Origin of the sequence: Floridaenema evergladense BLCC-F167 (genome assembly GCF_041929205.2) — a bacterium.
Lineage (GTDB): Bacteria > Cyanobacteriota > Cyanobacteriia > Cyanobacteriales > Aerosakkonemataceae > Floridanema > Floridanema evergladense.
This window is the reverse complement of record NZ_CM171625.1, coordinates 5107844-5165514: the sequence shown is the minus strand read 5'-3', so window position 1 is coordinate 5165514 and position 57671 is coordinate 5107844. Positions and strand designations below refer to the sequence as shown.

Genomic DNA, 57671 nt, shown 5'->3' with positions numbered 1-57671 from the left:
CCAAGCTTTATCCCAATCAAAACCATGCTCATCTAACAACAATCGCATGAGTTCAGCAACAGCAATAGTTGGGTGAGTATCGTTTAACTGAATCGCATAATGTTCGTGGAACCTTTCTAAGGTTAGGTTTTGCACCTGCATCATCCGAATCATGTCTTGCAAAGAGCAAGAAACAAAGAAGAATTGTTGCTCTAACCGCAGTTGTTTACCTTCGTAAGATTCATCATTAGGATAGAGAACTTTGGTAATGTTTTCGCTCTCACTTTTTTCGTGAACTGCGCCGAAGTAATCTCCTTTGTTAAAGGCTTCAAAATCAAAAGATTCTGTTGCTTCTGCTTTCCATAATCTTAAAGTGTTAGCAGTATTGGTTTGAAAACCTAAAATTGGAGTGTCATAAGGAACGCCTTTAACTACTTTAAAGGGAATCCATTTGACGCGATAACGACCATGTTCGTCGATAAAATCTTCAGTGTGACCGCCAAATTTTACCTCTAATTCTGCTTCTGGACGAGCTACTTCCCAAGGATTACCGTAGCGCAACCATTTATCAGTAATTTCGACTTGCCAACCATCTTTGATTTCTTGGTCAAAAATTCCATATTCGTAGCGGATACCATAACCGATCGCCGGAATTTCCAATGTCGCCAATGAGTCAATATAGCAAGCAGCTAACCTTCCTAAACCACCATTTCCTAATCCGGGTTCTTCTTCTTGTTCTAGTAAGTCAGTCAGGCTAAGTCCTAAATCTTCCATTGCCTGCTTCACTACATTATACAGCCCCAAATTAATCAAATTATTGCCCAAATGTGGCCCTAATAAAAATTCGGCTGATAGGTAAGCGACGGTGCGAGGTGCTTTTTCTAGGTAAGTTTCGGTGGTATTTAGCCAACGGTTGAGCAACCGATCGCGCACCGTGTACGCCAACGCCATGTAATAATCGTTTTTAGTGGAAATCTTGGGAAATTTTGCTTGAATGTAGAACAAGTTATCCAAGAAAGCTCGCTTCAGGGTTTCGATATTAATCCCCGTGCGATCGTCTTCAATTTGGATATTATTAGGAAGAATGCTGACCATAATTCAAAGTTCTCCTGATTAAAAATTTGAAATTTTTGGATTTGGAGTTTTAGAATTTCTAAATCGAAAATCTAAAAGGGAAAATTACGCAAGTGGTTGATAAACTACTTCGTTTTTCAAAGGTTGACCTTCTGCAAAATCGCTGATGTTGGCTAGGGTAGTGGTAGCGATCGCTTCGAGTGCATTGCGGGTAAAGAAAGCTTGGTGGGCAGTAATTACTACATTCTGGAAAGATTGCAACAATTGAAAAGTATCATCTAAGATCACTGTATCCGAAAGGTCTTGAAAGAAAATCTCATCTTCCTGTTCGTAAACATCAATCCCCAAGTAACCAATTTTGCCTGACTTAATCCCTTCGATCGCAGCAGCAGTGTCAATCAAAGCACCCCGACTAGTGTTAATTAACATCGTACCCGGTTTCATTTGTGCAATAGTGTTTGCATTAATTAAATGATGGGTTTCTGGTAATAAAGGACAGTGGAGCGAGATAATATCAGAGTTGGCTAAAAGTTCTGGTAGGGAAACATAACGGGCGTTGTCGATCGCTGTAAAACCATTGTTAGGGTAAGCATCATAGCCCAACAAATAACAACCAAAACCCTTCATAATCTCAGCAAATATCATACCAATCTTGCCAGTACCCACAACCCCAACTGTGCAACCATGCAAATCAAAACCTAGCAAACCTTCCAAAGAAAAGTTATCATCTCGGACTCGGTTGTAGGCTTTGTAAATTTTTCGGTTTAGTGTCAATACTAAAGCAGCGGCGTGTTCTGCAACCGCATAAGGCGAATACGCAGGTACGCGCACTACTTTAATGCCTAATTCTGCGGCTCGTTGCAAGTCTACGGTGTTATATCCTGCACATCGTAGCGCTAACAAGCGAGTTCCCTGAGCAGCAAGAATCTCCAGCGTTGTCGCATTGGCAATGTCGTTGACAAACATACAAACAACGGGAAAATCTGCCGCTAATACAGCAGTATTGGGGTTGAGTTGACCTTCAAAAAAGGTCAGTTCGTGTTGGTAGTTGACGTTTGCTGCGGTAAATGATTTACGATCGAACGATTTAGCACTGAAAAAAGCAACTTTCATAAGCTTAGGGGACGGGGGTAGGGGTTAGGGGGTAGGGGTTAGGGAAAAACTTCTCGAACCCCTGGAGCCCTTCTGTATTAGATTGAAACTTGTAGTCTGGAAGGGTTGGCGCGATCGCCTTCTAACCGTACACGCTGATTTGCTGCTAAATGTCGGACAATTTTGTAAACGGTTTCAATTTCCTCAGCTGCGTCTGCTCTTTCAGCTAAAGTTGTTAGGTCTGATTGCCCGGTATTTCTTAAAGTTTCCAAAATTTTCCGCTGTAAATCTATGACTGATGCAGCGGCTTTTTTCCCTGCTTCCACTCCAGGTTGGTGGTAAGCGTTGATGTTCACCAAAGAAGCATAAAATCCTACAGCCCTTTCATAGAGAGCGATTAAAGCTCCTACGGTACGAGGATTTACTTGGGAAATGGTGATGGTGATAGAGTCTCGACCATTTTCGTATAAAGCTTGTCTTGTTCCTTGCAAGAAGCCGGAGAGAAAATCCCCGGAAGTTGCATCTGATTCTACTTCTAGTTGGTAGCTATTTTGCTCGAACCATTCGGCCGATCGATCTTCCAACACTTCAATAAAAGTAGCAAAAAAGTTCGGCACTCCTTCCCTGAGTTGCTGCACGTAAGCGTGCTGATCGGTGGAGCCTTTGTTGCCGTAAACTGCAATCCCTTGATGAACGATGTTGCCGTCTAAGTCTTTCTCTTTCCCCAAGGATTCCATGACCAATTGTTGCAGGTAACGGGAGAACAACAACAAACTGTCTTTGTAAGGCAAAATCACCATATCTTTCTCGCCTTTACCATTTCCGGCATAGTACCAAGCCAGGGCGAGTAAAGCGGCTGGATTTCTTTTCACATCAGGCACACGGGTTGCTTCGTCCATTTCTTTTGCGCCTTCTAGAAGCGATCGAATGTCAATCCCCAGCAACGAAGCCGACAACAACCCTACTGCTGACATCTCGGAAGTGCGTCCTCCCACCCAATCAAACATGGGAAACTCAGCTAACCAACCTTCCACTCGCTCTAGTTCGTCCATTTTGCTACCGGGAACGGTGATAGCAACTGCATGACGAGGGAAGGGCAAACCTTCTTTGTCGTAGAAGTTGTGGACTTCTAACATTCCATTGCGGGTTTCGGGCGTACCCCCAGATTTGCTGGTGACGATGACTAGCGTGCTTTTGAGCCGATCTTTTGCTTTTAAGCGATTTAGGGTTCGATCGATTCCTGCGGGATCGGTGTTGTCGATAAAATGTATTTCCATTGGTGGAGAGTCGGCAGCCAAAGCTTCTGAAACAAATTCTGGGCCTAATGCTGAACCACCAATCCCGATCGAAAGAATATCTGTGAATCGATCGCCTGTGGGAGAAGTAATGTCACCTTCACGAATCCGGCGTGCGAAATCTTCAATGTCAGACAGGGTATTCACGATCTCTTCTCTGAGTTCTGCTGGTGCGCGATCGGGATCGCGGAGCCAGTAGTGTCCCACCATCCGATCTTCGTCGGGATTGGCGATCGCACCTGCCTCCAACTCCTCCATATCTCTAAAAGCCTTCTCAAACTTAGGTTCCAATTCCTCCACTAGTGCATCATCAAACCGCATCCGGCTTACGTCCAGATACAAATCTAAGCCTTCGTGGTAGTAAAGCCAGTCTTGATAGCGTTGCCAAAGTTCATCGTTACCCATATCAGCCTCATGCAAGAAAAAAATTGAAAATTAGCAGATAATCCTGTATTCATAAGAAATTTGATTGGCACGAGTTCGAGATGTCCTTGTTTGACTTTGAAGATTTGGCTATTGTAGCTATCGTCTTTGTTAATTTAAATTTTTCACCTTCAAAGTTGAATGAATAATTAAATTAGAAAGGTAAATATTCCAATCTTTAATTCATTCTCATGACAAAAGTCGAACCATTCCCGCAAAGCACAGCATAAACATTTTCTATTAAGATTAGTTTAATTAGAAATTATCTAGAGATGAAAATCTCCTCAAAGAAATTTTTGTTTTTTTTAACAATTTTTCAGTAGTACTTTGTAGGAAAATTGACTAAGTGTTATTAAGCAAAGTAGACCTATATTTTTTTGAGAACGAGTTGTAAAATCAGCCTAAAGGTTTTACAATTTGTTGTCATCGTTTTAGTTGAATCTAATTTAGTTGTCCAAATATCCTAAGTAACTTTCATCATTATGGCTAAACATAAAGAACATAAAGAAGACGTTGCAGGAATTAATCTAAGTGACGCGAAGTACTATCTCAACCGGGAACTGAGTTGGTTGGAGTTCAATCGTCGGGTGTTACAGGAAGCGATCGATCCCCGCACACCCTTACTAGAACGAGTGAAATTTGCGGCTATCTTTAGTTCCAACCTCGATGAATTCTTCATGGTGCGAGTAGCAAGTTTGCAAAGACAAGTAGAATCCCAAGTCGCCACCTTGACTCCTGATGGAAGAACAGCCCAACAACAATTAGATGAAATCAGCCAGCGTCTTCATCCAATGGTGACTCAGTTACAGGAGTTATTTGAAACAGAAATACGTCCGCAATTGGCAGCCCAAGGAGTTCATTTATTAAAATACGCCGAGTTAAATCAGACTCAACGCGATTATTTAAAACAATATTTTCAAAAGCGGGTATTTTACCTCCTAACTCCCTTGGCAGTCGATCCGGCTCACCCATTTCCGGTAATGTCGAATTTGAGTTTAAATTTGGCAGTGGTGCTTAAAGATCCAGAAACCGGAGAAACAGGATTTGCTCGCATCAAAGTGCCAGATACTTTACCTCGCTTGGTGCCATTGCCAGAGGAAGTATATCCGAAGAGCGATCGCCCAGTAGTTTGGGCAGGAGTTTGTCTGGAAGAAATAGTGGCAGATAACTCGGCAGCGCTGTTTCCAGGGATGATAATTGAGGAGCAACATTTATTTCGGATTACCCGCGATGCTGACTTGAGCGTTCAGGAAGAAGAAGCGGATGATTTAGTAGAAGCGATCGCCCAAGAGCTAGGAAAACGTCGTTTTGGTGGCTCAGTGGTTCGATTTCAGTTTCCTCCCACCATGTCCGAATTTGTCAAGCAAACCCTAATCAAGGGGATGAAAGTAGACTCCAACGATATGTACATGACCCAAGGTTGGTTGGGAATGCGAGATTTTATGTCTTTGATGGCATTACCCTTACCCCACCTCAAAGATCGACCTTGGACTCCTGTAGTTCCCCAACGCTTGCGCCATCTGAGCACAGAGCAAATCTTGGGTAAAACGACAACCGAGAATATTTTCTACGTCATTCGTCAAGGCGATTTGTTGGTGCATCACCCATATCAGTCCTTTGCCGCATCGGTAGAAACTTTTATTACTCAAGCGGCTCACGATCCTGACGTGCAAGCAATTAAAATGACTTTGTACCGCACCTCCAGCGATTCGCCAATTATTAAAGCCTTGATTGCTGCGGCGCAGAATGGTAAACAGGTTGTGGCTTTGGTAGAAATTAAAGCCAGATTTGACGAAGAAAGTAACATTAACTGGGCAAAAGCTTTAGAAGAAGCGGGAGTTCATGTAGTGTATGGTGTCATGGGTTTGAAGACACATACAAAAGTGTTACTGGTGATTCGCTCCGAAGGCGATGATTTTCGCCGCTATTGTCATATTGGCACGGGGAATTATAACGCCAAGACTGCGAAGATTTACACTGATTTAGGATTGCTGACTTGCCGGGAAGAACTGGGTGCAGATTTGATAGATTTGTTCAATTATTTGACAGGTTTTTCTAAACAAAAGTCGTTTCGGAAATTGTTGGTAGCTCCGGTAACATTGCGCGATCGCATGGAAGCCTTAATTCGTCGGGAAACTGACCATGCTAAAAACGGAAAATCCGGTCGCATCATCGCCAAAATGAACGCACTGATCGACCCCGGCATCATTAAAACCTTGTACGAAGCATCTCAAGCTGGCGTGCAAATTGACTTGATTGTGCGAGGAATGTGCTGTTTGCGTCCAGGTGTGCCAGAAGTGAGCGAAAATATCCGCTTGATTAGCATTGTCGGACGTTATCTAGAACATTCTCGCATTTTCCACTTCCACAACAACGGCGAGGAAGAGGTATATATTGGTAGTGCGGATTGGATGGAGCGCAATCTCGATAGACGAGTGGAAGCAGTCACCCCAGTTGAAGACCCCACCTGTGCAAAGGAATTAAAAGAAATCCTCGATATCCTGTTAGCAGATAATCGTCAGGCATGGGAACTTAAATCTGATGGTACTTACGTTCAGCGTCAACCTACCGAAGATAACCCAGAAAAAAGTGCCCAAATTATTCTGATGGAACGGGAAGGAAACTTTTAGGGACAGTCACTTAAAGATGAGTAAGTAGCCTCTATAAGTAGGGTGCGTATAGCCTGCGGTATTTAAGAAAAACGCCAGTGTAACGCACCATTCCACCATATTTAGCCACTGCGTAAGTGCTATTAAAAATCGATCAATAGCCCAGTTAATATCCCAGTTGGATCGGCTGTTGTAGTCAGGATATTTTCTACCGTAACAGGTGATAGATTGGGATTGGCACTTAAAATCAAAGCAGCTGTTCCCGCTACATAAGGAGCAGCCATTGATGTACCAGTTTTAGTTTCATATTCGTTAAAATCAGATGTGGAATAAACATCTACTCCTGGTGCAACTACATAATCGATCGGTGTAAAACCAGCATCGTTAGAAAAAGCAGGAATAACTTTATTGCGATCGACTGCGCCACCAGCAATGCCAAAATGGGTAGCATAACGAGCCGGATAAATAGGCGTAAGGCTACTATCGTTTCCAGCTGCTGAAACAACAACAACACCTTTTTCAAAAGCTTCTTTAATAGCTCCTGCTGTTCTAACTGTTTGAGATTGAGACAAAGTACCCAAGCTTAAGTTGATTACATTTGCTCCGTTCCTAATAGCATAAAGAATGCCATTAGCGACATCATCATCAGTTCCAGAAGGGAGGTCATTTTTAGGCAATCTTTCAAGTACCTTTATTGGCATAATTTTGGCATTAAAAGCTACTCCAGTTATGCCAATATTGTTATTTTCTGCGGCAATTATTCCGGCTACACTAGTACCGTGACCGTCTAAATCTAGTGGCTGATTGTTACTACTGAAAAAATTCCAACCGCGAACATCGTCAATAAAACCATTGCGATCGTCATCAATTCCATTTCCAGCAATTTCTCTGGTATTTACCCAAATATTATTATCTAAGTCAGGGTGAAAGTAATCAACTCCACTATCTATAACTGCCACGACAATTCCCTGTCCAGTGACACCTCTTTGCCAAACTTCTGGAGCTTTGATCATATCTAATCCCCAGTTATTACCACCTAAATTGGGAACATCGGGAAAAGTATTTTGTCCAGTTGCTTTAGCGACTGCTGCTGCTGCATTTACTAAACCATAACCGAATGTACGATTAAAAGGAAATGGGGAATATTTACGTCCTTCAACAAAACTATTAACCAAAAAATGTTCCCATAATTGACGGTTAGTTAAAGAAGCTAAATCTCGATTGTTAGTTCGGTAAGAATTCAGGTCAACAAAGGGTGAAAATATTCGTCCTTCATTGATACCAGATTGGTATAAATGGTCAAATAACTGACGGTAGTTTAAGTTAGCTAAATCGGAGTTTACCGATCGATAAAAATTGAGATCGATAAATCTAGAAAAAACTCGCCGTTCATTCAAGCCAAAGTTAGGATTAGCGAAGTGCGCTAAAGCATCTCTTTTACTGTATAGAGCTAACTGAGGGTTGCTATCTTGGTAAAATTGTAGGTCTAGAAAAGGTGAAAATTTTCGCCCTTCTGACAAACCTACATTAGCAAAATGGTTGAATAGGTCGAGATTTCCTAAGTTTCTTAAATCGCGGTTACTAGAGCGATAAAAATTTAAGTCAATGAAGGGTGAAAACGATCGGCTCTCAGCTATACCAGCATTTCTCCAGTGTGCAAAAGCTTGCTGGTTATCCAAGTTAGCTAAATCGGGATTCTGGGAGCGATAGAAATCAGCGTTAAACAGACTATCTAGTGCAGTAGAAGTAGCCATACATGATTCCCTCAAGAATTGACTAAAAAGCAAGTTGTAAATCTTGACTTAATCTCTGATATGTCTGAACGAATGTTACTTATGCAGTTTGCTCTCCCAAATCTACTATTAATATTTTTAATCCAGTCAAAACTTATCTAGCTGTTGCTATATCACTCCGCACAATGAAATGCGATCGTCGTTCTAATTACCAAAACTTTGAGACTCGATCGCGCTTAAGCAATTTATGGCAAATTTTTTTTATTTCGTCAAGGCACATTTCTTAATATTTTTATAAAAATTTGTTACTTCTACTTGACGTATTCTGCTATACTTTTTGATTTTTTACTGACAAAACTAAGGCTATAAATAATAATTTAGTTTGATTAATGGAGAGCTACTCAATTTTAACAAATTTACTATTTTGAACTTGAATTAATGTATCAGGACGCTGTTGCTGAAAGAAAAATTCACGTTCGCCTGTTTTGTTGTTAAACTTAAATTGTCCGGTGATTCCCTTTACTGTAAATTTTGGATTTCTGAGTATACTGTCTAATTTTTCACGAGTTAGATTTGGTTGTTTAAGTAGTTTTTGTAAACCTGTTGCGATCGCTCTCATTGTATCTTTAGCTGTCGATGAGCGCCAAGTATTTAATTCGGTTTTCCAGAGTTTCTCAAATGATTCTTTTTCCTGCTGATTAGGAAAGTAGGGAACTGATAAGTCTCTTCCCCATTCGACTTTGGCGCGATTTAAAAATTTATGCAGTTCCCTAAGCAAGATCCCCGACTTCTTCAAGAAGTCGGGGATCTGGTAGAATTTTTTAACGCACGGTTCCTCGCAAGGCTTCTGCATCAACACCTTTGAGCAGATAAATCCGTAGCAAATGACCGAAAATTGATAACTGCAATGGTAATTTCCGTAACGCTTTCAACCATTTGGGTTGAGAACTACCATCAATTTGGGACATCTGTAAATTTAGATCGGAACTGCGATGTAGGCGATCGAAAAACTCTGGATTTTCTGTATCTAGAACTGAAGGGAAAGCGCGTGCAGCTGATTCGTTAGTTTTGCGAATTACTTCCGCATCAAATTTCGTTGCATCTAATCCCAATACTTTATAAAATCCTGTTCTTTCGTGAACAGTTAAAGTGTGAGTGGCAAAAACTGTCAGCAAGAAAAACCGACTCCACAAGCGAGATTGCCAAGTTTGCCACAGTTTTGGTTGCGATCGCAACAATGCTTTAAAAATATCTCCGTGACGGTTTTCATCCTGACACCAACTTTCAAAATAGCGGAATAAAGGATAAAACTGATTTTCAGGATGTTTTTCTAAATGGCGATAAATAATGATGTAGCGCCAATAACCAATTTTTTCGGACAAATAAACTGTGTAAATTACCCATTCGATCGGGAAAAATGTGTAAACCCGATTCTTTGTCAAATAACCCAAATCCATCGTACAGCCAAAATCCCCCATTGCCTTATTGAGGAATCCCGCATGACGCGCTTCATCTCTCGCCATCAAATTAAACATTTCCGATAACAGCGGACTGCGATCCTTTAATTTGCGCGAAAGTTCCTTAAACAGCAAAAACCCGGAAAACTCAGAAACGCAAGATCTCTCCAAATAATTAATAAAAGCTTGTCTGTCTTCTCCCGTAATATGATCCCAAGACTCATTAAACGCTTCATCCCTAACAAAGTGGTGACGGTTGTAATCCGCCCGCATTTCTGCCAACATTGCCTGTAATTCGGTGTCTTGGGCAGATAAATCCATTTGGGCCGCAGTTTCAAAGTCTGTCGTATAAAATCTCGGTGTGAGGATGTTTTCCTTTAGTGCTTTTGTTTTACCTGCTAACTCCTGAGAGGGCTTTGGCGGAGAAGTAACCATAGTGTTTGTCTCGCTATAACTCAATAGTTTTTAAGTTATACTACTTGCCGCCTCTTGAAAAGATCTTTGTGTGGAAAAGGTAACAAACGTTAATCTTACTGTAACTTTGTTAAGTTATGAAAACTGTTTCACATTTAATCGCCTAATGGTTATAGAGTATTAAAAGTCTTTTGGTGGGATGGATAAAGATGCCTGCTGAAAGCGCATTGTCTTAGAAAAGAGGTAAATTGAGATGAGTCACGATTTAGCCAACAGTCTGCGAGAAGGCACGAAACATTCTCATACTGCTGCGGAAAATACTGCTTATATGAAGTGTTTTCTTAAAGGAATTGTTGAAAGAGAACCATTCCGCAAGTTGCTGGCAAATCTGTATTTAGTCTACACTACTTTAGAAGATTCTTTGCGGCGTTATCAGGATCATCCAGTGTTAGGAGTGATGTATTTTCCTGAGTTAAATCGCACGGCAAATTTAGAGAAAGATTTAGCTTATTATTATGGTGAAAATTGGCGGGAAGAGATTGCTGCTTTACCTGCTGGTAAGGTTTATGTCGATCGCCTCCAAGAAATCGCCAACAACGACCCAGTGCTTTTAATTGCTCACAGTTATACTCGTTACATGGGCGATCTGTCTGGTGGACAAGCTTTAAAAAATATTATTCGATCGGCATTGAATTTACCACCAGATGAAGGTACCGGATTACACGACTTTGAACAAATTCCCACTGTAGAAGCTAGACGAGAATTTAAGGAAAAGTATCGCCAAGCTTTGAACTCTTTAGCGATCGATGAAGCTACAATTCAACGCATAGTAGAAGAAGCCAACTATGCGTTTAAATTAAATCGAGATGTGATGCACGATTTAGAAGAAGATGTCAGATTGGCGATCGGCGATCATGTATTTGATTTACTCACCCGTCAAGATAAACCAGGTAGCACAGAACGACCTGCTCATGGTACAACAGGCGAAGCTGTAGTAGTTGGATATAGTGCTTAGAGTAAAAATTTTCATACTCCCGCAAAAGCTGGGTTTCTTTAGAAAAAAAGCCGTTTCTAAGTCCAGAAGCCCGGTTTTTTGAGTATCAAAAATTAGCATGGAGATACAAGGCTAGATGGTTTTAGCTAAACAATCTAGCAAAAAATTCAAATTAAACTTTCATAAGTGTTATTTGCCAGCTGGATTGCTCTGTTTCCGATTTTTAAAGAGGAGTGGAGTGTTGTATACACTTTTAAAGTTTCAGCGCTAATTTCATCCCAGTTAAAGTGAGTTTGGACATATTTCTGGGCATTTTTAGCCATTACTGCCATTTCCTCTGGATGATTAATTGCCCAATCTAAAGTGCTAATACAGGAGTCTAAATTTTCCACTTGGAACGCTAAACCCCTTCGCTCAGATATTAGTTGCTCGTGGACAGGAATATTACTGGCAACTACCGGAATACCTTCTTGCATTGCTTCCAACATTGCTAAGGGTAGTCCTTCTAATTTGGAAGGAAGCACAAATAATCCAGCACCTCGAATAAGTTCTGCTAAATGAGAGCCTTTTTGTTGACCAGCAAATATAATATTTTCGTTATTTGCTGCCATGTTGACTAGTTTTGTAGAGTATTCAGCAGTATCGCTGGTGCCACCAACAAGAGCTAATTTCCATCCTTGTGGTTGGAGTTTTTGGAATGCTTGAATCAGCAAATCGGGGCATTTTTCTGGTACGAGTCTGCCTAAAAATAGAATGTACTTTTGCTGTGTTAAACCAAGGGAAGTACCAAAAGTAAATTCCGGGTCTGATTGAGCTAAAACAGAAGCGGCGTTGGGAATATAAGTTGTCTGTTTGTTATAGGTTTTTTGGAAATAGGAGCGCAGGTCTTCGGAAACAACTATGATTTCGTCAGCAAAGCGTACTGCTGCTCGTTCCCCGTAGTATAGTAATTTCCCAGGAGCTTTTTGCCATTTGGCACGCTGCCAGTCTAAGCCATGACAGGTGACGACGATTTTCGCTGAGGTGGTGAGTTTTGGTAGCCAGCAAAAAAGTGATGGCCCTAAAGCATGGAAATGAACTATATCATATTGCTGTCTTCCAGAGGCGATCGCCCCCAGTGCAGAACTCAGTAGCGCATCCATTCCTCCAGCATACAAGCAAGGTAAAGAGACAACGTTAACTCCCTGATAGTCGTAACTTTCCAGCGAGGTGGATTCAGTATAGGAAGAACGGGCGAACAAATCTACTGAATGACCTTGTGCTACCAAACGCGGATAAATCTCTTCACAATGATGTTCGATTCCACCTTGTTTAGCGGGTAAGCCTTTGACACCAATTACAGCTATTTTCATGGAGAAACCCCTGTTAGACTTGTGAGATGCTGATTTTTTGATAAAGAACTGCGCTGTTGCCAACGCTCCAACATATCTTTGTAGATGTCACCCACTACAGTCTTTGCACTATAGGGTGCAGCAGCTTCAACACAGGCTTCGATCGGATAATCGCGTGGATTGTAGAGTATCCTACCCAAAGCATCTGCAATAGCAACTGGCGTGCGTTCTTCGCAAATCACTCCACTCTTAGGAGAAAGTAAGTTAGGAGTTTCACCACATCGAGTTGTTACTATCGGTGTTCCGCAGGCTAGTGCTTCCAGAACTACTAATGGTAAACCTTCGTAAGCACTGGTTAAGATAAAGGCACTGCAAATTTTTTGCAATTTTGCTAGTTCGTTTTGGTTAATTGCTCCTAGCATTGTTACTTGGTTTTGCAGTCCTAAGCGATCGATCTCTGAAGATACTTTATCCCGCAAATCTCCATCACCTGCTATTAGCAAATGAACGTTTGAATTGTTTAAAGCAGCAATAGATTGCACCAATAAAATCGGGTCTTTTTGAGGATGCAATCGACCAGCAAAAAGAATAAATTTTGTCTCTTCTGATTTACCCATTTGCTCTGCCAAATTGAGTCTTTCCCGCTCTTTCTCATCCCAGGTTAGGGGATAACAGATTTCGTTGTCTACCGTATTTTTTACATATTTCACTTTGTCTGCTATTTGGGGATAGCGTTCTCTATATAATTTCGCTGATTCTGTGTTGCAAGAGAGTACTTCGGTGAATTGTTTAACTAATAGCCGTTCGATCGCAAAATATGCTGCTGGTAAGTAACGCCACGCGATCGCATCTTTTCCACTCTGAGAACTTATTTGTTTATGAATATCATTGTGAACAAATAGAGTTTTTTCTCCTTTCCAATTCAATGCTGCCGCTGTTGGCTCCAATCTATGAAAGTGCATAAAATCAGAAGCCAGCTGACGACCAAAAAGTGCCGCAGTATACTTAATCGTGGTGGGGATTAGCTTTCTGACATTATCATTTTCTATGTAAAGTACAGGCATAAACTTAATTGCTTTGCCTGCTAACTCAGCTTCCTGCCATTTCCCGATCGGCTGGCGCGGATCGTCTCCTGTTCCCACCAGTCTTACTGCAAATTCTTCGGGAGCGTATTTAACAAAATTTTTAATAACAGTCTGGATTCCCCCGATACTACTACGCCAAGGGTTGAATTGGTAAAAAATCGTTAAAATTGGCTTATCCATGATTAATAAAATCTACAAAATAACTTTATCATTAATATTCTCTCAGATATGTATATCTGCTTGTCATCGCCAATTTCACTGATATTCTAAGCCCCTACCCAGCCGGATTTCTGCAAATCTTTATCAAGCAATTTGTATTTATACGACAGCATTAGATTAGTTTTTATTCTTTCTATTAAATTAATTTTTTATTAATTACACATTTATTAAATAAAAATCAAGTTAGTACGTGGAAATAAATTGCCTGGGACGTAATCTAGTAGGATCACTTAAGTAGGTGGCGATCGCTGTTGACAATACTGAACTCAATCTAGTATCATTATTATCAAGGTTTTTACATAAATACTCAAAATGGCTATGAAATCATCTATACAAAGACTGACTTCTTTACCCTTAACATTAATTTTTACTGCTGCTGGCTTTATAGTTTTGGCTGCTTCCGTAATTCTAATGACAGTAGAATCACTGACTTCACCCTTATTGTCACAAGCGCAATCATTCAAAACTGGTATTGAGAAAAAAAGTTTTACTCAAGCTCAACTAGACTCCAGAGAACAACAGGTCTGTTCGAGAACCTAGTGCATCTGGGCAGAAATTTCCCCAACTTCTTAAAGAAGTCGGGTTCTGGTTGTATTTATGGTATTTGAGCAATAGTTTTGGAATTTTGGGGAATTCCGTAAAAAATCCCCCTGCCATTCGTCCCGATAAAGACTAAGCCAAATTGTTGCCAGCTTCCTTCCATCGTGTTGGGTTCATTACCGATCGGATTTTCTCGCGAACCAATACTGACCCAAGTTTGCCCTCGATCCAAAGAACGGAAAATTCCCTCTCCGATGCCCCTAACTTTTCCGTATAAATAAAGGGCGGGAGTAGTACTGCCTTGGGGCGGTTTACCAAAAGCAAATAAGGAAGCCCTTTCTACGGAAGGTAATTTTGTGAAATTAGTACCGCCATCTGTGGAACGGAACAAACCGTTTTTATCCAAACTCGCCCACACCTCGTTTTTAAAACCGGGAACTGTTTTAATGGCGTAACTATTCCACTGACCGTGAGGAAGAGATGAGTTAACCAAAGTAAAGGATGAACCTCCATCAGTACTGCGGTAAGTTTTGCCTTCTCTGTGATAGTAAAAGGTATTGCCATCTACTTTGTCTGCGGCTAGAGGATGATTCCAAAACCAAGGCCCTCCGGGTCCATCGGGTAGTCCGGCAACTTTTTTCCAAGATGCGCCACCGTCTGTTGTCCGTAGAGGTTGGGCTTTGCTGGTGATAATGACAAACTGATTGGGGTCTGTTGCTGAAACAGCTACCCGCAAAGGCATTGTGTTTGCTGGGAATGAAGGAAATTTTTTCCAAGTTAAACCGCCATCGCTGGAAGTTGCGCCTGTGTAAGTGGAGTTCCATCTGGCACCACCCACACGGACTACCCGCTGGGGATTATTCTGTGAATAGTCAAGGCTTAAGGTATCTCGCCATTCGGGTGTGCCTTGTAATCTTTGCGAGGGATAGGCGTTAAGTCCTTTGTCGTGATAAAAACCGACTACATCAGCTAACGCACTTAATAAAACGGGGCCTTTTGCAGGTGCAGCTAAGGCAAAGGAAACGACTTCTTCGTGCCCTTGTTGGTAGTTAGTCCAGACAACTGGATTGACGTTGATGTTGTTTGTTTGCCAAATGCCAAATCCATCTGTTAACCAAACTTTTCCGGGTATATGGGGGTCAAATTCGATCGCAGATGTCCAAATCGAAAACATCGGATGGGTCGGATCGTACCACCAAGGAACCGTGTGTTGTAGCGATGCTTTTTTTTCTGTCCAACTGTTCCCACCATCAGAACTTTGATAAATTTTTGTTTTTACCGATTGACCAGTAGCAACAATAATTTCATTGGGATTTTTTGGATTAATAGCTAAAGCATTAAAAAATGTTTCTTTACCTGAAGGAGTGATATTAGTCCAAACTCCTTTGGCGTATTTGCTAACTCCAGATTTAGCAGTAACGTAGAGATTACTTTTATTATCAACAGCCATCCGTTGTGGCTGATTTGGACTGCCTTCAATTTTGCTCCAAGTTACGCCTGTATCAGTAGATTGATAAATCCCATCTCCAAAGACATTAGCATAGACCAGACCTGGCTTTTGCTTGTCAAACAGAATCCCTAAAACGCCGATTTTCGGGGTAAGTTTTGCCGATAATGAAGTAACTTTAGTCCAGGTTGTACCTGCGTCTTGAGATTTCCATAAACCATCATGTCGGGAACCAAAAAAGATGATTTTGGAGTTGTGAGGATTGACAGCTAATCTCATTCCTGCCCAACGGTAATCGTCGTTGCTGTCCATTCCTAAATCTAAGTTTAGTTTTTGCCAAGTTTGACCGCGATCGCTAGATTTAAAAATAGACCCTTTAGGTTGCCAAGCAGAGTATTTTCCAGCTGCAATGTAAACAATATTCGGGTTATTGGCATCGAAAGCTAAAGCTTCTCCTCCATAGTAAGTTTGTTGCGCTTGAGTAAAACTATCAGTTATAGGAATCCAACTTTTATTAGCTGCATTCCAACGATAAAATCCACCTATATCAGTTCTCAGATAAACCAGATCTTTTTGTTTAGGATGTATGTAAATACCTGTAACAAAACTACCTCCTCCTATGGATACGTTAGCCCACCGATATCCATTTTCACCAATGCTGGAGGGCATTGCACTAACAGGTTTAATAGGTGTAATAGTTTCAATTTGTTGGCTATCATTGCCGCATCCGGCTAAAACTCCCATTAACCCAAGGGTCAAAGTCCAATAGATTATACTATTTTGCTTTAAATTTATAATGGGTGATGGGTCAGGGGACGCGGAAATAGGAGGAATTAGAGACTGACCAATAGTAATATTTTTCAGAATTTTGATTAGGTTAGGTACGCTCATAATTTGGCAAAATTTTTGGGATCAAAAGCTTACAATTTATCAGAGAGAAGCGTGACCAAGGATAAAACGATCCTATTATCTCAATTGTGCAAGTGATGGTCTTCAGTAGTTTCGGTGAATCATTGATTAATTTTTTGGTGATTTTCCGTAATTTTACTCATAATATTTCATCTCCTATCCTCCTAAAATTAATATGGTAATGCAGCGTCAAATCTGACGAATTAGACAAGGGTAAATAGAAAAATTAATTAATGGTGCATCTAGCTAGCTGAGGAAAGCAAATTTTCTTTGCTTATGGTTCAAATCTTAATGGAACTTAAGTAAAGGTGAAAAAAAGGTATTTAAAGTAAAATGCTATGCTCAATAAATTCATTTCTGCAACACAAAACATTAGCCCAGAATTACGCAAGATTATTGGTAATATAGGGTGGCTATTTGGCGATCGCATTCTCCGCATGGGTGCAGGGCTAATAGTCGGTGCTTGGGTAGCCCGTTACTTACAACCGCAGCAATTTGGACTTTTCAACTATGCTGGTGCTTATGTAGCGCTGTTTACCATTATTTCTAGTTTGGGGTTGGATCAAATAGTCGTGCGCGATATTGTTCGCGATCCCGAATGTAAAGACGAAACAATGGGTACAGCTTTAGCATTAAGAATTTTTGGTGGGATAGCTACAGTTATAATCACAGCTGCCACTGTTTTTGCTTTCAACCGCGATAGCCAATTAACTACTATTTTGGCAACTATTATGGCGGTGGCAACTATTTTTAATGCCTTTAATACGATCGAATTTTGGTTCCAAGCACAAGTTAAATCAAAATATACAGTTATTGCTAAGAATACAGCTTTTTTTCTAGCAACTTTGTTGAGAGTTGTTTTGATTCAAATGCAAGCACCTTTAGTTGCCTTTGCTTGGGCGATGGTGGTAGAAAGTATTTTGGGTGCTATAGGTTTAATAATAGCTTATAAAGCCAAGAGACAAAGCTTGTTAGAATGGCGTGTAAGCTGGCAACGTGCTAAAGTTTTACTTCGAGAAAGTTGGGCGCTCATACTGTCAGGTTTTGCGATTATGGTTTATGTAAGAATTGACCAAATCATGCTAGGTCAATTAGTGGGTGATAAAGTTGTAGGGTTCTATTCAGTAGCAGCGAAAATTTCGGAACTTTGGTATTTTATTGCTAGTGCGATCGTCGGTTCTGTCACCCCTTCAATTGTGAAAGCTAGGGAAGAAAGTCGAACGCTTTACTATAACAAACTACAAAAGTTGTTCAATATGATGGCAGTAATTACTTTTGGACTCGCCATTGTGATGATCTTTTTGTCAAAACCGCTGATTGTTCTATTATTTGGTCAAGAATATGCGCCAGCTAGTTCCATGTTATCAATTTACATTTGGTCAGCAGTATTTGGATTTTTTGGCTGGGCTAAAAGTATTTGGATTATTGCGGAAAGTCGCGCTACATACGCTTTAATTACTACTTGTTGTGGTGCGGTAATGAATATCGGATTAAATTTTTGGTTGATTCCGATTTATGGGGGAAATGGTGCTGCGATCGCCACAGTTGTTTCCTACGCCTTTACCGATTATGTTCTCTGTTTCATCTATCCCCCAGCACGTCAGCTTGCTTGGATTATGACTAGGGCATTAACTTTCAATTATTTCACTTTCAAAAATTTATGGTAGTCCGATAAGTTAATACCATAAGAAGAGCATAGCTCTCCACTTGACGACAACTTACAATTCAGGGAAGTGTTTTTATGGAAGACTTTGGAATTATCATCGCCTGCTACGACCAAGATTACCACTATGCTAAAGGTTGTTGCGGTAGCATTAGATATTTCTTGGGTGATGTACCAATTTGCTTAATTATTGACGGCGAATTTTCAGCCCCAGAATTAGAAAAAGTCTACGGGGTGAAAGTCATTAATCACTTAAATGTTAAAAATAGAATTCTCCGAGAGAGAAGTTTTGGTTGGGGATTAACTAAAATGGTTGCCTTTTGGGAAAGTCCTTGGAAGAATTTCCTCTTCCTTGATGCCGATACTATTGTGTGGGGAGATATACTCAAATACGCCAATTTTAAAGACTTTGATGTGATTGTCGATCGCCCCCTTTACAAAGATTCCTTTGCAGAGTTCTCCCAATTTTTTTTTAAACCCCAAGAAATAGAAAAACACTTTCCCAAATTTGATTGGCAAAAACATTTTGGAGAATATTTTTGTACAGGAACATTCTTTGCCAAACGAGACATTTTTAACCTAGATGAATATATTTATATGTTGGATTTTGTTAAGGAAAATCCCAACATATTTTGGCTAGGAGAACAAGGATTTTTGAATTTGATGATCTTTCGAGATGCTGATGTGGGAAAACTGCGCTTGGGACAATCAAGCTTTCAAGTTATTGTGCCGAAATTTACAACAAATGAATTAAAAAATCGCTTTTCCGTTGCTAAAAATGGCTTATTAGTTCAAGGAGATGACGCTTGTGTAATTCATTGGGCTGGCCCTAAACCAACATTATATAATTCGCAAGTTTACTCAGAACCAATGAATTTTTGCCGTCGGAAGTGTATGCAGGAAGTGCAAGGTATAACAGGATTACCAGCAGAAGCTTTGCTAAAATTAGAAGATATTAACCGAAACCTAAGTATTTACCAAAAAAAGTTGGTTCGCAAACTTAGGAAAGCGATGAAACTTTCGGTAAAAACTGGAGTGAATTACTAAATTTAAGGAACTACTATGTCTACTCAAAATCCTCACGCTAGTGCCATCATGCCTGTTTATAACCGGGAAGAATACTTAAAAGAAACGATCGATAGCGTCCTCAACCAAACCTTCACAGACTTTGAGTTTATTATTATCGATGATGGTTCTAGCGATAGAAGCGTAGAAATTATTAAATCCTACAAAGATCCCCGCATTAAATTATTTTTGAATGACAAGAATAGCGGTACTAGTTACAGTCGTAATCGGGGAATCGATCTTTCTAGCGGCGACTACATAATTACCATAGACTCCGACGACATTAATTTACCCCAAAGATTTGCCACACAAATTGCTTACATGGACTCTCATCCCGAAGTTGGTATTTGTGGTAGTTGGGTAAAAACAATTGGCGAAGTTGCAGGAGAATTGTGGCGATGTGCAGTAAACCCAGAAATCGTTCACTGTCGGACTTTGTTTGAAGCAGTTTTATGTCACCCCTCAACCATTATTCGTCGGAAATATTTAGACGAATATTCCTTGAGATATTCAGTTGAACTGAAACGTGCTCAAGATTGGGATTTATACTGTAGAGGTGCCAGACATTTTCAAGTCGCAAATATTCCAGAAGTTCTCGTTTATTACAGATGGCGCAAGTACGGCAAAAACTTGTCAGATGAAGAACTGATGTCGCAAAAATATTACTACTTCTACGAAATAGATAAAAGAAATTTCTCAGCTTTAAATTTACAACCAACAGAACAAGAAATGTTGGTTCATCGCCGCTTAGGAAATTTAGAACTAAAAAAAGATCGAGATTTCGTTATAGAAGCTAACAAATGGTTAAATAAACTTTTGGAGGCAAATCAAATTGCTAAGGTATACCCTCAATCTACTTTTCATCAAGTTTTAGCAGGTTACTGGTTAGAAGTATGCAATTATGCGTCTGATTCTCCTCTGCAAGCTATCAGACAATTCTTTAATAGTTCCTATTTGGATATTCAAGGCTTATCTGCCACAAGAAAAGCTAAACTTTTGGGTAAATGGTTAATTAAAAAAAGCTACTCTAGCTTAAAAAACACTTTAAAACATTCTTAAGCTGAAAAGAGAGACCCCCGACTTCTTAAAGAGGTCGGGGATCTGTAGTTTATTTTAGAAATGGAAAGTACTTACCCAAATTGTATTTCATCCGCTTCTTAATTCCTCGCCAACTTTTATTGCTAACGCTTTGATAAACCCAAGCATCTAAATCTAATCCAAAAGGAGTGTCCATCTTACTGACAAGAAAAGATGCAGGATCGTCAGAAACTAATACTTCCCAAGTGTTTGGTTGTTGTGCGCCCCAATTAATAATATCTGCTAAAGTTACTCTTTCTAAAAGCTTTCTTTTGATCAAGCAAGCAGCTGTGCCAAAGTATTTTTTGGGATGAGCAAAAATATCACTTCTTGGGTAATCATCACCGGGAAACCAGGCTGGATCGAATTCTTTTGGCATGGTTAAAAGATTGATGCCCAAAATACTTTCATCTTTTTCCAAAATTTCCAAACTCTGTTCGATAAATTTAAAGCAACTTTCATAAGAAGTAGTTACTTTTATATCGTCGTCAAGATGGAGAATATAGTCACCTTGGCAAATTACCATACTGTTAATAATGCCAAAATTACTGTGAGGTGCATGAACTAAGGTATTGTATTTAATATCGTCAAATTTATTAAGATTACTGGTTTGTTTAAGTAATCTAATTCCATTCACATCAGGACTGCCATCATCTAAAAATATTTTATCCTTAAACGGAAGTTCGAGAAATTGATCCCAAGTTTTTATGGCGTTACGCACTAAGGAAGCACGGTAATTACTTAAAGAACTAAGATAGGAACAAGTACAGAAAGAGGTTTCCTTGAACAATTCGTTGCTGATATTTTGCATAATATTTAAACTCCTATTAGTTACTAGTTTGGCTATTTTTGTGCTAAATTAATTAGCTGATAGAACTTGGATAATATTAGCGGCTATTTTATCCCAGTTCAATTTATTTTTCATCTTGTCTCTTGCTTGTCCAGACATTTGATTTAATAAAGCAGGATTGGTAAGCAAATTGATGATGCGATCAGCTAAAATTTCCGGTGTAGGCTCATGAATAACCACACCATTAATATCATTATCCACTATTTCTGGCATTCCATCTTTATCAGTGACAATACAAGGTACTCCATAATTCATCGCCTCCATTAAAAAAACCGGAAAAGGATCGCAATAAGCAGGTGCAACTACTAAATCTGATGTGAGAAATAACTCGCGCATTGCCTCAGCAGAACGAATAATTCCGGGATTTTCAACTCCTTCTTGGTTGATAGATAAATTTTTCCCAATTATCACTAATTTAGCATCGGAAATGGCTTGCTTTACTTGCTTAAAAGCCGCTAAAAGTAAATCTCCACCCTTTCTTTCAAAATCAGAACCATTAAACAAAATTTGTTTACTACCAAAGCTTTTTTTCCCTTGATATGGTTCAGTATAATTGCCAGAAGCACCTACCACCGTTATTTTTTCGCCTGGAATGCCGTAATCTTCAATTAAGGATTTTTTCACTACATTACTCATCGGAAAAAGATGATGAGCTTTTTCATAAGCCTTGCGTTCGCAGTCCAGCCAAAAATTAAGTTCTTTTTGGTTACTAAAAGGAGACCAAGCAGGCCAATTTTTTGCTGCTAGTGCCATATTGTAGTCTAACAACATAACATAAGGAATATCGAAATTTTCCCAAAATGGACAATAAAGGGCAAATATATGAAAAACTAAATTGGGATGATATTCCAATTCTCGGATTTTTTGCTCGGTTTCTAAAGATTTTTTGACAAATGTTTGCTGATTTTTCCGCAATAACTTTTCCGCAGGTTTCAGGAGAAACTTAGGTAAAAGCTTCTTTATTTTTTGCCCTCGTTTAGTTTGCTCTAAACTTCCTTGAGCTAGGTAATCTAATTGTTCTAAATGGGGAGACATAGCTGTAAATAAAGGCTGATGGCGATTGATAAAAAACGCATCCCCAGTAACCAAAATCTTTTTTAGCTCCATAGTTTTCATCTCCTAGCAATCTGTAAAACTTCTAGATATTGTTTCACGGCCTTTTCTAATAAGAATTCTCCTGATTTTTGCTGCAATAAGGTTGAATCTAAGGGGTTCTCTAAAGCGTTAATAATTGCTTCTGCCATAGCGGGAATATCTCCCACAGGCACTAACTTTCCGTATTTCCCGTTTTCTAAAATTTCTGCTGGCCCACTTTTGCAATCGGTGGATACTACTGGAGTTCCTACTGCGATCGCTTCAATCAACACCGTAGGCAATCCTTCATATAATGAAGAAAGGACAAACAATGCCGATCGCTTCATATAAGCAAAAGGATTATCCACAAATCCAGGTAAAGCCACATCTTTTTCTAACCCTAATTCCTGCACCAAAGATTCCAAAAGGTTTCTATCTTGACCTTCTCCCAATATCATCAACCTTGCCGGACGTTGCTGTTTAACTTGAGCAAAAGCACGAATTAAAGTCGGAAAATCTTTTTGCTTATCCAAACGTCCCACAGCTAAAATTACCGGAGATTCTCCAGGTAAAAACCAAGGATGGGTCAAAGGTTCGGCAGCTTTTTTCAGTAATTCTGGTGTTACTACGGGATTGTAAATTACTTTGACAATTTCTGGAGATAAACCCAAACTAATTAAATCATCTGCTGACCCTTGCGATACTGTCACTACTCGATCGGCTAAAGGATAAAATAACTTTGCTAAATAAGGTGCCAGTCGCTTTTTGATTTGAGTTGATGTTTGTGACTCCACTGAAAGCGTGTTGTGTACGCTTACCACCACTCGCGTTGATACTCCTGCCAAACACCGACATAAAAGCGCCACCACATTGATATCTTCCATTGCTGAAAGTAAAGCTTTAGGCTGATTTTTTCGCAAGTAACTTATCAAGGCGGGAAAACTTCGCAACAATCTTCGAGTATCTAAGTTGATTACTCGCACTTGGGGCGGAATTAAAGATATAGAAGGGCCATCTGTTTTGACTAAAACCAAGTCTACACTTAGACCTTTTTCGACAAAACCACGAGCTAAGTAGAGCATTACCCTTTCTGCTCCACCACCACCAAGACCTGCCATAAAAAGAGTTATGTCCGGCATTTTTTCTAGTCCAAAGTACGCTTAATTAATTACCCTCCCAGAGCTATTTGAGAGATTTAAACTAACTTTTTATTCTCAGTTTCAATTTCCCAAGCTCCCGGTATTACTGCCCGAATTCGCTTCATGGACAAACTTGCTGCCACGTATAATATCCAGAAGAAAGAATTAGTTTCTACAATAGTAGACTCAGTATTATTGTACACTAATAAAAATATTACATACAACAGAGGCCACAAGTCTTCTATTTCTCCGCCAACTCTTGCCCAAATTAGTCCTCTGAAAAAGCAAAGTATCAAACTACCAAACCAAAGTGCGAACCCAATTAATCCCAAATGAACTGCTACATCTAAATAGCCATTGTGAGCTTGAGATAACACTAAGAGAATATAAAACTTTACATTTTCTCCTTCTCCTCCCGGTTCCCAAAATGCTTCATAACCAAAGCCTAACCAAGGGCGCTCTCTAATTTTATCGATGACAAATGCCCAGATGTCTGTGCGTCCCGTGAGAGTTGGGTCTTTGCCAAGACCGTAGAGAAAAGGCTCCCAATTATTAACTAACCATGTCGCTGCACTAGCACCGATTAAAACGATGAAAATCAAAAAGGGAACAATTACTGATTTGGTTAATTGCAATGCTTTACATAGCGGTACAAGTAGCATTAAGGTGAAAAAAACTAGGAGGCCAGTTTTGGAAGTACTCAGCTGAACTAGAAGAATTGAAAGGATAAAAATACCCCAGATAATTTTCCGATGTTTTTTAGCTTTCAAGGCTGCAAATAACAGAGGTACTGTGGATATAGCTATGAAGCGAGCGAAGTGATTTTTGTGGAGTAAAGGACCACGCCAAGCTCCTTTATGGGTTCCTTGTTCGATTCCATAATTAGGAAGTGCCCCACTATATAACAAGCTGAAAACTACAGAGATACCGAATGTCCACTGCAAGATACTCATTTGCTCTTTCATGCTATAGCGGGAAGCGAGGTATAGCCCGAATAGGGATGTGAGCAATGTTAATCTGCCATTTTTTTCGGATATATCTGGGAAATCAGACCAGAGATAGGACATCACAATTACTCCCATCAAACCCCAGATTAAGACATCCCTGAGAGCCGGACGAACTACTGTTTTCAGCCGTACTGTCAGCATGAAAATGGTATAACCATAGTAAGCATATCTCAGCACCATCATGATTTTGTCAAATGGGTTGCTGCCTCCTGCACTTCCTCCTGCTCCGTCGGAGCCCCGACCATAGCTGACCATACCGATTACGCCGGAGAAAACGAGCAGACCGAAAATTGCTAATGCTTTTTCAATTTTTGGGTTCACGGTTTTAGACGATGGTAAATAGCCCTGGCGTTAATTTCTATTTTTTCCAGAGGTGTGAGTGAACTGAAGTATTTGTTGACAAATTCTTGATATTCTGGTTCTACACCTCCGCTATGCCAAAATGCACCCAAAGCAGCGGCAAATATATTGTTGGTAAATTTAGATAGAAATGGATAATTTACGCGCATCCAATAGGCAGTTAGGGTCAGGATTCTAGCTGCGACTAGGCGGTTATCTTTCCTCATGCTGTAGGCATTATTGCCGTGAACGCGATAAAGTGCCAATTCTCGATCTAGGAGTAATCCTTTGCTTAGTGCGATCGCCGTAAATTCCAAATAACCATCGTTCAGACCAATTCTTTTGGCTTCCGGCATGGGTAAGATTTTTTCTAAGAGCGATCGTCTAAAGCATAAACCAGAAGTTGAAGGAAGAACTGGTAATTTATCTCTTAGTTTGCCTCCTTTAATATGTTCTCTTAGATCGTATTCTCCGGCAGGCGGGTAATTAAATCCTCTTTCGATCGAGGATTTTGCTTCGCCATCGACCCATTTTAGGGGATGAAAACACCATTCTAAGTCTGTGCGATCGCCAAATGCTTTAACCACTTCAACCGCTTTTTCGGGCAAACAGACATCATCGGCATCCAAAAAGCAAATAATTTCCCCTCGACTCGCCGCAAAACCAGCATTAAAAGCCGAAGCCTGCCCACCATTTGCCTTGAACACTGGGATAATTTTATCCCCGTAACTAGCGATGATTTCTCGTGAATTATCAGTCGAACCATCATCTACTACAATTACTTCAACATTGTCGTAGCTTTGGTTTAAAGAACTATCGATCGCTTGGCTTAGAAAACGCCCATAGTTGTAGTTATTAATTGCAATGCTAACTAAATAGTTATCCTTCATGCTCTACCAACTTTAAGCTTTTTACTTTACTGCCATTGGTTCTCAAGTCACCGTTATTCAACCCAGAACCAGGCACTATTTTAACCGACTAACTCAGAACTCTACACTGATACAATTACTAGGAACATCCTCAATTTAGATACTTCGCATATCTAAATTGAATAGTATGTCCATTAAGATCGTCTGATTTGATTATTTCTTTACCTCTTTGGGTACTATATAGCTATGAGCCAAATCTGTACCCCGTAGATTTACTGAGTAACCATATCAGTATTTTTCAGTATTTATATCCAATTACTTGCCATTTCATTTAGTTAAGGTTATGAAAGATATGATAAAAACATTTTTAGGTGAGTCAACATAATAATCTGACTAAAAGTGAAAAAATACCTAAGTTTCCTATTGGGCAACTTCACTTAAATTATGTAAAAAAAACTACCATATCTTTTCTTAAGTTCACATTAAAGACAACCCGTATTGTAGAACACTTGTCCATCCTTTCTGAGAGTAGAATCATCATGAATCATCTGAGTGCTATTAATCCTAAAGACTACAGCGAAGACATAGATTTCCAAAAGTTTGGGCTAATCCTCAAACGGCGTTGGCTTCCTGGTGGGGTAGCATTCTTAGCTATTTTTGCACTAGCTACCATATCTGCACTGAAAAAAACGCCCACTTATGAAGCAGGTGGAAAGCTGCTGTTTCAAAAGCAAAATACCAGTTCTTCACTGATTACTCAAGCGGGAGAAAAGTTAGGACAGTTGGATACCCTAAATATGCTGAACACTCCCGTAGACACACAAGCCCAGCTCATCACTTCAATTCCCATTGTCCAAAAAACCATAGAATCACTCAATCTCAGAGATAAGAAAGGCAACTTACTCGCACCAGAAGCCTTCTTGTCAGGATTAACAGTGAAAGGGATCAAAGGTACAGATGTCCTGCTAGTTTCTTATAAAGCAAAAACTGCCAAAGAAGCTGCCGATGTCGTCAACAAACTGATGAGTCTTTACATAGAAGATAATATATTGAAGAATCGAGCGCAGGCGGCAGCAGCTAAGGAATTTATTAGCCAGGAGCTACCCAAAGTTCAAGCTAATCTGCGGCAAGCCGAAGCAGCTTTACGCTCTTTTAAAGAAAAAAATAACATAGTAGCTCTGGAACAAGAAGGTGTGATGGCTGTTGATGTAATCACTGGCATCGATCGACAACTTGCTACTACTCAAGCTCAACTGGCAGATACAACAGCTAGAGTTGCTGAACTCAAGCAAAAGATCAATATGAGCCCAGAAAAAGTTATTGATTTGAGTAGCGTTAATCAGTCTAAGACAATTGAGAATCTCCGCGAGCAATTGCAAACAGTAGAATCTCAGTTAGCATTAGAGCGTACTCGTTTTACAGCAACAAACCCCGTAATCCTAAACTTAGAAGATAAAAAGAAAGCACTTACAGTATTGCTACAAAATCAGGTAAAACAGTCTATCAATGCCAGAACGCAAACGCCAAATGATAGTTTACAAACAAGTGAGTTGAAAGAAAAACTAACAACTGACTATGTGACTTATGAAGGACAGCGCTTAGGTTTAATTAAGCAAATAGCGACTCTAAATAGTACTAGGGAAGCTTACAGAAGAAGAGCCAATCTTTTACCTAGATTACAAGAAAAAGCACGAGATTTGGAACGGCAAACGGAAGCAGCACAAACTAGCTACCAATTGCTCTTAAAAAATTACCAAGAAGTACAAATTGCTGAAAATCAAAATGTTGGTAATGCTACGATAATTGAATCTGCAAGCATTCCCGAAAAGCCTGGTGATAGCAAGAAAAAATTGTTTATCATCGGGGGATTTTTAGCGGGAGCTATGATTTATGTAATCGTAGCTTTCTCAGTAGATTTAGCAGATCCAACGCTGAAAACAGCCAAAGAGTTACGACAAATATTTAAGTATACTGTGTTGGGGATGATTCCTTCTTGGAAGAAGAGACTGGTATTTCCAATTCCCATGAGAAAAGCAGATGAGACGGTGAAACTTCCGGTTAAAGATGCTCCGCATTCGATTATTAGTGAAACTTACAGGATGCTTCAGGCTAATTTGAAGTTTCTCAGTCCCGATCGCGAATTAAAAGTTATTGTAGTCACAAGTTCTGTTTCTAAGGAAGGTAAGTCAACTGTTTCAGCTAATTTAGCTTTAGCTATGTCTCAGTTAGGACAGAAAGTGTTATTAATCGATGCTGATTTGCACCATCCGATTCAACATCACATTTGGAACTTAACTAATGTTGCTGGACTTAGTGATGTAATTGTCGGTCAAGCTGATGTAAATTCAGCGGTAAAAGAAGTGATACCTAACTTAGATGTGCTTCCTTCGGGAGTCATACCGCCTAATCCTTTAGCTTTGCTTGATTCTAAGCGGATGGCTTCATTAATTGAAGACTTTTCTCAGACTTATAATTTCGTCATCATCGATACAGCACCTCTGGTACTGGTGGCTGATGCGCTGACTTTAGGCAAAATGGCTGATGGTGTGCTGTTGGTAGCACGTCCTGGGGTGGTGGACACTGTTAGTGCATCTGCTTCTAAAGGATTTTTAGTTCAGTCGAATCAGAATGTTTTGGGTATGGTGGTCAATGGCATTATTGTGGAAAATGAACCGGATAGTTACTTCCATCATGCCAAATCATACAATGAGGATTTGACAACTACAGAAGTTAGTTTGCCGATCGCGTTTCTTAATCAAGTCGGACACATCATTAAAAATAAAGGGTTGGATATAAAAAATCTCCGTCTACCTCAGTTATCTGGAAAAGGCGATCGAGGAAAATAAATTAGCTCCCTTTCTACAGTAAGTTGTCTAGAATTGGTGCGTTAGCAAGAATCTAACGTACCTTAAAAGTATGTCAAATTTTTCAAAAATCTACATATTTTATAATATTTGTTTATTTTAATACAGAATAAAAAATAATTTTGCTGATATTTCAGTATTCAAAAGTACGGAATAGTTGAGTTGATTCCTTTCTAATGAGGAAAGGTAATTTGTTTTAAGGTTGCAGAGAGCGAGCTAATGCTAGGCTTTGCGATCGCATAAATAATTACAAAAACTACTAAAATAGGTCAGTTCAATGATAAAAATTTTAGGGTCTACTCAGTTCGATCAGCAGGTTCTCAACATCTCGTTGATCAATATTTGTAATCAGGAAAGTTATGTTGGTCAGGAGATGCGAAAGCACTACAATGCTTGGAAAGATGACAGTGATGAACCTTCGCAAAATCCCTGGTTAGATTTGCATCAATTTACAATTTATGTACCCCATCCCGATCAACTTTATGATGGCATGACTTTGGCAGATGGGTTAACTAGGGGTTATAACGTTGAGGTAAAACCTGTAGAAAATAGAAGTCAATTACCTTATAAAATTCCCCCATTTGGACATTTTGTGGTGGTGTTAAAACAAAAGGAAATTGATGCTGATTTTGAGATTGCTGCTACCGGAATTTTTGTACGTCCTTTGGCAGTTCTTTATTTAGATATTATTGTCGATATTGACAAACCTGAATATCAACCAATTTTTGTGAAGCATCCCATCATCAGAGAATACCCAACAGGTTGGGAAGAAAAACTGAAAATGTTTGTTAATGGAGAGATTAGGGGTGAAGAGTTACCTGATTTAGTAGGGTATGTCGATCGCGCAGTTAATGAAGATTATCGATCGCCTTCCTGGGATGAAGCTACTCAGCTAAATAATCGGTTTGCAGGTGTTAGAAGATAACTGAAATAATCTTTTTGTAGTGAGATGGAGAGGCAGATGAAAATTGAGTTTATCGAGCAAGAAATGCTGGAAGATACGGATACAGTAATGACGATCGTAGCGATTAGTTCAGTAAATAGCCAATGTGTTTTGGCAAGACTAATGATTGATATTTTGGGTCGTCCTGGTATAGATAATGATATGCAGTTTATGGGATCTGGCGATCGCTGGACTATTACCTGGACTGAGCCTAATTTACCATTAGACGTAACTCAAACGCTAGTTAATCTAGCGATTAATCCTCAGTTAAGTTTGGCTAAATGAGTAAGCTATTTCCAGGAGGAAACTATGACAAGTTACAAGGTGACTTTAATTAACAAAAGTCGAGGTTTTTCGCAAACAATTGATGTACCTGAGACTGAATCTATTCTCGATCAAGCTGCTGAATACGGCATCAAAATTCCCTTTGAATGTGTAGTCGGTGCTTGTGCAATGTGTCAAGGAAAAATTGTGTCGGGAACAGTGGAACAAGATGAACAAATTTTCTTAAGCGAGAAACAAATTGCTGATGGATATGTGTTGACTTGTGTTGCTAAACCAACTTCTGATTGCATTTTGGAAGTAGAGTTAGACGAGTATCTTTAAGATTTGAACAAGGAGGAAAAAATGGTGGTAGCAGTTTCATCAGTAGACATGAATCAATGGTTGTTAGCTAACGAATTTGATCCAGAAAATTTAGATCGACGGGGAAGTAATGGCGATACAGCTTTGATGAAAGCGACTCAATTAGGTGAGGTAAATGTTGTGCGATCGCTAATTGATGCTGGAGCAAATGTTAACATCAAAAATAATGACGGAAACAATGCTTTATGGTTTGCTTGTTTTCGCGATCGTCTAGATTTAATGAGTTTACTGCTGGAAGCAAAAATCGATATCAATAACCAAAATGATAACGGTGCGACAGTATTAATGTATGCAGCTTCCGCAGGTAAAACGGAAATAGTGAATGCGCTTTTAGCAGCAGGTGCAAATTCTCAGTTGAAAAATTTGGATGATTTTTTGGCGATCGACTTTGCAGCAAATCGGGAAATTTTAAGGATTTTGAAAAATGCTGCCTAAGATTGCCAAAAATCAATACCACGAAGCGACAAAACTCTCATTTCTCTCGGTGCAAATCGATCCCAATTATGTCGATTCTTCAACTCAACCCGCTGCATTCAAACGTTATCCTAAATTCTTTCGCAGGTTTCCCTTAGATCTGGAAAATCCCAGCCATTCATTTTTACATTTTACCAGTGCGATTAGTTCGCAAAAAATGTATCGAGAAGGTAGCTATTCCTTGCGGGTAAATCCCTCTGCGGGTGCGCTTTATCCTACGGAAATTTACGTGCAAATTCGCGGGATTAAGGGAATCATCGAGGGGATTTATCATCTGGAAGTGGAAACCCAATCGCTGACTTTAATTTATGAATTAATTGATGATGGATTGGAAGGTTATTTATTTGACAATTGCCTGGTTAAAGGATACATTTTATTAATTAGTTGTGTGTATTTCCGTTCCAGTTGGAAGTACAAAAATCGCAGTTTGCGTTATTGTTTTTTAGATAGCGGTCATCATCTAGGAGCGATCGAAGCTTCTGCTTACACGCACGATCTACAAACCCAAATTTTATTCGATTTCGATCGGTTAGCACTCAACGATGATTTAGGATTAGAAAATAAGGAATTTGTGACAACTGCGATTATTGTCGGAGATGTGAAAGAAAAAGCGGTGCGGAGATTGCGATCGCCAATTCCCTTTGTTTCCGGTACTGATTATTTTGAACCAAATCACTTTGTTGAAGCAGGTTACAAAGCTACCCTTTCCCTAACAAAAAGCACGCAGGAAATTATCCAACCTCAGTTTTTTGTTGATAAAGCAACATATCTCCAATCGATTCAAAAACGCCGTTCCGCAAGACGTTTTCACCAAACACAAATTACTCAAGAAGCATTTTTAGCAGTTTGGGAATCCTTACTTCAACCAATTGCTACTCCAAGCGACGAAGCGATCGAAATTTATGCAATTGTCCAAGATGTAGTAGGAATAGAACCTGGACTTTATTACAAACAAAAATGCTTGAAAGTCGGTAACTTTCGGGATAAAATGGGATATCTTTGCGTTAATCAAGCGATCGGAAGAGATAGTGCAGTTTTATTCTTTTTCGTCGGGGACTTTCAGAATTATTGCACAGCTTTGCAACTGGCTGGATTACTTGGACAACGAGTATATCTCAGAGCAATTTATGAAGGATTAAATTGTAGCGGTATTGGCGCATTTTTTGATGATGAAGTGCAAGAATTTCTGGGAACAGAAAGTAGTGTTTTGTATGCTATTGCGATCGGCATTTAATAGCAGGAAACCTCAAACATACTGATAACCTTGATTGCAGTCTATGGAAGTAATTATAAAAACTAATGGTTTTTGTTGTTTATTCAAAATTAAATCAACATTTAATAAAGTATTAACCTAAATTTAACTTGATTGAGTTAAGTGGAAACCGGAAAAAATAAAAACTTAAGTCTTAACCCGATCTTTAACGAAATGTATCCGTTTTTTAACCTTCAACAGCTAGATTTAAACCTGCTCAGAAATACAAAACCTAATTTATCTCAGACCCAAGCAAAGCACCCAAAATATGCTTAAAACTATCTTTGTAACTTGGTTATTACTATTTTTTGGTGATTTCCTTTCTACCTTTGTTTATCACATACCAGAGCATATTTTTGGCACACTCCATTTGAAAACGCATCATTGCGGGAAAAAGAATTTTCGCCACTATGCCATTTTGACGTTTGATTCTCTGGTTCTTCTAGATGGGATTTTGGGTGCGCTTCCTTATTTATTACTGGCAATAATTCTGTGGTCTTATTCCCCTATTGGCGTTCTTGGCGGATTGCTGTTAGGTCAATTTCATGTTTGGTGGCGACATATTAGTATTTTAGGAGGACAAACTCCAAAAATAGTAACTTTTTTATGTAACATATTTTTTATTACAACTCCTGAAAGACACTGGATACACCATCAAAAACCTAACCAAGCTTTCGGTGATATTTTTACTTTTTTTGACGAACCTGCAAAAGTTTGGTTGCGCTGGCTACGTTTGTTAAGAATTTATTTTAGGCAATCTGCGATCGGCAACAAATATTAACTCGCTGGTTGCTACGCTGTCAGAAAAAGTATTATTACAAACCATACAACCACCGAGAAATAGATGCAACTTGGTTCTCCTGATTCAAATTTGCTGCGTTAGAAAGAATACCCTTTTCCAATTGATTCCAAATTTCACCTGCCATTCTTTATCAGACCGTTTATCGCTTCTATTTTATCCTCTGGCATCAGGTATTTAAGAGATTTATCTGATAAACCTGCCGCCGTTAATAAACCCATTTCAATACCTTTAATATTTAGCAAGTCAGCAGGATTTTCTGCTTGAGAGGCGGCTTCTTGAAGTACCCTTGCTTCTGCAATATATGGTGTAGCACGTCGATTTTTTTCCAGTGCCAAAGTAATAAAACCTGCACGAGTCGCTTGATATGTTGCAACCAGATCGTCACTAGATTGAAGATGATTAAGATAAGGACACATAAGAATTTAAATTACAGCTTTTTCCATACATAAACACACTTTCGTAAGGGTTCGCGTCCGTGATTTCCCATTTGCTGACTACTATTACCTTTATCACCTGGTAAAACCAGGATATTCTCAACAGTAAACCCCATCTTTTCGGCAAAGTTAGAGAGAATCATATCTACTGAAATACTCACACCTGCATAGCGCACATTATCATTAACCATAAATAGGTGTGTTCCAGGTTTAAGAACTCGGAAGCATTCTTGGATCGCACAAGCCATCTCGTAGAAATATCCTCTCACCATTCTGGGGATACCTTTGTTGTTTAAGTTACCTTGTTCTTTTTGAAAGTCTAAATATTTCAATATCCCTTGCAACAAGCTTTGTTCATCAGCAATATTTAGCGCTGTTTTCCAGGCTGGATTGATTGTTAATAAATCTTTTGGTTTATTTTCGACTGTACAACTTAACATTTCTTGGCGCAACTTGATTAACTCTTTTTCAGAAATTCCAAGTAAGGCTAATTCTAAGGCATAAGTACGCGTATAATCATATCGATTGCAATAGGGTGGAGATGTAATAATTGCATTATATTCAGCTTCAGGTAGAAGTGAAAAAATCTCAAGGCATGAACCTTTATAAAGATGAATTTTACCAGGATGAATGTCTATTGGGAAAAGCTCCAATTGTTGTGTACTAGGAGCTAAGTCACTGAGGATTTCTGCCAGTTTATTTGTAATAGCTTGATTAAATTCTAGTATTTCACCTTTATCAAAGCTTTTTTTGCCTAATCCACGCCCGGAGCGATAATCCCAGCGAAGATATTGCCCATCTTTGCGAGTGTAACTTATAGATTCTAAGACACAAAGCAGAGCAAAGTGCAGAACTGTTTGGACTATAATATTTTCTTGTTGACAAGCTCCGAGATATCTTTTAATCAAATCTTTGGTTGTTTCGGAATAAGCGCCTTTGGTAATATTTAATTCTTTTAACGGTATTTTTTCATCATTTTTTTGCCAAACTTTTAACTCATGCCAAATTTTTAATCTTTCAAAATCTTCTGATGTAAATTCAGTATCTAGTATTTGTTTAGTAGTAATTATTTGTTGTCCGATCGCTAATAGCTCAATTCCATCAGCACTAATTCCTAACTCACTAGCAGCAAATAAAGCTGTACCACTACCTGCGAAGGGATCTAAAATTTTGCCTTGAGTAATTCTATATTTTTGCAATAAATACTCTACAAGCCATGCTGAGAAAGCTTCTTTATATTTGTACCATCGATAAATCGGTCTAATTTTGTTAGCCTGAAAGCTAACTAGAGGACGGGTAAGTGAGGACTGAATTACAAATTTACTTTTAAAATGGTCAAATAACTGCCTATCAAGCTTGTCAATTTCTCCTAGACTCTGGTTTTCTACTTGGGAAAGAGAATCGGAAACACTTGCTAGGTTTGACACTTCTTAATATCCCTGAAAATTAAATGGGTATGTTGTTCTGCTGTCTTCGCTCTCCTCGATATTGGTAATAAGAGCGCTGAAGCGCAACAACGTACTTAATATAGATTAGATTTACTTTCGTCGCAAGCAGTTTACTCAGGAAATAATATTATCTCCTTGCATCTAATACAAAATTCGGGTTAGCTATCCTCTTGATCTACGATCGCAAAGGTTGTCTGACGGATCGTACAAACTAATCAAACCTTGCCAACAATTCCTCACGGGACAATTGCAACAACAAAGCAGTTGAATCTGCGGGCGGTAAAGCCAACAAAGGCTCAATAATTCCCATTAATTCTTCATCCAACTCTCCAAATTTCGCTCTCAACAAATTCTCCACAAAAATTCGCTGTCCTTGGCGAACACCTTGCTCAATACCGCGTTCAATACCGCGTTCAATACCGCGTTCAATACCTTGCTCAATACCTTGCTCGATACCTTGCTGAGTAGCTTCAGCCAAACGTTGTTCATAAAGTGGTGACAAACGCATGATTAAATCTTGCTCCTCTGGCTCTAAATTTTGGCTTACTTCTAATATAGTCTTGAGGTTACTTAACAACTCCAACACCACAATTCGCAATGGGTCATTTTCTGGAAGTGCTGCCAATTCATCAATTGCTTGTTGCTGCACTCTCCCTTTACCTAGAATGCGTAACCAAAGTGTTTTTTGAGTTACTGGTAATTGGTGAATTACCACAACACCCGTTTTCAGGTGTGGGTGAAGAAAATAAATTCCGCTCACCCAGTTGTTCATATCAAGTGTAGCGCCAAAACCTGATAATAGAGACTCTGATGCTGTAGGAGAAATTAGCCAAAGAAAAGGTAAATCTGTTTCCTCTATTCGGGTATTATTTCGTCTGGCTTGACGTTCTAAAAAAGCAAAAACATCAAACAATTTACCCATACAACTACGAACATTACGACTTGTTTCCACCTCTCCCAAAGGTGATAACAATTCTTTTAGATAATCTTTGGCAAATTGGTCATAAGGAAATACAGTCATTCGATTTTAGATTTTTGATTTTGGTTTAAATAATTGCAAAATTGGTTAGATTCAATTATCGTATGATCCGATCGCACTTTGTCCCCAAAGACCGATCGCTCAAATACCCGCCACTTAACTTAATTTATGTCATCTTTTCCAGAGAAGAAGTTCAGCGATAAAAATTTTTCAGATACCAGCGAGTTAGCCAAATCTACACTCACAATTTCTCTCATTATTCCAGTGCTTAATGGTGGGGAAAACTTTCGCCAATGTTTGCAAAGTGTGAGTACAGTAGCCGAAAAGCTATTAGAAATTATCGTAATTGATGATGGCTCAACAGATGATTCGGGAAAGTTAGCCGCAGAGTTGGGTGCTCAGGTAATTACTTTTCCTTCTCCTGGTGGCCCTGCCCGTGCTAGAAACAAGGGGGCGGAAGTTGCAAAAGGGGAGATTTTATTTTTTATTGATGCTGATGTAACGCTGACTGTCGAGACGATCGCTAACCTAATCGCAGCATTTTCCCATTCTCCCACTCTCAATGCCTTGATTGGCTCTTATGATGATAGCCCAGGAGCCTCTAACTTTCTCTCTCAGTATAAAAACTTATTCCATCACTACACCCATCAAACTTCATCTGAGGAAGCTTCGACCTTTTGGGGTGCTTGTGGCGCAGTGCGACGGGAAGCTTTTTGGGCGGTGGGGGGATTTGATGAGGGCTATCGCTACCCCTCGGTGGAAGACATTGAGTTGGGTTATCGGTTGAAACGAGCGGGTTATCAAATTAAGCTAGATAAAACCGTTCAGGTAAAACATTTGAAGGATTGGCGGGTTATGTCTTTGCTCCGGGCAGAGATTTTTTATCGGGCGATTCCTTGGACGGAGTTGCTGTGGCGCGATCGACAATTCTCTAACGATCTCAACTTAAAAAATTCTAGCCGTCTGAGTTTAATTTTGACCTACTTGCTGGTAATTTGCCTGATAGGGGGCTGGTGGTGGTCAATTTTGTGGTTAATTGGTCTAGGAATTAGTTTTGCCTTGTTATGGCTAAATCTACCCCTGTATCGCTTTTTTCTGCAAAAACGAGGCATACTATTCACATTTGGGGTAATTCCCTGGCATTGGTTTTATTTCTTTTATGGAGGTTTAGCATTTGTGATTGGCACAATTCGCTATCACCTGTACCATAAGCTAAAAATACATTAAAACAGGAAGGAGGAAACGGAAAACCAAAAGCAGGGAACAGCCAAAAAATTAAGAATTTGTTGCCTGTTGAACGTTAGAAGTTTCTTTTTTTGTGGTTTAATCGCTGTCTTAAGCAGTCTAATTGTGGAGTGAGTGAGTAGTGGCATATAGTCCTGTTATAGTTATTGGTGCTGGGCCTGCTGGCTTGACCGCAGCTTACGAGTTGATGAAGCGTGGTACTCGCTCGATCGTCCTCGAACAAGCAGATAAAGTTGGTGGCATCTCCCGTACAGAAACTTACAAAGGTTATCGTTTTGATATTGGCGGACATCGATTTTTCACCAAAGTCGATGAAGTCCAACAATTTTGGCAGGAAATTTTGGGAAAAGATTTTATTAAAGTTCCCCGACTCTCACGAATTTACTATCAGGGAAAGTTCTACAATTATCCCTTGTCTTTAATCAATACTTTATCGAATTTGGGAGTTGCGCCCAGTGCTTTAATTTTAATGAGTTATCTGCAAGCAAGACTCAAAGTTAAGCTGAATCCTGAAAAGCAAGCAGAAACTTTTGAAGAATGGGTAACAGAACGTTTTGGAGAACGTTTATATCGAATGTTCTTTAAAACTTATACAGAAAAAGTTTGGGGAATTCCTTGTAGTAAAATTCGGGCAGATTGGGCGGCGCAAAGGATTCAAGGAATGTCGCTCAAAGGTGCAGTAATTAATGCTCTTTTTGGCTCTCAAAATGCAAAAAGTTTAATCAAAGAATTTGATTATCCCATTTTAGGGCCGGGAATGATGTGGGAACGCTGCCAAGAAAAATTGGAAGCAAAAGGGATTCCAGTTCATCTAAATACTAGTGTGATTCGCATTGAACGAGTGGGAATGCGAATTAAGCGAGTGATTGCGCGTCAAGGCGATCGCACTTTGGAATTAAATGCCAATCATTTTATTTCCAGTATGCCTGTGTCTGCCTTGTTACGTTGTCTCGATCCTTTACCGCCAAAAGAAGTTTTACAAGCAGCACAAAGTTTGAAATATCGGGATTTTCTCATCGTGTCGCTGATTATTAATCGAGAGAAGTTGTTCCCTGATAATTGGATTTACGTTCACAGTCCAGAATTCAAAGTTGGACGAATTCAAAACTTCAAAAATTGGAGTCTAGCAATGGTTCCAGATCCTAGCAAAACTTGTTTAGGGATGGAATATTTTTGCAGTGTTGGCGAAGATTTGTGGGAAATGTCTGATGCAGATTTGATTAAACTTGCCAGTCAAGAAGCGATCGCACTAGGCATAGGTGTAAAACCTGGAGATGTAGAAGATGGAGTGGTAATTCGTCAGCGCAAAGCTTACCCTGTTTATGATGCTGAATATCGCCAACATTTACAGGTAATTAAAGATTATTTAGAAGCTTTTGATAACCTACAAACAGTTGGCAGAAACGGAATGCACCGCTACAACAATCAAGATCATTCGATGTTAACAGCAATGTTAGCTGTACGCAATTTGTATGGTGAAAATCACGACCTTTGGACAGTTAATACAGAGCGTTCTTATCATGAAGAATTCACTGTTGAAGACCAAAAAAAAGCGGCAAAATTGTCATCAATATTGCGTTCTTCCAATAGCGATCGTCCAACAGCTGCGATCCAGTAGGGACTGGGGACTGGGGATTGGGGATTGGGGACTGGGGAAGGAAATTTTTCCTCACCTTCATCTTTAATCTCTAGCAAAGCTTAATAATTCATCTGTAGATATCTGTGGTAAAAATCCGAGGTTATGTCACAAATAGAAGTTACTGAAAAAGCCAAATTACCGAGTTTCTCAATCATTGTAGAAACGGAAAACTTAGCGACTGCGGAATTAGAAGGATTATATCGTTCCTTGGATTCGATCGCATCTCAAGACCTATCTCCTGAATTAGCCAAAGAAGTTTTAATTCTGGAAAGCGGAGATGTTCCTCAAGAAATGATGGAACAACTTACTAACAAATATCCTTGGTTAAGTATGCGTCGCATTTCCGCAGATGTTGATTACTATGCTGCTAAAATGAAAGGCGTTTCTTTAACAACTGGAGATGTAATTGTTTTAGCAGATTCAGATTGTATTTATCAGCCAAATTGGTTACGAAATTTGCTCGCACCTTTTGCAGAAGATAACGTTAATGTGGTAGCGGGTGAAACTACAACTTCGGCTGAAGGTGTTTATGGATTGGCGATCGCACTAACATACATTTTCCCCCGCTTTTCTCACAGTAACAACCTGGAAAAAACCCAATATTATTTCTGTAATAATGTGGCTTTTCGTCGTTCATTTCTGGCTAAATATCCGATTCCTGTAGATTTGCCAATTTATCGAGGCAATTGTGTAATTCATGCTAATTCTTTGATGAAGCAAGGAGAAACTATTTGGAAACAACCAAATTCTCGTGCTTGTCATGCTGCACCTAATGGCGGAGCACACTTTTTCTGGCGATTCTTGTTATATGGATATGATGCTTTGTTAATTTACCGTTTAAAACAGACGGAAAAGAAAACAATTTTTCAGCCAATTGTAGAACTATTTATAAGTTTCGCACTGGGCTTATATAAAGTTATGGTAGCAGCAAAAAGATTGATTGATGTGGCGATCGAACAACCAAGATATTTGCTGAATTTACCGATCGCAATTTTCATCGCTTTAACTTCCCTGTTGTTGTATTTTGTTGGCTTAATAATTAGTTATTTCCGACCTAATTATTTCCTTTCCAAAGAAGGCAAAGTAGAGGTTAATTGGGAACATTCCTGAAATATTAAGAGAGAAAATCTTTGAAAGCCAAAAGAACAAACTCACAGAATTTCCCAGTCCCCAGTCCCCAATCCCCAGTCCCCAATCCCTCAAAAGGTTTGGCATCGGGAACCATTCAAGTATTTCTAGCAGAGGCTTTATTATTGCCTACTGGACTTTTAACAGCGGCTTTTTTAACCCGTCAGTTAGGGCCAGAAAGTTACGGTTTATTCCTGTTAGCAACTAGTATAGTTTCTTGGATTGGTTGGAGTATTACTTCGGCTTTTACACGCACTACAATTAAGTTTGTTGGAGAAACAGAAAATTGGCAACCTGTAGCAACTACAGTGTTGCAATTACATATTTTTTTGGGTTTTTCTGCTGCTATTATTTTTTGGTTTATTGCCGATCCTGTAGCCAAGGCTTTAGGTGAACCTGGCATGAATAATTATTTGCGATTGTTCATGTTGGAAGTACCAATTTTTTGTGTTACTTACGTGCATCGTAGCGTTTTAGTTGGGTTGGGTAAGTTCTCGGAAAGGGCGATCGCAACTGCTACTCGTTGGCTTACCAAAATGATATTAACTATCGCTTTAGTTGCCGCAGGTTTATCAATTTGGGGCGCAATTATTGGTAGCTTGCTTTCAGCATTAATTGAGCTTTTCGTCTGTCGGTTTTATGTGCGTCCACCAGTTTTGCAGCGATCGCCTTTCCCCATGCAAAAACTCTGGGGTTATGCAGTACCATTATTTTTGATGGCTATCAGTTTACGCCTTTATGACAAACTCGATTTATTTATGTTGAAATTGTTAGGAGGAACCGCAGCACAAGCAGGTTATTACGGAACAGCGCAAAATCTTTCTATAATTCCTGGGATATTTACCCTGGCATTTGTCCCTTTACTTTTATCAACTCTTACCCGTCTTTTGCGGGAAAATGAATTGCAAAAAGCGCAAGAACTGAGCAAAAATGCCATGCGTTTAGTGCTGTTATTAATACCCTTTGCCGGATTAGCTGCTGGCGCATCTTCCGAAATTATTAAACTACTTTTCAGCGCTACTTTTTTACCTGCTGCACCGATATTTTCTATATTAATTTTTGCCGCAGTAGCAATGGCAATGATTTCTATTACAACTGCTATTCTCACCGCTGCAAGTAAACCAAATTGGACGATCGCACTCACAGGCCCAATGGTACCATTAGCGATCGCACTTGACCTCTGGATGATTCCCAAATTTGGCACAATAGGAGCAGCAATAGTTACAATTACTGTGTCTACTTTAGCGGCATTAGCCACAATTTTTGCTCTCTACCATCTCTGGAAAATTTTCCCTTCGTTCCTCTCTTTTGCACGTAGTTTACTCATCGCTATTTTAGCTTACGGATTAGCAAATATTTGGCAAACTTCCGGTTGGTTACTAATTTTAAAACTTATAATTCTGGGATTATTAATTCCGTTAGGATTGCTAATTTTGGGGGAATTTAGCGCCCGCGAAATTGCCTCTGTGCGATCGGTTCTCAAAAGATTTGCTAGTAATCTAGTACCATAATCTTGGAACTAATACAGGATTTAATACCAATATGCTGGAACAACCAAAAAGATTACACTTAAGAGCACTTGCGCCATACGAAGATAGATTGCTCAGTGCTTTAAGCTTCTTCCGCACCAAGCGCCAGAAAACCACACAGGCTCACCATTGCCTATCCATGTATTTGAGGCAATCAGAAAGCAGAATTTTAGGAGAAGTGGAATTTTATGCCAGAATGACTGGACTAGATAAATATCAATTACTTGAGCTTATTTATTCCGATCCCGATCGCGCCCAAAAATTAATTGATGATGCAACGGGTGTGAGTGTGGCTGATACGTTTGAACAGGATTCACATAATATCGAAACTGATTGATAGCTGGGGTAGTTTTGCATCTTAAACCTAAGATGGATGGCAATAAATTCGGCTCATGAAATCATAAAAAAGTATCCAGTAAACGCCTTAATTAAATTTATTAGGCTAAGTTTGCTCTTGATGTTTGTAGTTGTAGAAACGCTGAAAAAGAGAGGGATTTCATGGAAAACACATTATTCGATCAAGTGTTCCGAGACAGCGAAGGCAACATTGTTATCGCTCAACCCCCAAATTTACCACTCATTGTTGGGATTACATCTATTTTATTAGAAATAATTTTTCCTACAGGTAAACTTCATTTAGGAATAGACTTAATAGCTTTTGGTTCCTTATTTACTTGGGCGTGGTTAGAATTATTTGAAGGTGTTAATTACTTCCGTAGAGCGTTAGGTCTTATTGCACTTGTTGCTCTGATTGCATGGAAAGTTCAATAATTTGTCTTGAACTTTTCATCCAAAATAATCCTGAAAATTTTCTATGTACGTTGTTGCGCTTTAGCGCTAAAGCGCAACAACGTACCTTTTTTTGCCAGTTGCGTAAGTCCCGATCAAACTAATTCTAGAACTCGATATTGTACGCCTGTATCAAAAATTCTTGTACCTCCACCTTCGGCAATTGTTTGTCGTAAAGCTTCTGCATTTGTTACCGCTACACCTGCTAAATAATTAATTCCCATATCTGCTAATTCTGGCAACCAAGGAACAGTAGGTCCCATTAATACTAATTTGGCATTTTGTGACAATTCTACTAAGCGTGGAAAAGTCTTATTTACGATCGATGTTGCAGTCAAAAAAACCCAATCTGCTTCCGGTAAAAGATACTCGCAAGCAGGGTCGGGAAAATCGTTAGCAGTTGGTTGACGTTCGATTACCGAAATTTCTGTATCCTGTTCGTATTGCGATAGTCCAGGGTAACGTCCAATTACAACTACTTGTTTTCCGCGAATTAATGGGAGAAAATGTTCAAAGACAGCCAGGTTTGCCGAATTTTTTGGTGCTAGAGGTTGTGCTTTTTCTATTAGCGGCGAAGTTGAATTAATCGCAGAATTAATTGCTGCCATTGCAATGGTAGCTTGATAACTGTCCCAAGAGTACAGCCAAGGAGCTAAATCTGCGATCGCTTGATTCACCAAAGTTCCCGACCAAGGCAAAGTGCGCGTCGCCTGACCTGGACTCATACATAATCCTATACCATTGGTACGGCAAAAAGTCCAAGTTAAACCGATAATGACCTCCTTTACAAACTCAGTTGTCTGACTTGATTCCAACAACAAGTTATAAATTTCTCGTGGATGTACCTTCATAGAAAATAACCAAAAATTATCAAACTTTCTTCCATCTCTTTCCTCTTCAGGTAAAGATTCTTTACACTTTACACCTTATTTAACAAATGGAGAAGTGCTGAGATAGAATTCATTTTTGTTACATTTCTCTAATAATTTAGAACAAAATAAAAATTAAGTATAAGTTTTATAAATTTCACTCAATTTTGCCCTTGAGAAATTACGATCTTAGTACTTAATTCTAGTTGTCTAATTATGAAACCTAATTACCCGGAAGTAAACCGTTTATTGTTAATTACTATCCTGTGCCTGATTAGACGAAACAATCAAGAACCAAGAATTATTAAAATCGATCGCCAAAAGGTTTTATTAGCCTGTTGCTTTTTCTTATGGGGTTTTTCCTATAATCTAAATCAAGTACAAGCACAGATTGTCCCAGACGCTACTGTAAATTCGATCGTCACACCTACTGGAAAAGCTAACGTTATTGAAGGGGGAACTAGAGCAGGTAACAACTTGTTTCACAGTTTCCGGGAATTTTCCGTTCCCACTGGAGGAGAGGCATTTTTTAATAACGCGATCGATATTAGAAATATTTTTAGTCGGGTAACAGGTAAATCAATATCTAATATTGATGGGTTAATTAAAGCCAATGGTGTAGCTAATTTATTTTTACTTAATCCAAATGGAATTATTTTTGGGCCAAATGCTAAATTAAACATTGGCGGCTCATTTTTTGCTTCTACAGCTAATAGCATTAAATTCACCGATGGGTTGGAGTTTGCGACTAATAATTTGCAATCTTCGCCTTTGCTCAGTATTAATGTACCGATCGGACTACAATATGGCAAGACTCCCGGAGAAATTCGCATTCAAGGCAATTCTACATCTTCTTTAGAAGTTCTCCCAGGAAAAAATTTAACAATTATTGGCGGAAATGTAACCATAAATGGTGGAATTTTAAAAGCTCCTAGTGGTCAAATTGAATTAGGAGGAATTTCCACAAAAGGAACAGTAGGATTCAATGAAAATGGTAGTTTGAGCTTACCTGATAATTTGGCGCGTGCAGATGTATCAATTATTAATCAAGCACAAATTGAAACCCAAAGTTCTGGCGGTGGTAGCATTACTGTTAAGGCAAGAAACTTAGATATTTCAGGAGAAAGCTTACTTTTAGCGGGGATAACAAAAGGAAAGAGTACGCCAGAAAGTGTAGCTGGAGATATTTTATTAGATGCTACTGATGCAATTACAATTTCATCGAGCCAAGTTAATAATACTGTAGAAGAAAACGCGATCGGCAATAGCAACACAATTACCGTTAATGCCAAATCTTTAACACTTACCAATGGCGGCGTACTGAACGTAAGTACATCAGGCAAAGGTAAAGCCGGAAATATTAAAATACTAACCACAGATAGCCTTTCCCTCGAAGGTGAAAACGGCGAAACTGCGAGTGGAATTTTTGCCAGCGTGCAACCAAAAGGAGAAGGAGAAGCAGGGGATATTAATATTACAACTAATTCCTTAACTATTACCAAAGGTGCTCAAATAGCCGCTTCTACTTTTAGTTTTGGCAAAGCTGGAGAAATCACCATTCAAGCTAATAGTATTTCTCTGGATGGAGAGGGTAGTTCATCTTACAGTTCCATCATCAGCAGTGTAGGAAAAAATGGCATAGGCGATGGTAGTGGAATTACAATTAACACCAAAACTTTAACATTAACAAATGGTGCGCTATTAAATGCCAGCACTTTAGGTATAGGTAAAGCTGGAAAAATTAGGATTAATGCTAGTGATAGTGTTTCTTTTGATGGAGAAGCCAGCGATGGAACTTCTACAGGTGCTTTCGGATTTGTGGGTGAAAATGCCGAAGGTGAAGCAAATGGTATTGAGATTAATACCAAATCATTGACATTAACAAATGGTGCTCAAATAAATGCCAATACTTTAGGCAAAGGTAAAGCCGGAGATATTAAGATTGTAGCGAGCGATCGGATTTCTCTTGAAGGTAAAGGCAGCAATTTTGTTAGTGGAATTTTTGCTACTGTAGAATCAAAAGGAGAAGGAGAAGCAGGGAATATTAATATTACGACTAATTCCTTAACTATCACCAATGGTGCTCAAATAAATGCGAGTACATTTGGCAAAGGTAAAGCCGGGGATATTAAAATTATAGCGAGCGATCGCATTTCTCTTGACAGCAAAAACAGCAATTCTATTAGTGGAATTTTTGCTCATGTGCAACAAAATGGCGAAGGGAAAGCAGGGGACATTAATATTACGACTAATTCTTTAACTATTGCCAACGGCGCTCAAATAGCTGCTGCAACTTTTGGTTTTGGCAAAGCCGGAGAAATCACAATTCAGGCTAATGATATCTCTCTTGATGGTGAAGGTAAAGGTAAACAATCTTACAGTTCCATCGTCAGCAGTGTACAAGAAGGTGGCATAGGCGATGGTAGTGGAATTACGATTAACACCAAAACTTTAACATTAACAAATGGTGCGCTATTAAATGCCAGCACTTTAGGTAAAGGGAAAGCTGGAAAAATTAGAATTAACGCTAGTGAGAGTGTTTCTTTTGATGGGGAAGCCAGCAATGGAACTTCTACAGGTGCTTTCGGATTTGTGGGTGAAAATGCCGAAGGTGAAGCAAATGGTATTGAGATTAATACCAAATCATTGACTTTAACAAATGGTGCTCAAATAAATGCGAATACATTTGGCAAAGGTAAAGCTGGAGATATTAAGATTGTAGCGAGCGATCGTATTTCTCTAGACGGCGAAGGCAACAATTTTGTTAGTGGAATTTTTGCTACTGTAGAATCAAAAGGAGAAGGAGAAGCAGGGAATATTAATATTACGACTGATTCCTTAACTATCACCAATGGTGCTCAAATAGCCGCTTCTACGTTTGGTTTTGGCAAAGCCGGAGAAATCACAATTCAGGCTAATAGTATTTTTCTTGATGGTGAAGGTAAAGGTAAACAATCTTACAGTTCTATCATGAGTAGTGTAGAAGAAGGTGGCATAGGCGATGGCAGAGGCATTACGATTAACACCAAAACTTTAACAGTAACAAATGGTGCGCTATTAAATGCCAGCACTTCAGGTAAAGGGAAAGCCGGAAAAATTACGATTAACGCCAGTGATAGCGTTTCTTTTGATGGGGAAGCCAACGATAGAACTCCTACAGGTGCTTTTGGATATGTAGACGAAAATGCTGAAGGCGAAGCAAATGACATTACGATTACTACTAATTCTTTAACTTTGACTAATGGTGCAAGAATTGATGCTAGTACTTTAGGTATAGGTAAAGCAGGAAGTATTACTGTTAAAGCTAATACTATCAATCTTGATGGTGAAACTGAGGCTGGTTCTCCTACAGAAATTAGGAGTGAAGTAGGAGAAAATGCTATTGGTATAGCAGGAGATATCAACATTACTACGAATTCGTTGTTTGTTACTAATGGTGCTCAATTGAATGCGAGTACTTCAGGAAAAGGTGAGGCGGGACAGGTAGCAATTACGGCTAAAAATCGCGTACTTTTTGATGGTATTGGTGTAGTAAACAATGATAATGTCAGTGGAGCCTTTAGTATTGTGAATGCGGGTGCGGAAGGTAAAGCGGGTGGTGTTAGCGTCACCAGTAACTCGCTAACTATTAGTAACGGAGCTCAAATAGGTGCAGGTACTTTTGGCGAAGGAAATGCTGGAAGCGTGACAATAAACACAAACAACTTTTTCTTAAATAATGATGGTTCAGTGTCAACAATTGTTAGCAACCAAGCAAAAGGAGATCCAGGCGATTTGAATATAGTTGCTGGTCGTTTATTATTAGATAATCGAAGTTACTTGACTGCTGAATCGGAAAAAGGTGCGGGGGGAAATATTAGAATCCAAAGTAGAGATATTCAATTACGCCGTCAAAGTCAAATTTCTGCCACTTCAGCTTTAGATGCTCAACAAGGTAATATCGATATTGCCACTCGTACTTTAGCTCTTTTGGAAGCCAGTCAAATTAGAACTGATGCGGATGCTCCCAATGGTGGTAGTAACATCACTATTAAACCTATTGATGATTTTGGTGTTGCAGTATTTGTGTCTGCTAATAGCGTGATTAGTGCTAGTGGTAACTTGTCTATAGAAGGATATATTGAACCTCAATCTTCTGATGTTCCACAAGTAGAAGTATTTGATGCGACTAAATTAGTTGCTTCTACTTGTCGTCGTCGTGAAGGAGAACAAAGCGAATTTATTGTGACTGGTAAAGGTGGATTGCCACCTAATCCTAATGAACCGATTATAAATGATGTGACTTGGGTAGATTTCCGACCAATAAATTTAGAAGAAAGTAAAGGCAAAGGAGAACAAAGAAGCAGAAGAATAGAAGAAAATGGTAAAGATGAAATTGTAGAAGCTCAAGGATGGATAAAAAATGCTAATGGTGAGGTAGTTCTTGTTGCTAACACGGCGAAAGCAGTACCTCATAAATTGATTTTTAATTCTCAATATTGTCCTGAGCAGTGATGATAGATTGCTGAGCAACAAATTTAAGCTAGATGGTGCGTTACACTGGCGTTAACGCACCCTACAAAGAATTAGTTTTATTAGGGGAAGGGAAGAGGATAAAATGTTTGTTAAAAGATATGTGAGAAAGACGATCGCACTAAGCAAAAAATGGTTAGTTCTTGTTGTAATTACTCTTGTAACTGCCTTTTTGAGTGCCGGAATTTCGTTAGCTTTCCCTAATTTAACTAGCGTAAAACTTTCCCAATCCCCAACCCCCCATCCCCAATCCCCAGTCACCAATCCCCAACAATTGTTAGAACAGGGTAAGGAGTTTTTGCAAGGGGGACAGTTTTTGCAAGCGGTGGATTTTTGGCAAAAAGCTGTTTCTGCTTTTCGCGTTTCTGGGAATAAACAGGGTGAAGCTTTAGCTTTGAGTTATTTATCTTTTGCTTATCAGCAATTAGGGAAATGGCAAGAAGCAGAAAGTGCGATCGCTTCTAGTTTATCTTTAATTCGCAATTTGCCAACGAGTAAAAATTCCCAACTCATTTTAGCTCAAGCTTTGAACAATCAAGGTCATTTGCAATTAGCTTTGGGAAAATTGGAACAGGCGATAAAAACTTGGGAACAAACTACTGCGATTTATTCCCAAATTGGCGATACTGAAGGTGCGATCGGCAGTCAAATAAACATTGCTCAAGCACTACAATCTTTAGGACTTTATCGCCGCGCTCAAAAAACTTTAGAACAGCTAGAAATTTCTTTAGACAAGCAACCAAATTCTCTAATCAAAGCTACAGCTTTACTGAGTTTAGGTAATGCGTTACAAGCAATTGGGGAATTGGAAAAGTCTCGACAAGTGCTGCAAAAAAGTTTAAATATAGCGCAAGAGTTACAAATAAATTCAACTATCAGCGCCACCTTTTTCAGTTTAGGAAATACCGCCAGAGCTTCTGGCAAAAAAGCTGAAGAACTTAACAATTTATCAATTGCTAGAACCGAATTTGCCACAGCTATTAACGCTTATCAAAAATCCATTGAAACATCAAATTCACCCATCATTCGAGTGCAAGCGCAAATTAATCAATTGAGTTTGTTAGTAGATCTCGGTAAATTCACTGAAGCTCAAGATTTATTAAAAGAAATTAATATTAATCAATTACCAGCTAGTCGTAAATCAGTTTATGCGCGAATTTACTTAGCTGAAACATTACTAAAACTGAAGAAAGAGCAGAATATTCAAGAGTCGGCGTTATTATTAGCAAAAGCAATTCAAGAAGCAAAAGATTTGCAAGATTCTCAAGCTGAATCTTATGCTTTAGGAAATTTAGGTAGATTATATGAATTAACTGAACAGTTTAAAGATAGCACTAATTTAACTCAACAAGCTCTTAGTTTAGCTCAAGCTGTTAATGCTTCAGAAATTACTTATCGTTGGCAATGGCAATTAGGAAGATTGCTGAAAAAACAAGGTGATAAACAAAGCGCGATCGCCTCTTATACCCAAGCAATTGATACTCTTAAATCTCTGCGAAATGACTTAGTTGCAATTAATCCTGGTAATCCCGATTTGCAATTTTCTTTTCGGCAAAGTGTCGAACCTGTCTATCGAGAATTAGTTGATTTATTATTACCAATTCAAACCGAACCGAGTCAAGAGAATTTACGCATTGCGCGATCGGTAATTGAATCTTTACAATTAGCAGAATTAGATAACTTTTTTCAGGAAGCTTGTTTGGATACTAAACCCGTAGAGATCGATCGATTAGACCAAAATGCTGCCATAATTTACACAATTGTTTTACCAGATAGATTAGCAATTATTCTCGCCTTACCTCAATCTCCCCTACGCCTTTATACTACTTTAAAACCCCAAACCGAAGTAGAATTGGCGCTAAAAAGATTACGCACAAGCATGGAAACTCCTATCAACAATACATTAATTTTACCACTTTACCAAGAAGTTTATAATTGGATTATTCAACCAATAGAAGCAGAAATAAAACAGAAAAACGTTCAAACCCTAGTATTTGTTTCTGATGGGTTATTGCGAAACATTTCTCTAGCTGCTTTATACGATGGTGAAAAATATTTAATCGAGAAGTATAGTATTGCTTTAACTCCTGGATTACAATTACTCCCACCACAACCTATAAAAAGGGAAGAATTTCGAGTATTATTAGCTGGCATTTCTGAAGCAAATCAAAATTTCCCCGCCTTACCAAACGTGGAACAGGAATTACAAGAAATTAAGTCTCTCTTACCAGCACAGGAACTTTTAAATCAACAATTTACTGATAATAATTTACAAAAAATATTAACTTCAGCTACTTTTCCAATTGTACATTTCGCAACTCATGGACAATTTAGCTCTCAAGCAGAAGAAACATTTATTTTAGCTTGGAATAGTCAAATTAATGTTAAAAACTTAGACCAATTATTGCGCGTAAGAGAGCAACAAACAACCCCTCCTATAGAATTACTTGTTTTTAGTGCTTGTGAAACCGCAGCAGGAGATAATAGAGCAGCTTTAGGATTAGCAGGAGTAGCAGTAAGAGCAGGTGCGCGTAGTACTCTGGCAACTTTATGGAGAGTTAGTGATGAATCAACTGCCGCATTAATGGTAAAATTTTATCAAGAATTAGCCAAAGAAGGCGTTACAAAAGCACAGGCTTTAAGACTTGCTCAATTAAGTATTTTAAAAGATAAAAAATATCAGCTTCCCTTTTTCTGGGCACCTTATGTTTTAGTAGGAAATTGGCAATAATTAAGTTCGTTGTAAGGACTTTAGTCCTTTGCTAATCGCTACTGTATAATAAAGCTCATTCTCTCTTTAGTTGTTTTATTTACAAAATGAATAATTTATCTAACAAACAGAATATTTCTGATTTCCTGAAATATTTAACTGTGCTGATTATCATATTTGGCATCTTTATTCGAGTATCCCAATATTTGAGTAATCGAGCATTGTGGGGAGATGAAGCAAGTTTAGCGCTAAATATTGTGAATCGCTCTTATTTAGAATTACTCCAACCTTTAGATCGTAATCAAGCTGCTCCCCCTGGCTTTTTGTGGACAGAAAAACTATTTACCCAAATATTTGGAAATAATGAATATTCGCTGAGATTATTTCCTTTAATTTCTGGAATTGTTTCGCTAATTGCTTTTTACAAACTGGGAAAATGGGCGGTATCTGCGATCGCTCTACCAATAGCCATAATCCTATTTGCTTGCTTAAGATACACCCTTTATTATGCCACTGAAGTTAAGCAATATTCCAGCGATGTCATGATTGCTTTATTGCTTTGTTTATTGCTAATTCCGCTACTGACACAAATTTTAAATATCCAGCGAATTTTGTTAATTGGAATTTTAGGAGCAGTAGCAATTTTGTTTTCTCATCCCACAATTTTTGTTTTAGCAGGACTTGAATCAGCCAACCTAATACTCACTTCTAATCAACAAAGAAAAGCAATTTTAATTAACCGTTTGCCTGCCTATTTGCTCTGGCTAATCAGTTTTGGTTCTATGTACTTTTTGACAATAGCCAGAGTCATGCAAAATAACAGTTTACAAAATGCTTGGGGAGATGAATATCCCAATACTATTTTTGACTTGATTTGGTTGCTAGATTCTTTTGGCAGATTCTTTTCTCGTCCTTTAGGATTTTCGACAATCTTTGATGGTATTGCAATTTTAGCATTTGTAATAGGTTGCGTATTTTTTATTAGGAAAAAACCGAACAAATTCATAATTTTAATGTCTCCAGTTTTTGCCACCTTAGCAGCTACTTATCTTCATAAATATCCCTTTCGCGGACGATTGATTTTGTTTTTAGCCCCGTTTTTTATCTTAGTAATTGCTGAAGGAATAGCTTTTCTGCTGACTCGTCTCAATCACAGTAAGCAGCAAAAATACTTCGTTATTGCTGGAATTACTTTGGCTTGTTTACTCATAGTACCCTCTTTAGTTAGAGCCGGAAATTTTGTATTTTATCCAGAAACTAAACATGAAATTCGCCCGATAATTGAATACATTAAAACTCATCAAAAGCCTGGAGATGTAATTTATATAGGTGATGGAGGGCCAGCAGATCAATTTGAATATTATGCCCCAAAATATGGCTATTCTCAATCTGATTTTGCACGTGGTTATTTGAGTGAATTTGTGAATGCAGACAAGTTTTCTGAGCAAGGTTGGCAACAATTTAAAAATCAATCTAATCAATTAAAAAATAAACAGCGGATATGGTTTGTGTTTCCTGGATTAAACAAAAAAAAGGAACCTTTTGTTAAGCTTCATCTCGATCGCATTGGACAAAAACTAGATTACTTCAATCAACCTGGTGCATTCACCTATCTTTATCAGATGAAATGATGGTTCGTTGTAAGGACTTCAGTCCTTTCTTTGCTTTCAAAGTAGGACTAAAGTCCTCACAACAAACTTTATACTCAGATCTTGCATCAAGAGGCAGAGCCTCCATTCTTCGTTCCCAGGTTCAACCTGGGAACGAGGATCTGGGAGGTTCTACCTCCCCTGATGCAAGGTTTTAACCGCAAAAACCTTTTTATCCTCTGTGAGATGTTTTGCCACTTTTAAGGCGAATCATTTCCCACACATAAACATAAGAAACAAAAAACATTACTAGGGAAACTTGAACTTTTTGCGTCGGGGTTTTTAATCGTTTGTCTAAAAGTAGATTAAATCCTAACATGGCTATTGGCGCGATCGCATATTTCACCACATTAATCATGAAAATTAAGTTACTTTTGAGAAAAGAACTTTCCTGTTTTTGTTGTAAATCGTAGCGCCCACCAATGATTCTTCTGGCTCTAGAATAAAGTTGGGGTAGGGAATTACGTGCTGGATGAGAAACACAGATTTCTTCAGCATATAAAGGATGATATCCCGCATGATAAACTCGCTGTCCCCATTCGCGATCGCCATTTGATTTCAAACTACTATCAAATACACCTACTTCCTGAATTACACTCACAAAGGTAAACACATTAGCTGTTGCACCGAAATGATGTTTTTCCACAAATTCTTTTTGCGGAAGCGGATACCAAAGACTTTCATAAAGTTCTATAGAATTAGGTTTATTTGGTTCTTTAAAACAAGTTTGAATCTTCCCAGCAACAAACCCACACTTGGGATTTTCTAGTAGTATTTTAACACCTTGTTCAATCCAATCAGTAGCCGGAATACAATCAGCATCAGTAAAAGCAATCACACTTCCCTTAGCCACAGAAATTCCTTTATTGCGTGCCGAATACGATCCAGGCTGACTTTCATTAGTTAAAATTGCTTGCTGATAATTTGCCACAACATCAGCAATATTTTGCTCGGCATTAGAACCATTATCCACCACAATTATTTCATATAAACTCTCAGGATAAGATTGGTTTTTTAAACTTTCTAAACACCGCTTTAACCCAACTACATCGTTAAAGACAGGAATGATAACTGAAACGAAAGGTTGTTCTTGAATCATGCAAATTAAGTGATTGGGAAGATCGATCGCTATTGAGCAGCTTTTCGTTTAGCATTTCCTCTTTGACGTGCTGCTTCAAAACTGCGATTATTTTCTGCTTCTAGACGTAAATTTAATTTATCTAATTCGGCAATTAAAACATCCCAACGTTTGATGAGTTCGCGCATTCTATTAACAGATTAATTCTACTTAGTGTAGGGGAACAGGGAACTCCGAAAACAAAAAACTGTTCAAAGTTCCCTGTTTTCTATATCTCCAGTTGGGAACTTTCACCAAAAGTCTAATGTCCATCTAACCAAACTGACAAATCATCCAAGCTACTAAAATCCAATAACGCTTCACCCAAATCTTCCAACACAGATAACCTTAAGTTAGAAATGCGATTTCTTTGCTTTTCTGATAACTTGCCGAAGCGACGCGACAAAAGACGGACAACCAAATTAACTGCTTCCTGCTGTTGTCCTTCGAGTTGTCCTTCGATTCGTCCTTCGATTCGTCCTTCTTGCCGTCCTTCGAGTCGTCCTTCTTCTTTAGCTTCCCGATAAACTCTACTCTCTTCTAACCGCAATCCCAACATTGCTTCTACCTCCTGCCGACTTAAATCAATGAATTTATAAACCATGATCGTGGCGATCGTATCTATTATCGCTCGATTTGCTTCTGGTTCTCTAACTTCTTCTTGGGCGCGTTCGATTAAATATCTCGCTTCTGCTGCGGCTTGTTCTTCTGCAACAATCGTCAGTACCATTAATGCTATTCCTAAAGGTAACTGCCGAATCTCACCTAATTCCTGAAGGTAAATTCGATGTACTTGCTCTGAGTTTAGCAATGCTTGGTAAGGACTAATCTCATTTTGTTCAATACTGCGTGTCGGATAAATTACTACTGCTTGCCAATTAGAATATCGCTCTCGATTCCGATAGAAATATAAAAATGCTTCTCCAAATAAGCGTTCATATAATCTTTCGTCTTTCTGAAATTGAACTTCGCAGAAGTAGATTATCCTTGTACTATCAGTCTCTGGGGGCAAAAATACTCCATCTATCTCAAATTTTGGCTCTTTGACTGCTACTGAATCAAAACGGTAAGCACTGGCATTTGTCGGTGGAGTTGCGATTAACTCAAACAGTAAACTGGGAGACTGTTGGAAGATTTTGTAAAATATTGAGTCGCGCCGCATGGGAAAGTTGTGGCGGATAGAACGAGATTAATCTTACTCTGAAACGATCGCTTTTCCCTCATTACGCTTTATCTCCTGTTGGAAACTTTCACCAAAAGTCTAATGTCCATCTAACCAAACTGACAAATCATCCAAGCTACTAAAATCCAATAACGCTTCACCCAAATCTTCCAACACAAATAATCTTAAGTTAGAAATGCGATTTCTTTGCTCTTCTGATAACTCGCCAAAGCGACGCGACAAAAGACGGACAACTAAATTAACTGCCTCCTGCTGTCGTCCTTCCAGTTGTCCTTCGATTCGTCCTTCCAGTTGTCCTTCGATTCGTCCTTCTTGCCGTCCTTCGAGTCGTCCTTCTTCTTTAGCTTCCCGATAAACTCTACTCTCTTCTAACCGCAATCCCAACATTGCTTCTACCTCCTGCCGACTTAAATCAATGAATTTATAAACCATGATCGTGGCGATCGTATCTATTATCGCTCGATTTGCTTCTGGTTCTCTAACTTCTTCTTGGGCGCGTTCGATTAAATATCTCGCTTCTGCTGCGGCTTGTTCTTCTGCAACAATCGTCAGTACCATTAATGCTATTCCTAAAGGTAACTGCCGAATCTCACCTAATTCCTGAAGGTAAATTCGATGTACTTGCTCTGAGTTTAGCAATGCTTGGTAAGGACTAATCTCATTTTGTTCAATACTGCGTGTCGGATAAATTACTACTGCTTGCCAATTAGAATATCGCTCTCGATTCCGATAGAAATATAAAAATGCTTCTCCAAATAAGCGTTCATATAATCTTTCGTCTTTCTGAAATTGAACTTCGCAGAAGTAGATTATCCTTGTACTATCAGTCTCTGGGGGCAAAAATACTCCATCTATCTCAAATTTTGGCTCTTTGACTGCTACTGAATCAAAACGGTAAGCACTGGCATTTGTCGGTGGAGTTGCGATTAACTCAAACAGTAAACTGGGAGACTGTTGGAAGATTTTGTAAAATATTGAGTCGCGCCGCATGGGAAAGTTGTGGCGGATAGAACGAGATTAATCTTACTCTGAAACGATCGCTTTTCCCTCATTACGCTTTATCTCCTGTTGGAAACTTTCACCAAAAGTCTAATGTCCATCTAACCAAACTGACAAATCATCCAAGCTACTAAAATCCAATAACGCTTCACCCAAATCTTCCAACACAGATAACCTTAAGTTAGAAATGCGATTTCTTTGCTTTTCTGATAACTCGCCAAAGCGACGCGACAAAAGACGGACAACCAAATTAACTGCCTCCTGCTGTCGTCCTTCCAGTTGTCCTTCGATTCGTCCTTCCAGTTGTCCTTCGATTCGTCCTTCCAGTTGTCCTTCGATTCGTCCTTCTTGCCATCCTTCGAGTCGTCCTTCTTCTTTAGCTTCCCGATAAACTCTACTCTCTTCTAACCGCAATCCCAACATTGCTTCTACCTCCTGCCGACTTAAATCAATGAATTTATAAACCATGATCGTGGCGATCGTATCTATTATCGCTCGATTTGCTTCTGGTTCTCTAACTTCTTCTTGGGCGCGTTCGATTAAATATCTCGCTTCTGCTGCGGCTTGTTCTTCTGCAACAATCGTCAGTACCATTAATGCTATTCCTAAAGGTAACTGCCGAATCTCACCTAATTCCTGAAGGTAAATTCGATGTACTTGCTCTGAGTTTAGCAATGCTTGGTAAGGACTAATCTCATTTTGTTCAATACTGCGTGTCGGATAAATTACTACTGCTTGCCAATTAGAATATCGCTCTCGATTCCGATAGAAATATAAAAATGCTTCTCCAAATAAGCGTTCATATAATCTTTCGTCTTTCTGAAATTGAACTTCGCAGAAGTAGATTATCCTTGTACTATCAGTCTCTGGGGGCAAAAATACTCCATCTATCTCAAATTTTGGCTCTTTGACTGCTACTGAATCAAAACGGTAAGCACTGGCATTTGTCGGTGGAGTTGCGATTAACTCAAACAGTAAACTGGGAGACTGTTGGAAGATTTTGTAAAATATTGAGTCGCGCCGCATGGGAAAGTTGTGGCGGATAGAACGAGATTAATTTTACTCTGAAACGATCGCTTTTCCCCAATATTTTTATTCATTCTATCTCGTAAATTTCCAAGGAATCCCAGTCCCCAATCCCTAGTGCTCAATCCCTAAATTTTTGACTGTCTTCACATTTATGAAGATTCAGTAAATTTTGGACGCTCAGTACAATTTCTTAGCCTTTACTTAACTTAGTAGTGAGAAGCTGAAAGTCCGGGAATCCGAAATTACACTGACTTTACCGTAAAGTTACGGAAATTTCTGGAATTGCATAGAGTTTTTTCTAACTATGCGGTTTTGTCATGTGTATATTTTCTGTTTCCTTGACGATCGCCAGCACCCTAAAAATTACTTAAGCGATCGCCGTTCACCTTAGCAAGTTTATTTCCTCGCACACTATGTCTACAACCAGTCTTAACCCTATAGTGACGATCGCTGCTACAGATCCCTTGGCAGCCGAATTAGGTACTACAGTCGATACAGGCGTATTCACCCTTACTCGTACCGGAGATTTAACCGCAGCTTTAACTGTTACTTACACCATTAGCAGCACCGCAACCAACGGCATCGACTACAATAACCTAACAGGTTCTGTGGTGATTCCAGCAGGTCGGGCATCTACCACAATTACAGTAACTCCAGTTAACGATGCCAACGCTAGAGAAGGAAACGAAACCATAATCTTGACCTTGGTGGATGGTGCAACTTACGATTTGGGTAGTATTAGTAGTGCCACTGTCACCATTACCGATAATACAACTGGTGCCTTGAAAAAAGTAGGTAATGCAACGGGTGCGGGTGCGGAAATTCCAGCTTTCGATCCTGGGAGCGATCGCTTATTCGTAGTAGCAGGCGATACCGTAGAATTTTACAGCCTCAGCAACACAGGTGCATTAACCCTAGCTGGTAGTTTAACTCCCGGCTTTACTCTAACCACCGGAACAGAAGCTATTCCCAACAGCGTCGCCGTGAAAAATGGCATTGTCGCAGTTGCCTACGCGATTAGAAATACAGCAAACAACGCCCAACTTCCCGGACAAGTTAGCTTCTACAATGCTGCTGATGCCAGTTTCTTAAATTCAGTAGAAGTCGGCTATTTGCCTGATATGCTCACCTTTACACCTGATGGTAAGAAGGTTTTAACAGCTAACGAAGGCGAACCCAACAGCTACGGACAGCCAGATTCCTTCGATCCAGAAGGTTCAGTTAGTATTATCAATCTTGCTAAAGGGGTGGTTAATGCCACTGTGCGAACCGCAACATTTACCGCTTTCAACAGTGAAATTGAAGATTTAAAAGCCGCAGGTGTTCGCATTACTGGGCCAGGTGCGACAGTTGCACAAGACTTTGAACCAGAATATATCGCTTTCTCGGAAGACGGGAAATTTGCCTACGTCACCTTGCAAGAAAACAATGCTTTGGCATTGGTAGACATTGCCAAAGCAACCGTAACTGACATCGCACCTTTAGGCGTAAAGGATCATAGCCTACCAGGAAACGGCATCGATCCAAGCGATCGAGACAACGCCATCAACATTCGCAACGTACCCGTGTTTGGATTGTATCAACCCGATGCGATCGCCAGCTTCATCATCAACGGACAAACCTACTTTATCACCGCTAACGAGGGAGATTCCCGTGCTTACACAGGTTTTAATGAAGAGGTGCGAGTCGGTGATGCCAGCTATGTACTCGATCCAACTATCTTTCCCAACGCTGCAACCTTAAAGCAA

46 protein-coding genes and 1 pseudogene (2 of these 47 running past the window's edge) are annotated in these 57671 nt (G+C 39.2%); 23 read left to right on the top strand and 24 right to left on the bottom strand.

Going from position 1 to position 57671, the window contains the following annotated elements; translation table 11 throughout:
* The 3 genes from ACE1CA_RS24900 to ACE1CA_RS24890 all read right to left on the bottom strand — a co-directional run.
* Window positions 1–1074: the start of a glycogen/starch/alpha-glucan phosphorylase gene (locus ACE1CA_RS24900; protein ID WP_413277230.1), read on the bottom strand. 1446 nt of this gene lie to the left of the window's left edge; 1074 of the gene's 2520 nt are visible here — the first part of the coding sequence; the start codon lies at window positions 1072–1074; its stop codon lies beyond the left edge, outside the window.
* A gap of 84 nt (window positions 1075–1158) precedes the next feature.
* Window positions 1159–2166 carry a 2-hydroxyacid dehydrogenase gene (locus ACE1CA_RS24895; RefSeq protein ID WP_413277229.1) on the bottom strand — a complete coding sequence of 336 codons (1008 nt, stop codon included), beginning with the start codon at window positions 2164–2166 and terminating at the stop codon, window positions 1159–1161.
* Window positions 2167–2243: 77 nt separating this feature from the next.
* Window positions 2244–3845, bottom strand: a complete 1602-nt coding sequence (locus tag ACE1CA_RS24890; protein ID WP_413277228.1) for a glucose-6-phosphate isomerase — start codon at window positions 3843–3845, stop codon at window positions 2244–2246.
* 500 nt (window positions 3846–4345) lie between these two features.
* Here ACE1CA_RS24890 and ppk1 point away from each other — a divergent pair, with 500 nt between their 5' ends.
* Window positions 4346–6493, top strand: a complete 2148-nt coding sequence (ppk1, locus tag ACE1CA_RS24885) for a polyphosphate kinase 1 (protein ID WP_413277227.1) — start codon at window positions 4346–4348, stop codon at window positions 6491–6493.
* A 122-nt stretch (window positions 6494–6615) separates the two neighbouring features.
* On the opposite strand, the gene ACE1CA_RS24880 is transcribed toward ppk1, so the two are convergent.
* The 3 genes from ACE1CA_RS24880 to acsF all read right to left on the bottom strand — a co-directional run bounded on the left by ACE1CA_RS24880 (window position 6616) and on the right by acsF (window position 10097).
* Window positions 6616–8226 (bottom strand): S8 family peptidase, encoded by a 1611-nt coding sequence (locus ACE1CA_RS24880; protein ID WP_413277226.1) that lies wholly within the window; start codon window positions 8224–8226, stop codon window positions 6616–6618.
* A 376-nt stretch (window positions 8227–8602) separates the two neighbouring features.
* Window positions 8603–8983 carry a hypothetical protein gene (locus ACE1CA_RS24875; RefSeq protein ID WP_413277225.1) on the bottom strand — a complete coding sequence of 127 codons (381 nt, stop codon included), beginning with the start codon at window positions 8981–8983 and terminating at the stop codon, window positions 8603–8605.
* Window positions 8984–9026: 43 nt separating this feature from the next.
* The gene (acsF, locus tag ACE1CA_RS24870) at window positions 9027–10097 is read right to left on the bottom strand and encodes a magnesium-protoporphyrin IX monomethyl ester (oxidative) cyclase (RefSeq protein WP_413277224.1); all 1071 of its coding nucleotides are present in this window, start codon (window positions 10095–10097) and stop codon (window positions 9027–9029) included.
* Between the two features lie 232 nt (window positions 10098–10329).
* Here acsF and ACE1CA_RS24865 point away from each other — a divergent pair, with 232 nt between their 5' ends.
* A complete protein-coding gene (locus tag ACE1CA_RS24865) occupies window positions 10330–11091 on the top strand; it encodes a biliverdin-producing heme oxygenase (protein ID WP_413277223.1) in 762 nt (253 codons plus the stop codon).
* A gap of 146 nt (window positions 11092–11237) precedes the next feature.
* Here ACE1CA_RS24865 and ACE1CA_RS24860 read toward each other — a convergent pair whose 3' ends face one another.
* Window positions 11238–12422, bottom strand: coding sequence for a glycosyltransferase family 4 protein (locus ACE1CA_RS24860; RefSeq protein WP_413277222.1), 1185 nt, complete (start codon window positions 12420–12422; stop codon window positions 11238–11240).
* The gene (locus ACE1CA_RS24855) at window positions 12419–13666 is read right to left on the bottom strand and encodes a glycosyltransferase family 4 protein (RefSeq protein ID WP_413277221.1); all 1248 of its coding nucleotides are present in this window, start codon (window positions 13664–13666) and stop codon (window positions 12419–12421) included. The genes ACE1CA_RS24860 and ACE1CA_RS24855 overlap by 4 nt, the downstream gene beginning before the upstream one ends.
* Window positions 13667–14023: 357 nt before the next feature.
* On the opposite strand from ACE1CA_RS24855, the gene ACE1CA_RS24850 reads away from it, so the two are divergent.
* Window positions 14024–14245 (top strand): hypothetical protein, encoded by a 222-nt coding sequence (locus ACE1CA_RS24850; RefSeq protein ID WP_413277220.1) that lies wholly within the window; start codon window positions 14024–14026, stop codon window positions 14243–14245.
* 55 nt (window positions 14246–14300) lie between these two features.
* Here the strand turns inward: ACE1CA_RS24850 and ACE1CA_RS24845 are convergent, their stop codons facing one another.
* Entirely contained in the window at window positions 14301–16583 is a 2283-nt protein-coding gene (locus tag ACE1CA_RS24845; RefSeq protein WP_413277219.1) for a VPS10 domain-containing protein, read from the bottom strand.
* Between the two features lie 356 nt (window positions 16584–16939).
* Here ACE1CA_RS24845 and ACE1CA_RS24840 point away from each other — a divergent pair, with 356 nt between their 5' ends.
* From ACE1CA_RS24840 to ACE1CA_RS24830, 3 genes are all read left to right on the top strand, one after another.
* Complete coding sequence (locus tag ACE1CA_RS24840) at window positions 16940–18268, top strand: flippase (RefSeq protein WP_413277218.1); 1329 nt, start codon at window positions 16940–16942, stop codon at window positions 18266–18268.
* A 74-nt stretch (window positions 18269–18342) separates the two neighbouring features.
* Window positions 18343–19311, top strand: a complete 969-nt coding sequence (locus ACE1CA_RS24835) for a glycosyltransferase family protein (RefSeq protein ID WP_413277217.1) — start codon at window positions 18343–18345, stop codon at window positions 19309–19311.
* Between the two features lie 15 nt (window positions 19312–19326).
* Window positions 19327–20388 carry a glycosyltransferase family 2 protein gene (locus tag ACE1CA_RS24830; RefSeq protein WP_413277216.1) on the top strand — a complete coding sequence of 354 codons (1062 nt, stop codon included), beginning with the start codon at window positions 19327–19329 and terminating at the stop codon, window positions 20386–20388.
* Window positions 20389–20437: 49 nt separating this feature from the next.
* Here ACE1CA_RS24830 and ACE1CA_RS24825 read toward each other — a convergent pair whose 3' ends face one another.
* From ACE1CA_RS24825 to ACE1CA_RS24805, 5 genes are read right to left on the bottom strand one after another with little or no spacing between them, the layout of a single operon-like run.
* Complete coding sequence (locus ACE1CA_RS24825; protein ID WP_413277215.1) at window positions 20438–21217, bottom strand: hypothetical protein; 780 nt, start codon at window positions 21215–21217, stop codon at window positions 20438–20440.
* Window positions 21218–21265: 48 nt separating this feature from the next.
* Entirely contained in the window at window positions 21266–22363 is a 1098-nt protein-coding gene (locus tag ACE1CA_RS24820; protein ID WP_413277214.1) for a glycosyltransferase family 4 protein, read from the bottom strand.
* A 5-nt stretch (window positions 22364–22368) separates the two neighbouring features.
* Window positions 22369–23469, bottom strand: a complete 1101-nt coding sequence (locus ACE1CA_RS24815; RefSeq protein ID WP_413277213.1) for a glycosyltransferase — start codon at window positions 23467–23469, stop codon at window positions 22369–22371.
* Window positions 23470–23525: 56 nt separating this feature from the next.
* Window positions 23526–24797 carry an O-antigen ligase family protein gene (locus tag ACE1CA_RS24810; protein WP_413277212.1) on the bottom strand — a complete coding sequence of 424 codons (1272 nt, stop codon included), beginning with the start codon at window positions 24795–24797 and terminating at the stop codon, window positions 23526–23528.
* The gene (locus tag ACE1CA_RS24805; RefSeq protein ID WP_413277211.1) at window positions 24794–25705 is read right to left on the bottom strand and encodes a glycosyltransferase family 2 protein; all 912 of its coding nucleotides are present in this window, start codon (window positions 25703–25705) and stop codon (window positions 24794–24796) included. Before ACE1CA_RS24805 ends, ACE1CA_RS24810 begins: the two co-directional genes overlap by 4 nt.
* Window positions 25706–26223: 518 nt before the next feature.
* Between ACE1CA_RS24805 and ACE1CA_RS24800 the strand changes: the two genes are divergently transcribed.
* From ACE1CA_RS24800 to ACE1CA_RS24770, 7 genes are all read left to right on the top strand, one after another.
* Window positions 26224–28530, top strand: coding sequence for a GumC family protein (locus ACE1CA_RS24800; RefSeq protein ID WP_413277210.1), 2307 nt, complete (start codon window positions 26224–26226; stop codon window positions 28528–28530).
* A 295-nt stretch (window positions 28531–28825) separates the two neighbouring features.
* Window positions 28826–29473 carry a hypothetical protein gene (locus tag ACE1CA_RS24795; protein WP_413277209.1) on the top strand — a complete coding sequence of 216 codons (648 nt, stop codon included), beginning with the start codon at window positions 28826–28828 and terminating at the stop codon, window positions 29471–29473.
* Between the two features lie 36 nt (window positions 29474–29509).
* Window positions 29510–29776 (top strand): hypothetical protein, encoded by a 267-nt coding sequence (locus ACE1CA_RS24790; RefSeq protein ID WP_413277208.1) that lies wholly within the window; start codon window positions 29510–29512, stop codon window positions 29774–29776.
* Window positions 29777–29800: 24 nt separating this feature from the next.
* On the top strand, window positions 29801–30097 hold the full coding sequence (locus ACE1CA_RS24785) for a 2Fe-2S iron-sulfur cluster-binding protein (protein WP_413277207.1): 297 nt from the start codon (window positions 29801–29803) through the stop codon (window positions 30095–30097).
* Window positions 30098–30118: 21 nt separating this feature from the next.
* Complete coding sequence (locus ACE1CA_RS24780) at window positions 30119–30571, top strand: ankyrin repeat domain-containing protein (protein ID WP_413277206.1); 453 nt, start codon at window positions 30119–30121, stop codon at window positions 30569–30571.
* Window positions 30561–31844 carry a SagB/ThcOx family dehydrogenase gene (locus tag ACE1CA_RS24775; RefSeq protein ID WP_413277205.1) on the top strand — a complete coding sequence of 428 codons (1284 nt, stop codon included), beginning with the start codon at window positions 30561–30563 and terminating at the stop codon, window positions 31842–31844. The genes ACE1CA_RS24780 and ACE1CA_RS24775 overlap by 11 nt, the downstream gene beginning before the upstream one ends.
* A 286-nt stretch (window positions 31845–32130) precedes the next feature.
* Window positions 32131–32643 carry a sterol desaturase family protein gene (locus ACE1CA_RS24770; RefSeq protein WP_413277204.1) on the top strand — a complete coding sequence of 171 codons (513 nt, stop codon included), beginning with the start codon at window positions 32131–32133 and terminating at the stop codon, window positions 32641–32643.
* Between the two features lie 34 nt (window positions 32644–32677).
* Here the strand turns inward: ACE1CA_RS24770 and ACE1CA_RS24765 are convergent, their stop codons facing one another.
* The 4 genes and pseudogenes from ACE1CA_RS24765 to ACE1CA_RS24750 all read right to left on the bottom strand — a co-directional run bounded on the left by ACE1CA_RS24765 (window position 32678) and on the right by ACE1CA_RS24750 (window position 35567).
* On the bottom strand, window positions 32678–32788 hold the full coding sequence (locus ACE1CA_RS24765) for an AvaI/BsoBI family type II restriction endonuclease (protein WP_413277203.1): 111 nt from the start codon (window positions 32786–32788) through the stop codon (window positions 32678–32680).
* Window positions 32787–33080 (bottom strand): annotated as a pseudogene (locus tag ACE1CA_RS24760) (AvaI/BsoBI family type II restriction endonuclease); the annotation flags it as partial. The gene ACE1CA_RS24765 and the pseudogene ACE1CA_RS24760, both read right to left, overlap by 2 nt.
* A gap of 11 nt (window positions 33081–33091) precedes the next feature.
* Entirely contained in the window at window positions 33092–34525 is a 1434-nt protein-coding gene (locus tag ACE1CA_RS24755) for a site-specific DNA-methyltransferase (RefSeq protein WP_413277201.1), read from the bottom strand.
* A gap of 232 nt (window positions 34526–34757) precedes the next feature.
* The gene (locus tag ACE1CA_RS24750) at window positions 34758–35567 is read right to left on the bottom strand and encodes a hypothetical protein (protein ID WP_486517521.1); all 810 of its coding nucleotides are present in this window, start codon (window positions 35565–35567) and stop codon (window positions 34758–34760) included.
* Window positions 35568–35693: 126 nt separating this feature from the next.
* Between ACE1CA_RS24750 and ACE1CA_RS24745 the strand changes: the two genes are divergently transcribed.
* The 6 genes from ACE1CA_RS24745 to ACE1CA_RS24720 all read left to right on the top strand — a co-directional run bounded on the left by ACE1CA_RS24745 (window position 35694) and on the right by ACE1CA_RS24720 (window position 41837).
* Window positions 35694–36752, top strand: coding sequence for a glycosyltransferase family 2 protein (locus ACE1CA_RS24745; RefSeq protein ID WP_413277199.1), 1059 nt, complete (start codon window positions 35694–35696; stop codon window positions 36750–36752).
* A 139-nt stretch (window positions 36753–36891) separates the two neighbouring features.
* Window positions 36892–38388: an NAD(P)/FAD-dependent oxidoreductase gene (locus ACE1CA_RS24740; protein ID WP_413277198.1), complete on the top strand. Its 1497-nt coding sequence runs from the start codon at window positions 36892–36894 to the stop codon at window positions 38386–38388.
* Between the two features lie 123 nt (window positions 38389–38511).
* Window positions 38512–39519, top strand: a complete 1008-nt coding sequence (locus tag ACE1CA_RS24735) for a glycosyltransferase family 2 protein (RefSeq protein WP_413277197.1) — start codon at window positions 38512–38514, stop codon at window positions 39517–39519.
* A gap of 20 nt (window positions 39520–39539) precedes the next feature.
* Complete coding sequence (locus tag ACE1CA_RS24730; RefSeq protein WP_413277196.1) at window positions 39540–41048, top strand: lipopolysaccharide biosynthesis protein; 1509 nt, start codon at window positions 39540–39542, stop codon at window positions 41046–41048.
* Window positions 41049–41079: 31 nt separating this feature from the next.
* A complete protein-coding gene (locus ACE1CA_RS24725) occupies window positions 41080–41403 on the top strand; it encodes a hypothetical protein (protein ID WP_413277195.1) in 324 nt (107 codons plus the stop codon).
* 161 nt (window positions 41404–41564) lie between these two features.
* On the top strand, window positions 41565–41837 hold the full coding sequence (locus ACE1CA_RS24720; protein ID WP_413277194.1) for a hypothetical protein: 273 nt from the start codon (window positions 41565–41567) through the stop codon (window positions 41835–41837).
* A 113-nt stretch (window positions 41838–41950) separates the two neighbouring features.
* Here the strand turns inward: ACE1CA_RS24720 and ACE1CA_RS24715 are convergent, their stop codons facing one another.
* On the bottom strand, window positions 41951–42706 hold the full coding sequence (locus tag ACE1CA_RS24715; protein WP_413277193.1) for a Rossmann-like domain-containing protein: 756 nt from the start codon (window positions 42704–42706) through the stop codon (window positions 41951–41953).
* Window positions 42707–42940: 234 nt separating this feature from the next.
* On the opposite strand from ACE1CA_RS24715, the gene ACE1CA_RS24710 reads away from it, so the two are divergent.
* The 3 genes from ACE1CA_RS24710 to ACE1CA_RS24700 all read left to right on the top strand — a co-directional run bounded on the left by ACE1CA_RS24710 (window position 42941) and on the right by ACE1CA_RS24700 (window position 51577).
* Window positions 42941–47218 (top strand): two-partner secretion domain-containing protein, encoded by a 4278-nt coding sequence (locus ACE1CA_RS24710; RefSeq protein WP_413277192.1) that lies wholly within the window; start codon window positions 42941–42943, stop codon window positions 47216–47218.
* A 103-nt stretch (window positions 47219–47321) separates the two neighbouring features.
* A complete protein-coding gene (locus ACE1CA_RS24705) occupies window positions 47322–49967 on the top strand; it encodes a CHAT domain-containing protein (RefSeq protein WP_413277191.1) in 2646 nt (881 codons plus the stop codon).
* Between the two features lie 86 nt (window positions 49968–50053).
* Window positions 50054–51577, top strand: a complete 1524-nt coding sequence (locus ACE1CA_RS24700) for a glycosyltransferase family 39 protein (protein WP_413277190.1) — start codon at window positions 50054–50056, stop codon at window positions 51575–51577.
* A gap of 190 nt (window positions 51578–51767) precedes the next feature.
* On the opposite strand, the gene ACE1CA_RS24695 is transcribed toward ACE1CA_RS24700, so the two are convergent.
* The 5 genes from ACE1CA_RS24695 to ACE1CA_RS24675 all read right to left on the bottom strand — a co-directional run bounded on the left by ACE1CA_RS24695 (window position 51768) and on the right by ACE1CA_RS24675 (window position 55920).
* The gene (locus ACE1CA_RS24695) at window positions 51768–52694 is read right to left on the bottom strand and encodes a glycosyltransferase family 2 protein (protein ID WP_413277189.1); all 927 of its coding nucleotides are present in this window, start codon (window positions 52692–52694) and stop codon (window positions 51768–51770) included.
* Window positions 52695–52723: 29 nt separating this feature from the next.
* Window positions 52724–52861, bottom strand: a complete 138-nt coding sequence (locus tag ACE1CA_RS24690; RefSeq protein WP_413277188.1) for a hypothetical protein — start codon at window positions 52859–52861, stop codon at window positions 52724–52726.
* A gap of 113 nt (window positions 52862–52974) precedes the next feature.
* Complete coding sequence (locus tag ACE1CA_RS24685) at window positions 52975–53874, bottom strand: Rpn family recombination-promoting nuclease/putative transposase (protein ID WP_413277187.1); 900 nt, start codon at window positions 53872–53874, stop codon at window positions 52975–52977.
* A gap of 99 nt (window positions 53875–53973) precedes the next feature.
* Window positions 53974–54885 carry an Rpn family recombination-promoting nuclease/putative transposase gene (locus ACE1CA_RS24680; protein WP_486517520.1) on the bottom strand — a complete coding sequence of 304 codons (912 nt, stop codon included), beginning with the start codon at window positions 54883–54885 and terminating at the stop codon, window positions 53974–53976.
* 99 nt (window positions 54886–54984) lie between these two features.
* Window positions 54985–55920 (bottom strand): Rpn family recombination-promoting nuclease/putative transposase, encoded by a 936-nt coding sequence (locus ACE1CA_RS24675; protein WP_486517519.1) that lies wholly within the window; start codon window positions 55918–55920, stop codon window positions 54985–54987.
* A gap of 416 nt (window positions 55921–56336) precedes the next feature.
* On the opposite strand from ACE1CA_RS24675, the gene ACE1CA_RS24670 reads away from it, so the two are divergent.
* Window positions 56337–57671: the 5' end (the start) of a choice-of-anchor I family protein gene (locus ACE1CA_RS24670; RefSeq protein ID WP_413280125.1), read on the top strand. The gene runs 2640 nt beyond the window's last position; the window shows 1335 of its 3975 coding nt (coding positions 1–1335); it begins with the start codon at window positions 56337–56339; its stop codon lies off the right edge, out of view.

Coding starts and splice junctions, on each gene's coding strand:
- ACE1CA_RS24845 (WP_413277219.1), bottom strand. CDS start 16,583: ATGAGCGTACCTAACCTAATCAAAATTCTGAAAAATATTACTATTGGT.
- ACE1CA_RS24765 (WP_413277203.1), bottom strand. CDS start 32,788: ATGGCAGGTGAAATTTGGAATCAATTGGAAAAGGGTATTCTTTCTAAC.
- ACE1CA_RS24795 (WP_413277209.1), top strand. CDS start 28,826: ATGATAAAAATTTTAGGGTCTACTCAGTTCGATCAGCAGGTTCTCAAC.
- ACE1CA_RS24890 (WP_413277228.1), bottom strand. CDS start 3,845: ATGGGTAACGATGAACTTTGGCAACGCTATCAAGACTGGCTTTACTAC.
- ACE1CA_RS24695 (WP_413277189.1), bottom strand. CDS start 52,694: ATGATTCAAGAACAACCTTTCGTTTCAGTTATCATTCCTGTCTTTAAC.
- ACE1CA_RS24880 (WP_413277226.1), bottom strand. CDS start 8,226: ATGGCTACTTCTACTGCACTAGATAGTCTGTTTAACGCTGATTTCTAT.
- ACE1CA_RS24710 (WP_413277192.1), top strand. CDS start 42,941: ATGAAACCTAATTACCCGGAAGTAAACCGTTTATTGTTAATTACTATC.
- ACE1CA_RS24895 (WP_413277229.1), bottom strand. CDS start 2,166: ATGAAAGTTGCTTTTTTCAGTGCTAAATCGTTCGATCGTAAATCATTT.
- ppk1 (WP_413277227.1), top strand. CDS start 4,346: ATGGCTAAACATAAAGAACATAAAGAAGACGTTGCAGGAATTAATCTA.
- ACE1CA_RS24780 (WP_413277206.1), top strand. CDS start 30,119: ATGGTGGTAGCAGTTTCATCAGTAGACATGAATCAATGGTTGTTAGCT.
- ACE1CA_RS24825 (WP_413277215.1), bottom strand. CDS start 21,217: ATGCAAAATATCAGCAACGAATTGTTCAAGGAAACCTCTTTCTGTACT.
- ACE1CA_RS24770 (WP_413277204.1), top strand. CDS start 32,131: ATGCTTAAAACTATCTTTGTAACTTGGTTATTACTATTTTTTGGTGAT.
- ACE1CA_RS24745 (WP_413277199.1), top strand. CDS start 35,694: ATGTCATCTTTTCCAGAGAAGAAGTTCAGCGATAAAAATTTTTCAGAT.
- ACE1CA_RS24840 (WP_413277218.1), top strand. CDS start 16,940: ATGCTCAATAAATTCATTTCTGCAACACAAAACATTAGCCCAGAATTA.
- ACE1CA_RS24735 (WP_413277197.1), top strand. CDS start 38,512: ATGTCACAAATAGAAGTTACTGAAAAAGCCAAATTACCGAGTTTCTCA.
- ACE1CA_RS24850 (WP_413277220.1), top strand. CDS start 14,024: ATGAAATCATCTATACAAAGACTGACTTCTTTACCCTTAACATTAATT.
- ACE1CA_RS24750 (WP_486517521.1), bottom strand. CDS start 35,567: ATGACTGTATTTCCTTATGACCAATTTGCCAAAGATTATCTAAAAGAA.
- ACE1CA_RS24715 (WP_413277193.1), bottom strand. CDS start 42,706: ATGAAGGTACATCCACGAGAAATTTATAACTTGTTGTTGGAATCAAGT.
- ACE1CA_RS24720 (WP_413277194.1), top strand. CDS start 41,565: ATGGAAAACACATTATTCGATCAAGTGTTCCGAGACAGCGAAGGCAAC.
- ACE1CA_RS24680 (WP_486517520.1), bottom strand. CDS start 54,885: ATGCGGCGCGACTCAATATTTTACAAAATCTTCCAACAGTCTCCCAGT.
- ACE1CA_RS24855 (WP_413277221.1), bottom strand. CDS start 13,666: ATGGATAAGCCAATTTTAACGATTTTTTACCAATTCAACCCTTGGCGT.
- ACE1CA_RS24815 (WP_413277213.1), bottom strand. CDS start 23,469: ATGCCGGACATAACTCTTTTTATGGCAGGTCTTGGTGGTGGTGGAGCA.
- ACE1CA_RS24725 (WP_413277195.1), top strand. CDS start 41,080: ATGCTGGAACAACCAAAAAGATTACACTTAAGAGCACTTGCGCCATAC.
- ACE1CA_RS24835 (WP_413277217.1), top strand. CDS start 18,343: ATGGAAGACTTTGGAATTATCATCGCCTGCTACGACCAAGATTACCAC.
- ACE1CA_RS24690 (WP_413277188.1), bottom strand. CDS start 52,861: ATGCGCGAACTCATCAAACGTTGGGATGTTTTAATTGCCGAATTAGAT.
- ACE1CA_RS24820 (WP_413277214.1), bottom strand. CDS start 22,363: ATGGAGCTAAAAAAGATTTTGGTTACTGGGGATGCGTTTTTTATCAAT.
- ACE1CA_RS24830 (WP_413277216.1), top strand. CDS start 19,327: ATGTCTACTCAAAATCCTCACGCTAGTGCCATCATGCCTGTTTATAAC.
- ACE1CA_RS24705 (WP_413277191.1), top strand. CDS start 47,322: ATGTTTGTTAAAAGATATGTGAGAAAGACGATCGCACTAAGCAAAAAA.
- ACE1CA_RS24860 (WP_413277222.1), bottom strand. CDS start 12,422: ATGAAAATAGCTGTAATTGGTGTCAAAGGCTTACCCGCTAAACAAGGT.
- ACE1CA_RS24790 (WP_413277208.1), top strand. CDS start 29,510: ATGAAAATTGAGTTTATCGAGCAAGAAATGCTGGAAGATACGGATACA.
- ACE1CA_RS24865 (WP_413277223.1), top strand. CDS start 10,330: ATGAGTCACGATTTAGCCAACAGTCTGCGAGAAGGCACGAAACATTCT.
- ACE1CA_RS24685 (WP_413277187.1), bottom strand. CDS start 53,874: ATGCGGCGCGACTCAATATTTTACAAAATCTTCCAACAGTCTCCCAGT.
- ACE1CA_RS24800 (WP_413277210.1), top strand. CDS start 26,224: ATGAATCATCTGAGTGCTATTAATCCTAAAGACTACAGCGAAGACATA.
- ACE1CA_RS24675 (WP_486517519.1), bottom strand. CDS start 55,920: ATGCGGCGCGACTCAATATTTTACAAAATCTTCCAACAGTCTCCCAGT.
- acsF (WP_413277224.1), bottom strand. CDS start 10,097: ATGGTTACTTCTCCGCCAAAGCCCTCTCAGGAGTTAGCAGGTAAAACA.
- ACE1CA_RS24785 (WP_413277207.1), top strand. CDS start 29,801: ATGACAAGTTACAAGGTGACTTTAATTAACAAAAGTCGAGGTTTTTCG.
- ACE1CA_RS24775 (WP_413277205.1), top strand. CDS start 30,561: ATGCTGCCTAAGATTGCCAAAAATCAATACCACGAAGCGACAAAACTC.
- ACE1CA_RS24805 (WP_413277211.1), bottom strand. CDS start 25,705: ATGAAGGATAACTATTTAGTTAGCATTGCAATTAATAACTACAACTAT.
- ACE1CA_RS24700 (WP_413277190.1), top strand. CDS start 50,054: ATGAATAATTTATCTAACAAACAGAATATTTCTGATTTCCTGAAATAT.